Source organism: Coprococcus sp. HPP0074, from assembly GCF_964238105.1.
In the GTDB taxonomy this organism is placed as follows: Bacteria; Bacillota; Clostridia; order Lachnospirales; family Lachnospiraceae; genus Faecalimonas; species Faecalimonas umbilicata.
This window is the reverse complement of the sequence record NZ_CAXSKS010000006.1, coordinates 115,344-173,014: the sequence shown is the minus strand read 5'-3', so window position 1 is coordinate 173,014 and position 57,671 is coordinate 115,344. Positions and strand designations below refer to the sequence as shown.

The 57,671-nt window shown below is 42.7% G+C and carries 56 protein-coding genes, 1 pseudogene and 1 riboswitch (2 of these 58 cut by a window edge); of the genes and pseudogenes, 9 read left to right on the top strand and 48 right to left on the bottom strand.

From position 1 onward, the window contains the following. From ACESPO_RS09435 to ACESPO_RS09425, 3 genes are all read right to left on the bottom strand, one after another. On the bottom strand, positions 1 to 872 hold the 5' portion of the coding sequence (locus ACESPO_RS09435; protein ID WP_008976433.1) for a sugar kinase. Its footprint begins 157 nt before the window's first position; 872 of the gene's 1,029 nt are visible here — the first part of the coding sequence; its start codon is at positions 870 to 872; its stop codon lies beyond the left edge, outside the window. A gap of 199 nt (positions 873 to 1,071) precedes the next feature. Continuing rightward, entirely contained in the window at positions 1,072 to 2,097 is a 1,026-nt protein-coding gene (locus ACESPO_RS09430) for a sugar kinase (RefSeq protein WP_008976434.1), read from the bottom strand. A 102-nt stretch (positions 2,098 to 2,199) separates the two neighbouring features. Then, the gene (locus ACESPO_RS09425; RefSeq protein WP_270196410.1) at positions 2,200 to 3,162 is read right to left on the bottom strand and encodes a bifunctional 4-hydroxy-2-oxoglutarate aldolase/2-dehydro-3-deoxy-phosphogluconate aldolase; all 963 of its coding nucleotides are present in this window, start codon (positions 3,160 to 3,162) and stop codon (positions 2,200 to 2,202) included. Between the two features lie 263 nt (positions 3,163 to 3,425). Here ACESPO_RS09425 and ACESPO_RS09420 point away from each other — a divergent pair, with 263 nt between their 5' ends. After that, entirely contained in the window at positions 3,426 to 4,232 is an 807-nt protein-coding gene (locus ACESPO_RS09420; protein ID WP_008976436.1) for an IclR family transcriptional regulator, read from the top strand. A 102-nt stretch (positions 4,233 to 4,334) separates the two neighbouring features. Here the strand turns inward: ACESPO_RS09420 and aspS are convergent, their stop codons facing one another. The 17 genes from aspS to pth form a co-directional block, all read right to left on the bottom strand. Further along, a complete protein-coding gene (aspS, locus tag ACESPO_RS09415; protein WP_009262920.1) occupies positions 4,335 to 6,125 on the bottom strand; it encodes an aspartate--tRNA ligase in 1,791 nt (596 codons plus the stop codon). Between the two features lie 17 nt (positions 6,126 to 6,142). After that, positions 6,143 to 7,390, bottom strand: coding sequence for a histidine--tRNA ligase (gene hisS / locus ACESPO_RS09410; RefSeq protein ID WP_016439348.1), 1,248 nt, complete (start codon positions 7,388 to 7,390; stop codon positions 6,143 to 6,145). Beyond that, positions 7,381 to 8,859 (bottom strand): coproporphyrinogen dehydrogenase HemZ, encoded by a 1,479-nt coding sequence (gene hemZ / locus ACESPO_RS09405; RefSeq protein WP_317344676.1) that lies wholly within the window; start codon positions 8,857 to 8,859, stop codon positions 7,381 to 7,383. The genes hisS and hemZ overlap by 10 nt, the downstream gene beginning before the upstream one ends. Positions 8,860 to 9,053: 194 nt before the next feature. Beyond that, positions 9,054 to 9,677, bottom strand: a complete 624-nt coding sequence (locus ACESPO_RS09400; RefSeq protein ID WP_008976440.1) for an MBL fold metallo-hydrolase — start codon at positions 9,675 to 9,677, stop codon at positions 9,054 to 9,056. Positions 9,678 to 9,686: 9 nt separating this feature from the next. After that, complete coding sequence (locus tag ACESPO_RS09395) at positions 9,687 to 11,990, bottom strand: RelA/SpoT family protein (protein ID WP_008976441.1); 2,304 nt, start codon at positions 11,988 to 11,990, stop codon at positions 9,687 to 9,689. An 87-nt stretch (positions 11,991 to 12,077) separates the two neighbouring features. Continuing rightward, entirely contained in the window at positions 12,078 to 13,793 is a 1,716-nt protein-coding gene (gene recJ, locus ACESPO_RS09390) for a single-stranded-DNA-specific exonuclease RecJ (protein ID WP_270602525.1), read from the bottom strand. Positions 13,794 to 13,855: 62 nt separating this feature from the next. Next, the gene (locus ACESPO_RS09385) at positions 13,856 to 15,997 is read right to left on the bottom strand and encodes a protein translocase subunit SecDF (protein ID WP_008976443.1); all 2,142 of its coding nucleotides are present in this window, start codon (positions 15,995 to 15,997) and stop codon (positions 13,856 to 13,858) included. 20 nt (positions 15,998 to 16,017) lie between these two features. Continuing rightward, positions 16,018 to 17,418, bottom strand: coding sequence for a thioether cross-link-forming SCIFF peptide maturase (gene scfB, locus ACESPO_RS09380; RefSeq protein ID WP_009262924.1), 1,401 nt, complete (start codon positions 17,416 to 17,418; stop codon positions 16,018 to 16,020). 83 nt (positions 17,419 to 17,501) lie between these two features. After that, the gene (gene scfA / locus ACESPO_RS09375; RefSeq protein WP_008976445.1) at positions 17,502 to 17,645 is read right to left on the bottom strand and encodes a six-cysteine ranthipeptide SCIFF; all 144 of its coding nucleotides are present in this window, start codon (positions 17,643 to 17,645) and stop codon (positions 17,502 to 17,504) included. 74 nt (positions 17,646 to 17,719) lie between these two features. Next, positions 17,720 to 18,094, bottom strand: a complete 375-nt coding sequence (locus ACESPO_RS09370; RefSeq protein ID WP_008976446.1) for a TIGR04086 family membrane protein — start codon at positions 18,092 to 18,094, stop codon at positions 17,720 to 17,722. An 87-nt stretch (positions 18,095 to 18,181) separates the two neighbouring features. Continuing rightward, complete coding sequence (locus tag ACESPO_RS09365) at positions 18,182 to 18,730, bottom strand: stage V sporulation T C-terminal domain-containing protein (protein ID WP_009262926.1); 549 nt, start codon at positions 18,728 to 18,730, stop codon at positions 18,182 to 18,184. 101 nt (positions 18,731 to 18,831) lie between these two features. Continuing rightward, the gene (thiT, locus tag ACESPO_RS09360) at positions 18,832 to 19,497 is read right to left on the bottom strand and encodes an energy-coupled thiamine transporter ThiT (protein WP_336304695.1); all 666 of its coding nucleotides are present in this window, start codon (positions 19,495 to 19,497) and stop codon (positions 18,832 to 18,834) included. Positions 19,498 to 19,531: 34 nt separating this feature from the next. Continuing rightward, positions 19,532 to 19,633, bottom strand: a riboswitch (TPP riboswitch). 51 nt (positions 19,634 to 19,684) lie between these two features. Beyond that, on the bottom strand, positions 19,685 to 20,110 hold the full coding sequence (locus tag ACESPO_RS09355; RefSeq protein WP_016439353.1) for an NfeD family protein: 426 nt from the start codon (positions 20,108 to 20,110) through the stop codon (positions 19,685 to 19,687). A gap of 143 nt (positions 20,111 to 20,253) precedes the next feature. Then, complete coding sequence (locus ACESPO_RS09350) at positions 20,254 to 20,700, bottom strand: GatB/YqeY domain-containing protein (protein WP_499788747.1); 447 nt, start codon at positions 20,698 to 20,700, stop codon at positions 20,254 to 20,256. 28 nt (positions 20,701 to 20,728) lie between these two features. Then, positions 20,729 to 21,790, bottom strand: a complete 1,062-nt coding sequence (locus tag ACESPO_RS09345) for a peptidyl-prolyl cis-trans isomerase (RefSeq protein ID WP_336304694.1) — start codon at positions 21,788 to 21,790, stop codon at positions 20,729 to 20,731. Positions 21,791 to 21,835: 45 nt separating this feature from the next. Next, positions 21,836 to 25,177: a transcription-repair coupling factor gene (gene mfd, locus ACESPO_RS09340; protein ID WP_336304693.1), complete on the bottom strand. Its 3,342-nt coding sequence runs from the start codon at positions 25,175 to 25,177 to the stop codon at positions 21,836 to 21,838. 21 nt (positions 25,178 to 25,198) lie between these two features. Then, positions 25,199 to 25,777, bottom strand: coding sequence for an aminoacyl-tRNA hydrolase (gene pth / locus ACESPO_RS09335; protein ID WP_009262932.1), 579 nt, complete (start codon positions 25,775 to 25,777; stop codon positions 25,199 to 25,201). A 135-nt stretch (positions 25,778 to 25,912) separates the two neighbouring features. Here pth and ACESPO_RS09330 point away from each other — a divergent pair, with 135 nt between their 5' ends. Then, a complete protein-coding gene (locus tag ACESPO_RS09330; protein WP_008976454.1) occupies positions 25,913 to 26,344 on the top strand; it encodes a hypothetical protein in 432 nt (143 codons plus the stop codon). A gap of 95 nt (positions 26,345 to 26,439) precedes the next feature. On the opposite strand, the gene ACESPO_RS09325 is transcribed toward ACESPO_RS09330, so the two are convergent. The 20 genes from ACESPO_RS09325 to asnB form a co-directional block, all read right to left on the bottom strand. Further along, on the bottom strand, positions 26,440 to 26,703 hold the full coding sequence (locus ACESPO_RS09325; RefSeq protein ID WP_008976455.1) for a glyoxalase: 264 nt from the start codon (positions 26,701 to 26,703) through the stop codon (positions 26,440 to 26,442). 51 nt (positions 26,704 to 26,754) lie between these two features. After that, positions 26,755 to 27,408, bottom strand: a complete 654-nt coding sequence (locus ACESPO_RS09320; protein WP_336304692.1) for an HAD family hydrolase — start codon at positions 27,406 to 27,408, stop codon at positions 26,755 to 26,757. A 257-nt stretch (positions 27,409 to 27,665) separates the two neighbouring features. Beyond that, a complete protein-coding gene (gene sigG, locus ACESPO_RS09315) occupies positions 27,666 to 28,445 on the bottom strand; it encodes an RNA polymerase sporulation sigma factor SigG (protein ID WP_009262934.1) in 780 nt (259 codons plus the stop codon). 103 nt (positions 28,446 to 28,548) lie between these two features. Continuing rightward, positions 28,549 to 30,159 (bottom strand): MBL fold metallo-hydrolase RNA specificity domain-containing protein, encoded by a 1,611-nt coding sequence (locus tag ACESPO_RS09310; protein ID WP_499788746.1) that lies wholly within the window; start codon positions 30,157 to 30,159, stop codon positions 28,549 to 28,551. Positions 30,160 to 30,331: 172 nt separating this feature from the next. Beyond that, on the bottom strand, positions 30,332 to 31,039 hold the full coding sequence (sigE, locus tag ACESPO_RS09305; protein WP_390110335.1) for an RNA polymerase sporulation sigma factor SigE: 708 nt from the start codon (positions 31,037 to 31,039) through the stop codon (positions 30,332 to 30,334). A gap of 38 nt (positions 31,040 to 31,077) precedes the next feature. Further along, positions 31,078 to 31,869 carry a sigma-E processing peptidase SpoIIGA gene (locus ACESPO_RS09300; RefSeq protein ID WP_336304690.1) on the bottom strand — a complete coding sequence of 264 codons (792 nt, stop codon included), beginning with the start codon at positions 31,867 to 31,869 and terminating at the stop codon, positions 31,078 to 31,080. Between the two features lie 215 nt (positions 31,870 to 32,084). After that, on the bottom strand, positions 32,085 to 33,302 hold the full coding sequence (gene ftsZ / locus ACESPO_RS09295) for a cell division protein FtsZ (RefSeq protein ID WP_008976461.1): 1,218 nt from the start codon (positions 33,300 to 33,302) through the stop codon (positions 32,085 to 32,087). 172 nt (positions 33,303 to 33,474) lie between these two features. Further along, positions 33,475 to 34,485 (bottom strand): cell division protein FtsQ/DivIB, encoded by a 1,011-nt coding sequence (locus tag ACESPO_RS09290; RefSeq protein WP_270456533.1) that lies wholly within the window; start codon positions 34,483 to 34,485, stop codon positions 33,475 to 33,477. A 55-nt stretch (positions 34,486 to 34,540) separates the two neighbouring features. Then, complete coding sequence (locus tag ACESPO_RS09285; protein WP_336304689.1) at positions 34,541 to 35,626, bottom strand: FtsW/RodA/SpoVE family cell cycle protein; 1,086 nt, start codon at positions 35,624 to 35,626, stop codon at positions 34,541 to 34,543. Positions 35,627 to 35,639: 13 nt separating this feature from the next. Then, positions 35,640 to 36,992 carry a UDP-N-acetylmuramoyl-L-alanine--D-glutamate ligase gene (gene murD / locus ACESPO_RS09280; protein WP_016439362.1) on the bottom strand — a complete coding sequence of 451 codons (1,353 nt, stop codon included), beginning with the start codon at positions 36,990 to 36,992 and terminating at the stop codon, positions 35,640 to 35,642. A 9-nt stretch (positions 36,993 to 37,001) separates the two neighbouring features. Beyond that, positions 37,002 to 37,958: a phospho-N-acetylmuramoyl-pentapeptide-transferase gene (gene mraY, locus ACESPO_RS09275; protein WP_008976465.1), complete on the bottom strand. Its 957-nt coding sequence runs from the start codon at positions 37,956 to 37,958 to the stop codon at positions 37,002 to 37,004. 76 nt (positions 37,959 to 38,034) lie between these two features. Beyond that, entirely contained in the window at positions 38,035 to 39,813 is a 1,779-nt protein-coding gene (locus tag ACESPO_RS09270) for a peptidoglycan D,D-transpeptidase FtsI family protein (RefSeq protein WP_336304688.1), read from the bottom strand. Between the two features lie 94 nt (positions 39,814 to 39,907). Further along, positions 39,908 to 41,980: a peptidoglycan D,D-transpeptidase FtsI family protein gene (locus ACESPO_RS09265; protein ID WP_499788745.1), complete on the bottom strand. Its 2,073-nt coding sequence runs from the start codon at positions 41,978 to 41,980 to the stop codon at positions 39,908 to 39,910. Positions 41,981 to 41,991: 11 nt separating this feature from the next. After that, entirely contained in the window at positions 41,992 to 42,486 is a 495-nt protein-coding gene (locus ACESPO_RS09260) for a hypothetical protein (protein WP_336304687.1), read from the bottom strand. Between the two features lie 21 nt (positions 42,487 to 42,507). Next, positions 42,508 to 43,458 carry a 16S rRNA (cytosine(1402)-N(4))-methyltransferase RsmH gene (gene rsmH, locus ACESPO_RS09255; RefSeq protein WP_008976469.1) on the bottom strand — a complete coding sequence of 317 codons (951 nt, stop codon included), beginning with the start codon at positions 43,456 to 43,458 and terminating at the stop codon, positions 42,508 to 42,510. A gap of 58 nt (positions 43,459 to 43,516) precedes the next feature. Next, positions 43,517 to 43,954 carry a division/cell wall cluster transcriptional repressor MraZ gene (gene mraZ / locus ACESPO_RS09250; RefSeq protein WP_008976470.1) on the bottom strand — a complete coding sequence of 146 codons (438 nt, stop codon included), beginning with the start codon at positions 43,952 to 43,954 and terminating at the stop codon, positions 43,517 to 43,519. A 191-nt stretch (positions 43,955 to 44,145) separates the two neighbouring features. Further along, positions 44,146 to 44,376, bottom strand: a complete 231-nt coding sequence (locus ACESPO_RS09245) for a hypothetical protein (protein WP_009262942.1) — start codon at positions 44,374 to 44,376, stop codon at positions 44,146 to 44,148. A gap of 31 nt (positions 44,377 to 44,407) precedes the next feature. Then, positions 44,408 to 45,247: a DegV family protein gene (locus ACESPO_RS09240; protein WP_336304686.1), complete on the bottom strand. Its 840-nt coding sequence runs from the start codon at positions 45,245 to 45,247 to the stop codon at positions 44,408 to 44,410. 108 nt (positions 45,248 to 45,355) lie between these two features. Continuing rightward, on the bottom strand, positions 45,356 to 46,531 hold the full coding sequence (locus ACESPO_RS09235; protein ID WP_009262944.1) for an FtsW/RodA/SpoVE family cell cycle protein: 1,176 nt from the start codon (positions 46,529 to 46,531) through the stop codon (positions 45,356 to 45,358). A gap of 25 nt (positions 46,532 to 46,556) precedes the next feature. Beyond that, a complete protein-coding gene (gene asnB / locus ACESPO_RS09230; RefSeq protein WP_499788744.1) occupies positions 46,557 to 48,419 on the bottom strand; it encodes an asparagine synthase (glutamine-hydrolyzing) in 1,863 nt (620 codons plus the stop codon). A 180-nt stretch (positions 48,420 to 48,599) separates the two neighbouring features. On the opposite strand from asnB, the gene ACESPO_RS09225 reads away from it, so the two are divergent. The 7 genes and pseudogenes from ACESPO_RS09225 (at position 48,600) to ACESPO_RS09195 (ending at position 51,252) form a co-directional block, all read left to right on the top strand. Then, a complete protein-coding gene (locus ACESPO_RS09225) occupies positions 48,600 to 48,863 on the top strand; it encodes a spore coat associated protein CotJA (RefSeq protein WP_009262945.1) in 264 nt (87 codons plus the stop codon). Continuing rightward, positions 48,860 to 49,132: a spore coat protein CotJB gene (locus tag ACESPO_RS09220; protein ID WP_008976476.1), complete on the top strand. Its 273-nt coding sequence runs from the start codon at positions 48,860 to 48,862 to the stop codon at positions 49,130 to 49,132. The genes ACESPO_RS09225 and ACESPO_RS09220 overlap by 4 nt, the downstream gene beginning before the upstream one ends. 3 nt (positions 49,133 to 49,135) lie before the next feature. Beyond that, positions 49,136 to 49,228: pseudogene (locus ACESPO_RS09215) on the top strand (manganese catalase family protein); the annotation flags it as partial. Between the two features lie 950 nt (positions 49,229 to 50,178). After that, on the top strand, positions 50,179 to 50,604 hold the full coding sequence (locus ACESPO_RS09210; RefSeq protein WP_499788743.1) for a hypothetical protein: 426 nt from the start codon (positions 50,179 to 50,181) through the stop codon (positions 50,602 to 50,604). Between the two features lie 21 nt (positions 50,605 to 50,625). Then, positions 50,626 to 50,814, top strand: a complete 189-nt coding sequence (locus tag ACESPO_RS09205; RefSeq protein ID WP_499788742.1) for a hypothetical protein — start codon at positions 50,626 to 50,628, stop codon at positions 50,812 to 50,814. A 46-nt stretch (positions 50,815 to 50,860) separates the two neighbouring features. Beyond that, positions 50,861 to 51,076, top strand: a complete 216-nt coding sequence (locus ACESPO_RS09200) for a hypothetical protein (protein ID WP_499788741.1) — start codon at positions 50,861 to 50,863, stop codon at positions 51,074 to 51,076. Between the two features lie 2 nt (positions 51,077 to 51,078). After that, the gene (locus ACESPO_RS09195) at positions 51,079 to 51,252 is read left to right on the top strand and encodes a helix-turn-helix domain-containing protein (RefSeq protein ID WP_499788740.1); all 174 of its coding nucleotides are present in this window, start codon (positions 51,079 to 51,081) and stop codon (positions 51,250 to 51,252) included. A 38-nt stretch (positions 51,253 to 51,290) separates the two neighbouring features. Here ACESPO_RS09195 and ACESPO_RS09190 read toward each other — a convergent pair whose 3' ends face one another. The 8 genes from ACESPO_RS09190 to ACESPO_RS09155 form a co-directional block, all read right to left on the bottom strand. Continuing rightward, positions 51,291 to 52,328 carry an N-acetylmuramoyl-L-alanine amidase gene (locus tag ACESPO_RS09190; protein WP_499788739.1) on the bottom strand — a complete coding sequence of 346 codons (1,038 nt, stop codon included), beginning with the start codon at positions 52,326 to 52,328 and terminating at the stop codon, positions 51,291 to 51,293. 29 nt (positions 52,329 to 52,357) lie between these two features. Beyond that, on the bottom strand, positions 52,358 to 52,624 hold the full coding sequence (locus tag ACESPO_RS09185; RefSeq protein WP_499788738.1) for a DUF6275 family protein: 267 nt from the start codon (positions 52,622 to 52,624) through the stop codon (positions 52,358 to 52,360). Positions 52,625 to 52,660: 36 nt separating this feature from the next. Beyond that, on the bottom strand, positions 52,661 to 53,065 hold the full coding sequence (locus ACESPO_RS09180) for a phage holin family protein (protein WP_499788737.1): 405 nt from the start codon (positions 53,063 to 53,065) through the stop codon (positions 52,661 to 52,663). Positions 53,066 to 53,141: 76 nt separating this feature from the next. Beyond that, positions 53,142 to 53,267, bottom strand: coding sequence for a hypothetical protein (locus ACESPO_RS09175; RefSeq protein ID WP_499788736.1), 126 nt, complete (start codon positions 53,265 to 53,267; stop codon positions 53,142 to 53,144). After that, positions 53,267 to 53,713 (bottom strand): hypothetical protein, encoded by a 447-nt coding sequence (locus ACESPO_RS09170; protein WP_499788735.1) that lies wholly within the window; start codon positions 53,711 to 53,713, stop codon positions 53,267 to 53,269. Before ACESPO_RS09170 ends, ACESPO_RS09175 begins: the two co-directional genes overlap by 1 nt. Next, complete coding sequence (locus ACESPO_RS09165) at positions 53,703 to 54,125, bottom strand: hypothetical protein (RefSeq protein WP_499788734.1); 423 nt, start codon at positions 54,123 to 54,125, stop codon at positions 53,703 to 53,705. Before ACESPO_RS09165 ends, ACESPO_RS09170 begins: the two co-directional genes overlap by 11 nt. Positions 54,126 to 54,406: 281 nt before the next feature. Next, a complete protein-coding gene (locus ACESPO_RS09160; RefSeq protein WP_116441728.1) occupies positions 54,407 to 55,009 on the bottom strand; it encodes a hypothetical protein in 603 nt (200 codons plus the stop codon). A 21-nt stretch (positions 55,010 to 55,030) separates the two neighbouring features. After that, positions 55,031 to 57,671, bottom strand: the 3' portion of a protein-coding gene (locus tag ACESPO_RS09155; protein WP_499788733.1) for a S8/S53 family peptidase. Its footprint extends 62 nt past the window's final position; only the last 2,641 of its 2,703 coding nucleotides appear in the window; its start codon lies off the right edge, out of view — the gene reads right to left on this strand; it ends in the stop codon at positions 55,031 to 55,033.

Genomic DNA, 57,671 nt, shown 5'->3' with positions numbered 1-57,671 from the left:
TGTGCAAGCAATCCGTACAGCACACCCGAAATGTAGGCGTCCCCGCTTCCGATCCGGTCAACGACTTCGATATCTCGGTAAGGCTCTTCCTCATAGTAAACATTCGTCTTCGCATTGTAGATTACTGAACCGAATGTGTGGCGTTTCGGGCTGTGGACGATCCGCTGTGTAGAGGCTACGATGGAAATCGGGTAATCCTCCGTAAAGCTCTTCATAATCGTCCGGACATCCCCTTCTTTTCCAAACGTAAGCCGCGCCGTCTCCTCAGAACAGAAAAATACATCCACATATGGGAGAATTCTCTCGATACACGCCCGCGCTTCTTCTCCTGTCCACAAGTTTCCACGGAAGTTGACATCAAAGGAGATCATTGCTCCTGCCTGTTTGAACCGTTTGATCATCTCTATTGCAGTTTCACGTGTCTTCTCACTGAGTGCCAGTGTGATTCCGGTCGTGTGGAAACATCTTGCTGACGAAAACAGACTCTCATCAAAATCCTCCACATCAATCTTTGTCATAGACGTATACATCCGGTCATAGACGATTCCCGGTTTTCGCGGATATGCTCCGTTTTCATAATAGTATACCCCAAGGCGTGCATCTTTCTCGCTGTCATATACTAAATAGTCATCGCTGACGCCACAGAAACGCACTCGATTTTTGATATAAGTTCCAATGTCATTTGCCGGAAGCTTGGAAATGATTCCGGTACGTAACCCAAGAAGGGAAACACCAGATACCACATTTAATTCTGCGCCGCCCGCCTGTTTCTGAAGGGTCTCTCCGCGCACAATCCTCTCATTGTTCGGCGGGGACAGCCGAAGCAGTAATTCTCCAAGTGCAAGCAGATCAAATTCTTTTTTTGTTTCCATAAGGTACACCTCTTTTAATTCATTTTGCAATTATGATTCTCTCTGATTTGAAAATAGGGAATACAATGCACCTCTGCCTGTATTCCCTACGGTAAAAAATATATAAATAATTTTAGGTACAGCTCAAATGGGTATAAGCTGTTTGGACGTTTCCTGTACTGGCAAATACAGGTTTATATAATTAAAAATAAATTATATACTATCTTTGTACACGGCCTGAACCGTCTCCACCTGCAAGTTTTAACACTTCATCCATAGATACTAAGTTCATATCTCCTTCGATAGAGTGTTTCAGGCAGGAAGCTGCAACTGCAAATTCGATTGTTGCCTGTGAGTCAAATCCGTTTAAGGAAGCTGCGATCAGTCCGCCTCCGAAGCTGTCTCCGCCACCTACACGGTCAACGATGTGCATTTTATATTTTTTGCTGAAGAAGTAGTCATTTCCATCATATAACATTGCAGACCAGTTGTTGTCGTTTGCTGAGATAGACTCTCTTAATGTGATTGCTACTTTGCTGAACCCAAATCTATCTGCTAACTGTTTTGCTACATCTTTGTATCCTTCGTGGTTTACTGTACCAGTTGTAACATCTGTGTTTGCTGCGTGAATTCCGAATACGTCTGCTGCATCTTCTTCGTTTGCGATACATACATCAACGTATTTACATAATTCTCCCATCACTTCTCCGGCTTTTTCTTTTGACCAAAGTTTATTTCTGTAGTTTAAGTCACAAGAGATTGTCACTCCATTCTCTTTTGCTGCTTTACAAGCTTCTAAGCAGATTGCTGCTACTTCATCATTTAATGCTGGAGTAATTCCTGTAAAGTGGAACCATTCTGCTCCGTCAAAGATCTCTTTCCAGTTGAAATCTTCTTTTGTAGCTGTTGCGATAGAAGATCCTGCTCTGTCGTAGATTACTTTAGAAGGTCTCTGGGAAGCACCCTTCTCTAAGAAGTAGATACCTACTCTGTCTCCACCACGTGTGATGTAAGATGTGTCTACTCCATACTTTCTAAGAGAGTTTACAGCAGCCTGTCCAATCTCATGTGCCGGTAATTTTGTTACAAATTTTGCATCAAATCCATAGTTTGCAAGAGAAACAGCTACGTTTGCCTCTCCTCCGCCGTATGTTGCTCCGAATGTATCTGCCTGCACAAAACGGTAGTATCCTTCCGGTGCAAGTCTTAACATAATCTCTCCAAATGTAATTACTTTCTTTGCCATGTTTAATCTCCTCTTAATCATAAATTGTAATTTTATCTTCTATAATCAATATTACAAACTTCTAACAGATACGCTGCAATGTCGTGCAGCTGTAAGCATTTCTTATTTCTGTACTAAATGCACTGCAAATCCGCCAACCTCTCCTGTGAAGTAAACTGCTTTTAAATTGTTCTTTGCATCATATTTTGCTGTGGACATATCGAATTCATATCCCAGCATTTCCAGATAGCTCACTGCTCTGTCGATGTAGTTTGTGGAAACTGCGATGTGTCCGTTTGTTCCTTTGTATGGAGCCTTCATTACTTCTACACCAGTTCCTGCAAAGTATGAAGAGTTTCCTTCTTTGGATGTGAATCCGAACATCTTTTCAAATGCACTTGCTGTATTTCCAGCTTCACCATCGCTATTTGCATTGATTCCTACATGTGCAAGTTCAAATCCTAACATAGACTGTACTGCTTCTCTTGTCAGTTTTTCGATCTCATCAAATTTACCTGCTGCTACAAGATCTCCTTTTACCATCCAGCTTCCGCCACATGCGATGATCTTCGGGAAGTCTAAGTAAGATTTTAAGTTAGACGCGTTAATTCCACCTGTCGGCATGAATTTCATGTTTGTGTATGGAGCTGCCATCGCTTTGATCATGTTGATTCCGCCTGCCGGTTCTGCCGGGAAGAATTTTACAACTTCCAGTCCGCACTCAATTGCCTGCTCGATATCACTTGGGTTTGTTGTACCCGGTGTGATCGGGATATTCTTCTCTACACAGTATCTTACAATCTTTGGATTCAATCCAGGGCTGACAATAAATTTTGCTCCTGCTGCCACTGCGCGGTCCACCTGATCTGTTGTAAGAACGGTTCCTGCTCCTACAAGCATGTTCGGGAACTGCTCTGCCATAATTCTGATAGACTCTTCTGCTGCATCTGTACGGAATGTTACTTCTGCACATGGAAGTCCACCATCACAAAGTGCTTTTGCAAGTGGTGCTGCATCTTTCGCATCGTTTAATACAACAACCGGAACGATTCCGATCTTCTGGATTTTCTCTAATACTTCGTTCATTTAACTTCCTCCTGACTGGATCTCTCTACGTTTCATTTTGTTTCACATTGTGAAACTCAGTTTCATAATGCAATACTCTTTATTTGCATTATACTACTTCTTGTAAGAAAGTCAAGATGTTTCTTTCGATTTTCTCCAACAAATGCAGGATTTATTCTCCGATCACCCGAAACCTCCTTCCATTCTCCCTGAATCTGGAAAGGGGATTGCTTCTCTTTTCATAAAATGTTACAATAGTCCACAGATTCTAGGAGGAAATGATTGTGTACGATAAAAAAGAGAACCAAACTACAACTCAGACTGCAGAACAAAAAAATCCGATTCAGGTCGCAGACAGACTGTTTGCAGTCATTGAAGAACTTTCCAAGTCCGGTCCGACCGGACTGATTGAACTGAGCAATACGCTTGGTTTACATAAAAGCACGACCCACCGACTTCTAACCTCACTCATGTATATGGATTATGTGCGTCAAGATGAAGAGAGTGGAAAATATTCCCTTTCTTTTAAACTGCTTGAAATTTCCAGCCGGATTTTAGGGCATATTGATGTGTTATCTACCATTCACCCTTATTTAAAGGAGCTCGCAGATATCAGCGGAGAGACCGTCCATCTTGTCAAACGTGACGGACTGGACGTCGTGTACATCGACAAGGTAGAATCCAGCTCTAACTCGGTGCGAATGGTATCCCGTGTTGGAAGCCGCACACCAATGTATCGTTCCGGTGTTGGAAAAGCACTGCTCGCCATGATGCGTCCAGAGGAAGTGCGTACAATTTGGGGCGACAGTAAGATCGAGGCACTGACAGAGTATACCGTCACCGATCTGGATGAACTATTTATTATTTTGGAAGAAGCGCGGGAAAATGGTTACGCACTTGACAATGAAGAAAATGAAAACGGCGTTCGCTGCATTGCCTCCTCGATCATGGATTACAGCGGCAAGCCAAAATATGCTTTCAGTATCTCCGGCCCGACCGTCCGCATGACAGATGAGCGTATCCTGGAACTCTCCAAGCTGATGCTACAGACAAAGAAAAAACTGGAAGAAGAGCTTGGTTATCATTCATAGGCTCACATAAATCTGATTTGTACTCAAAAAAGAGCGTTGTGAAATAAGGAATCCTCTCCCTATTTCACAACGCTCTCTTTTCTTTGCAATTTTAAATACGATCTACTCTTCTACCTTTGCAATCTCAAGTCCAAGTTCTTCTAACTGTTTTCTGTCAACTGCTGCCGGCGCTTCTGTCATCAGATCGGAGGCATCTTTGACTTTCGGGAACGCGATCACGTCACGGATGCTGTCTTCTTTTGCCATCAACATGATCAGACGGTCAAGTCCGTATGCTAATCCTGCGTGCGGCGGCACTCCATATTTGAATGCACTTAACAGGAACCCAAACTGTTCTTCTGCCTGCTCTCTTGTAAATCCAAGCACTTCAAACATCTTATTCTGAATCTCCTGATTGAAGATACGGACACTTCCGCCTCCGAGTTCCGTTCCGTTTAATACGATATCGTATGCTTTTGCACGGACTTTTCCCGGATCTGTATCAAGAAGGTCAAGGTCTTCTTCCATCGGCATTGTAAATGGATGATGCATTGCTGTATATCTTCCGGCTTCCTCGTTCCACTCTAATAACGGGAATTCTGTTACCCAGAGGAATCTGTAATCTCCTTTGTCAAGGATCTCTAACTGACGTGCGATCTCCAGACGCAGATTTCCTAACACATCCCATACAACTTTATTCTTATCAGCAGCAAAGAGAAGTAAGTCTCCGTTCTCTCCACCCATCGCCTCGATCAATGCGTGCATCTCTTCTTCGCTCATAAATTTTGCGAACGAAGATTTCACCGTACCGTCTTCCTGGATTGCAATGTAAGCAAGCCCTTTTGCACCAAAATCTTTGGCGAAATCTACCAGTTTATCAATCTTCTTACGCGGCATCGCTCCCTGCCCTTTGGCATTGATACCTCTGACACTTCCCCCGTTTTCCAGTGCATTTTTAAATACGACGAACTCACAGTCTTTTACGACTTCAGATACGTCCACAAGTTCCATTCCAAAGCGGATATCCGGCTTATCGGAACCAAAGCGATCCATCGCCTCCTGCCATGTCATGCGCGGAATCGGAAGGCTTACTTCTACACCTAAGATTTCTTTAAATAATTTTGCCAGCAATCTTTCATTGACATCGATGACATCATCTACGTCTACGAAAGAAAGCTCCATATCGATCTGTGTAAATTCCGGCTGACGATCTGCACGAAGATCCTCGTCACGGAAACATTTTACAATCTGAAAATAACGATCATATCCGGAACACATCAGAAGCTGTTTGAAAATCTGTGGTGACTGCGGCAGTGCGTAGAAATTCCCTGGGTGTACACGGCTTGGTACAAGGTAGTCTCTCGCGCCTTCCGGTGTACTCTTGATCAGCATCGGTGTCTCGATCTCAAGGAATCCTTCTTCTGCAAGGAACTGACGTGTCAGTGTAGCAGCCTTACTTCTCATCATCAGATTTCTCTGAAGATCCGGTCTTCTCAGGTCAAGGAAACGATATTTCAGACGAAGTTCTTCCTTTGTCTTACTGTTCTCCTCGATTGGAAACGGCGGTGTCTCTGACTCGGATAAGATCCGGATCTCTCTTGCGCGAATCTCGATCTCTCCTGTTGCAAGATTCTCATTGACTGCACCAGAACGTGCCTCCACAGTTCCCACTACTGCGATTACAAATTCACTTCTTAATTTTCCTGCCTTTTCAAATCCGGCTTCATCGATGGAACCATTTTCAAAAATGATCTGCAGCAGACCGGAGCGGTCTCTTAAATCTACGAAAACGATTCCTCCTTTATTACGGTTCTTCTGCACCCATCCCATCACGGTCACAGTCTCACCGATATTTGCTTTGCTTAACTCTGCACATCTGTGGCTTCTCTTTAAGCCCTGCATTGATTCTGCCATGTTCTTTTCCTCCATATTTATTTAAAAAATTCCTTAATTTCTGTGTAACCTTCCTGAGAAAGTTGTTCTTTCTGGAATTTCTTGTTTTTCTTCATGATCGAGAGCATTACTTGCTTCCCTGCAGCACGCTGCTCTTTTGCAAATGCCAGCACTTCCAGCATCTTCTCCTGCGGCATTCCTTTCTCGATCAAGAGCGCCAGCTTCTCTTTGTTGTCCGGAATCTCATATCCTCTCTCTAAAAGCAGCATGACGATCCGCTCAAATCCGATTGAAAATCCGCATGCCGGTGTCGGCTGTCCGGTAAACTTTCCGATCATCTCATCATATCTTCCGCCGCCTCCGACAGAGCCGCCGAACTCATCCATCGCAATCTCAAAGATCGTTCCGGTATAGTAAGACATTCCCCGCACCAGTGTCGGGTCAAAACTTAACTTAAAATCTGCTTCTTTCACACTGTCCACACTTGCGATGATCATCTCCAGCCCATCTGCAGTCGCTTCCTCAAGGTATCCCTCTAATTTCTCTTTGCAGTAGCGTACTCCCTCGATATCATTTGTAATCTCCTTGAATAACTGAAGATATTTTTCAACCGCTTCTTTCGGATATCCATGCTCCTGCAGTTCTTTTTCTACACCGTCCAGACCAATCTTATCCATCTTGTCCAGGATGATAAATACATCATCATAGTCTTTCTCTTCGAATCCGCTGTAAGCTGCCATCGCCTTTAAGATCTTCCGGTCATTGATACGGACAGTAAAGTTTTTAAAATCCAGTTTCCCAAGCAGTGTCGTCGTCGCAAGGATCAATTCGATCTCCGCAAGATTATTTGGTTCTCCTAAGATGTCAATATCGCACTGCATGAACTGACGGAAGCGCCCTCTCTGCGGACGGTCAGCTCTCCACACATTTCCCATCTGCAGCGCTTTAAACGGAGATGGAAGCTCACTGACATTGTTGGAATAATAACGGGATAACGGAACAGTCAGATCATATCTGAGTCCACCATCCACGAGATCTGCCTCACATTCTGCTGTGTCCAGCTTTAACTTCTCTCCACGTTTTAAAATTTTAAAGATCAACTTTTCATTCTCTCCCCCTTGCTTGCTCGACAGGTTCTCGATATGCTCCACACATGGTGTCTCAATCGAAGAGAATCCAAATGTTCCATATGTCTCCTTGATCAGACGGATCACATAATCCCGGATCTGCATCTCTCTCGGTAACATATCTTTCATCCCGGTTACGGGCTTTTTCTTTAATGCCATAATAGTTCTCCCTTTCGCTCTATCATCTCGTCGATCCGTGCGATATACTGTCCCACATCTTTGACATTTTCCACACGCTCAATCCTTTTTTCTAATTTTACTTCTTTTCCCGGCTGACCGTTCTTTAACTGGTCTTCTGCCGCCGAAAATACAGCCTTTGTGGAGGCTCCTGCTCCCACTGCTACGATAGACTGTTTTTCCTCCATAATAAGTATATTGTATATTCCTGCTTTGTCAACCTTTGCATAGCCAACATTTTCAAAATTTCCGGCAATATTTTTCTGGCGATACAGATAATACGGTTTCATTCCCATCCGCGCAGCACTCTCCGCTGCGAGATCTATCATCGCTTCCATCTGCCGTCCTCTTTCCTCCTGGAGCGCAGCCTCTTTCAATTCCGGCATCTGTGCCAGCCTTGATGCACGCTTAACTGCCAGCGAGTGCACCGTAATACTGTCAGGAGAAAGTTCCTCAATCTGCCTTAACGTGTCTTTGACATCTTCCACCGTCTCTCCCGGAAGTCCGGCAATCAGATCCATGTTGATATTTTCAAACTCCAATTCTCTCGCCATCCCATACACGCGGAGAATATCCTCCACGGTATGCCTTCTCCCGATGAGATCCAAAGTCTTTTGCTGCATCGTCTGCGGGTTAATCGAAATCCGCGGAATCTTGTGGCGCTTCAGCACTTCCAGTTTTTCTCTTGTAATACTGTCAGGCCGCCCTGCCTCCACGGTAATCTCCTTTATCTCCTCATAAGAAAATGTCTCTTCCAAATGTGTGAGCAGACGATCTAACTGATCTGCTTCCAACGTCGTCGGCGTTCCTCCACCAATGTAGATTGTATTTAATTTCTTCTCTTTTGAAATATCCCCGACATAGCTGATTTCCTTGCAAAGTGCATCGAGATATTCCTCCACCCTCGTCTTCCATGCTTCGATCGGGTATGAGGTAAACGAACAGTACGCACAGGTGGTCGGACAGAATGGGATTCCCACATAGAGACTATATCCATCTTCATAATCAAGCTGCTCCAGCTGGGCCTTCTCGCGCTTTGCAATCTCGATTCCAAGGCGTGCTTTCTCCTCACTCATCAGATATTGTTCCATGAGAGTTCTCTGAATCTCTTCTTCCTCCATCTGCTCTTCTAACATCTTCATTGCGATTTTTGTCGGGCGGATCCCCGTTAGGATTCCCCACGCCAGCGTTTTCCCGGAATATTCTGCAAGCGCCCGGTAAATCTTTCGGTCCAGATACTGCTTCTTCTCTTTTTTTGTCTCATATGCATCCAGTTCCTTTATCTCCGCACAGATTCTGCAAATGCGCTCCTGCACACACACCTCCAGCTCCAGAAACATTCCCTGCTCCTCATCAATTTCCTGCTCTACTGTCTCATTTGGGAAAAATGCTTTTACAATATGAAATACATCATAGATATAACTTTTGTCTTTTATCCGTAATCGAATCATTCTCTTCTCTTCCTCATTTATTCTCTCACTGTGTTTTTTACACCACTGTCACAGACAGCACTCCTCTTCTCTCTTACGAAGGAAGGACGGGAAAATGCTTCCCCGCCCTCAGTTACCTTACACAAAACACCTTTTTTGCTCCTTGTATGATTCTGACATTTTTCTGAACAGAATTGGTTTTATCTTTTCAGCACTTACGCCAGAAATGGATTTGCTGTCTTCTCTGTCTGAATAGTCGTCGCTGCCATATGCCCTGGATATACCACTGTATTTTCCGGCAGAACAAGGAGCTTCTCCTTGATAGAACGAATCAATGTCGTCTCATCCCCCGTCGGCAGATCACTCCTTCCGACGGAACACCGAAACAGTGTATCCCCACTGAACAACATGTTCTCTGTCTCCGCGTAATAACAACATCCGCCCGATGTATGTCCAGGTGTAAATAATACTTCAAATGTCACCCCTGCAGCCGCAATCTTCTGACCGTCCGTCACATAGGTTGCATCCTCAAAGACGTACCCGTTTGTATAAGTCAAAGAAAGATTTGTCTTCGGATCTGCGATCAGTCCTTTCTCTGCTTCATGGACATATACCGGAACCGGATACTCCTCAAGCAATGCATCTAGCCCCATAATATGGTCAAAATGTCCATGTGTCAGAAGCACTGCCTGCGGCTTTAATCCCTCTTCTCGGAGAAATTCTGCCAACTTCTTGGAATATGCCGCCGGATCTACGATTACGGCTTCCTTCGTCTGTTCATTCCATGCAACATAACAGTTCGTACTTAATATTCCAGTTAAAAAACGTTCTACTTTCATCTCTTTTTGTTACCCCACACTACGTTCTATATCGATCACGCCTTCTAACTGACGCATCTTTTCAATCAGTCTTGCCAATTCCTCACGACCGCGCACAATAAATCCCATCTCAATGGTCGCAGTTCCCTGCTTACTAGTACGCACATTCATGGACTTGACATCAATCTTATTCTCCGTAAAGATCTTGGAAATCTCCATCAGCATTCCCTGCCGATCTGTCGCATACATCTTAATCTCTGCCATATACTGTCCATTGGATGCATCGCTTTCTGTCTGTTCCCACTCTGCATCGATCAACCGTGCACGCTCTGCATTAGACAAGTGAAGAATATTGACACAGTCTGTGCGATGAATCGACATTCCTCTTCCTCTTGTCACAAATCCCACGATTTCATCCCCCGGCACCGGATTGCAGCACCTTGAAAAACGGACTGCAATATCATCGATTCCTTTTACCACAATTCCGCTCTTTGATTTTGCGATGTGCACTTTATGTTTGGACGCCTCTGACACTTTCTCAAGAATCGTCTCATCCGTGATCTCTTCCTTGTGATCCTTCTGATATTCCTCAGCAAGGCGATTGACAATCTGTCCCTCCTTGAGTCCTCCATGTCCCAACGCCGCAAGCACTGCATCCCAGTCTCGGAATCCATATTTCTTCTGCACAACTTGCATATATTTTGGCTTTGTCAGGTCACTCAACACGAGAGATTTTGCCTTGCAATAAGCCTGAAGCATCTCTTTTCCGCGGATGATATTCTCCTCTTTGAACTCCTTCTTAAACCACTGATTGATCTTATTCTTTGCCTGCGTACTCTTGACGATCGACAACCAGTCACGGCTCGGCCCCTTAGAATTCTGTGATGTCAGTATCTCAATGCGGTCTCCGTTCTGAATCTTGTAATCAATCGTCACAAGCTTTCCGTTGACTCTCGCCCCGACCATCTTATTGCCGACTGCCGAGTGGATCGCATAGGCGAAATCAATCGGTGTAGAACCATTTGGAAGATTTTTCACATCTCCGTTCGGCGTAAAGCAGTAAACATCTTCGGCAAACAGATCCAGACCGCCCTTTAACAGACTTAAAAATTCACGATTGTCCGTATTCTGCTGCCACTCGAGAATCTGCCTGAGCCAGCTTAACTTCTCCTCTTCCTGCATGGCAATATTCTTCTTGCCATCCCCGCTCTCTTTGTACTTCCAGTGTGCTGCGATACCATACTCGGCCGTCTTGTGCATCTCCTTCGTTCGGATCTGGATCTCAAACGGCTGTCCTGCAGGTCCCATCAGCGTTGTATGTAAAGACTGGTACATATTTGCCTTTGGCATCGCAATATAATCTTTAAATCTTCCCGGAATCGGTGTGTACATCTCATGGATCACACCAAGCGCGGCATAACAATCCTTCACCGTATCTACGATGATGCGGACCGCAAACAGATCATAGACCTGATCTACTGTCTTATCCTGATTGACCATCTTTTTATAGATACTGAAGAAATGCTTCACTCTGCCATAGACTTCTGCCTGAATGTCCGCATTCTTCATATGGCTTGCCACCTCATCTACAATCTGCTGTACAAATTCCTCCCGCTCTGTCTTCCGGTCATTAATCTGCTTCACAAGATCATAGAACACTTCCGGCTGATAGTACTTCAGCGCCAGATCGTCCAGTTCTTTCTTGATTTTAGAAATTCCAAGTCTCTGTGCGATCGGAGCGTAGATATCCATCGTCTCTCTCGCCTTCTCCTTCTGCTTGTGCGGCGGCCAGAACTGTGCCGTACGCATATTATGCAGACGGTCTGCCAGCTTCACGATGATCACACGGATATCCTTGGACATCGCAAGAAACATCTTCCTTAAGTTCTCTGCCTGAAGTTCCATCTTATCGACATCTTTTGAATAAGATAACTGTCCAAGCTTTGTGACCCCCTCCACAAGGAGTGCTACCTCCGCGCCGAATTCCCTCTCAATATCATCCCTCGTCATGATCGTATCTTCCACAGCATCATGCAAAATTCCTGCAACGATCGTCTCTTTATCCATCTCAAGCTCTGCCAGAATGATTCCTACCCAAAGTGGATGGATGATGTAAGGCTCTCCGGACTTCCTCTTCTGTCCTTCGTGAGCCTGCTTTGCAATCCGGTATGCCTTCTCGATCATAGAGATATCCGCCGATGGATGATACTCTCTTATCCTCTTGATTAATGACTGGTACAACAGTTCGGGATCTTGATAGTCTTCCGGCTCCTTAACTGCGTGGCCGTCCACCATTTTAAATTCTTTTGGTCTGATTTCCAGTGTTTCTGACATCTCGATCCCTCCTTCTCCTTTGCTTCAAACGATATTGTTTAGTATATCACTTTTTTTGCTTTGAAACAACATTTATATCATATCGAATCACCTGTAATTTTGTATCACAATCTGAAGTGTCTTCTGTCCACGAAATTCATTGACCGATGGATAATACGTCGCTGTGATTTTCCCCCCTGCTCTCCTGATTTTTTCCAGACATTCCTGTGCCTCTCCAAAATAAATCGCATCCATCACCGTTCCTCCCAAGTCTTTCACTTGCATCTTCAGCACATTCTGATTTTTCCCGAGGATCCGGCTATTTAGGACAAGCATATCTTTTTCTACAAAGACCGGTTTCGTATTTCCTTTTCCAAACGGTTCCAGAAGTTCCAGTTCCTCTACCAGTTCCTCTGTCACATATTGGAGTGGCATCTGCATGTCGATTGATACTTTCTCACAGAAATCCTCTTCTGTCAGTACCGTTTTTTCATTCATCTGTCTGCGAAATACTTCGATATTCTCTTCCGGAAGCGATAATCCTGCTGCCATCTTATGTCCTCCAAACTTGGTAAACAAGGCTTTGCACTTACTCATCTCCTCGTACATATCATAATTCTCGATCGACCTGCCAGAGCCCTTTGCCCCCTGTTCTGCTTTTGTAAGAATAAATACCGGCTTGTGATACCGTTCTCTGATCCGTCCGGCAATGATTCCGGCCAGACTTTCATGGCAGTCCGGAAGAAAAATCACAAGCACTTTGTCTTTCTGAAGCGCTGTTGTCTCTACCATCTTCACCGCCTCCTCGACCCCTGCCTGTGTCATTTCTTTTCGGCTGTCATTCAATGCTTTTAGATCCCCCGCAAGCATATCTGCCTCTCTCCGACTGGAGGCTCTCAGAAGTTCCAATGCCCGTTTTGCCGTGTCAAGCCTTCCTCCCGCATTCAGGCATGGTCCGATGACAAATCCAATATGATATGCAGACAAATGTGCCCGGTCAACGCCGGTGCATTCGATCAAAGCATCCAGTCCATAGTTTTTTGTACACTTTAGCATCTCCAGTCCCTGCTTTACAAAAATGCGGTTTTCTCCGACAAGATCCATCACATCTCCTACCGTCGCAATCGCCACATTTTCCATCAGATAATCTACGTCCTCCACGTCCTGCCCCATCACATTGAAGAGTGTTTCCACCAGCTTATAAGCCACTGCCGCGCCACACAGGGAAGAGAACGGATATTCACAGTCGATCCGCTTCGGATCAACGACCGCATCTGCCGGTGGAAGTTCATACACTTTTTCCCCATTTTTTTCTTCATATGGGATTTCATGATGGTCCGTGACAATGATCGTCATCCCCATCTTCTTCGCATAGGCAATCTCTTCTGCCGCCGCAATTCCATTATCACAAGTGATGATCGTGTCGACCCCCGCCTCCAGCGCACGGTTGATCAATTCCTGATTCAGTCCATATCCATCTTTCATACGATCCGGGATGTCGCTGTCCACAACTCCACCAAGCTTTTCTATTCCTTCCAAAAGGATATATGTTGCATTCACCCCGTCAATATCATAATCCCCAATCACCCGGATCGGCTTTTTCTCCCGGATCTTCTCACTTAAAATTTCCACTGCACGGTCCATATCTTTCATCAGAATTCCATCGTGGAGTTCTGCGATCGTTCCGTTTAAATAAAGTCTGATCTCTTCCTCATCCGTGATCTCCCGGTTCCGGATCAGTCTTGCGAGAATGGGGCTGATGTGAAATTTCTGTGCAATTTCCTGAAACGGTGCACCCTTCCGCATAATAAACCATTTTTCCATCATATACCTCATCGAAAAACAGGGGCAGAAGAACCTCCTCGTTCTCCCGCCCCTGTCTTTTTCTATTTTTTCTTCTGAATCTTTGTCCTCATAATGTACCAAAGTGCACCTGTGATCGTAATTGAAGAGAAAGTTCCTCCTACGATTCCAACCATCAGTGGTGCCGCAAATTCTTTCACAGAGCTTACTCCGAGAATAAAGAGAATTACAACCATAACAAAAGTTGTAAAGTTCGTATAGATACTTCTTGTCAGTGTCTCAGAAATACAGCGGTTGACAAGTGTCGCCAAATCTTCATTACGTTTTTGCACTTTCAATTCCTCACGGATACGGTCGAAGATAACGATCGTCGAGTTGATCGAATATCCGACCATTGTCAAAATACATGCGATAAATGTATTTCCGACAGAAATTCTTGCCACTCCATAGAAAACTACAACAAACAGTACGTCATTTAACAATGCGATGACTGCACTTGTTGCAAAGCGCACATCTTTAAAGCGGAACCAAATATACAGAAGCATGCAGGCTGTCGCGATTAAAAGCGCAACAACTGCGTCGCTTCTCATCTCGGAACTTACGGTAGAGCTGATATTCTCAGAAGTGATCAGACTTTCGTCCACATCAAAATTGTCTACCATTGCTTTATTAAATGCTTCACGCTCCTCTAAGTCAAGACTTCTCGTTTTGATAATGACCGCATTGGAACCATCAACTTTTTGTGTCTGCACATTTGCATCTTTTGTAATCTTCTCAACAACCGGAACCACTTTGGAATCAATCTCTTTGATTGAGTAATCCTCATTGAATGTTACATTTGTGGAAGTACCGCCCATAAATTCCAGGCTGTACTTAAATGCCCCCTGCCCTTTTGCTGCATGGTATCCCATGATTCCAAGTCCGCCGAGGATGATCACTCCGGAGATGGCAAAGCAGACTGCTTTCTTTCCGAGGAAGTTGCGAACTTTCGTTGTCTTCTTCGCTCCATAAAACTTCACATCTCGGAAACCAATCGCATACAGCGAGAAGATAATGATTCTTGTAATGAACAGTGCTGTAAACATGGACACAACCACACCAAGTGCAAGTGTCTGCGCAAATCCCTTGACACTTCCTGTGCCTTTTAATCCAAGTACCAGTGCTGCGATCAATGTTGTGATATTTCCATCAATGATAGCAGACAATGCTTTCTGAAATCCGATGCGGAGCGCTGATTTCACAGCCCTTCCTGCTGCCAGTTCTTCTCTGACTCTCGCAAAAATAATGACATTTGCATCGACCGCCATACCGATAGACAGCACGATACCAGCGATACCCGGCAGAGTCAATGTAATATTAAATGCATTTAAAAGTACCAGTGTCAGTCCTGTGTAAATGATCAGAGCAATGCTGGATGCAAATCCCGGAAGCAGATATACAATACACATAAATACAAGCACGATTGCAAGTCCGATCGCTCCTGCAAGAAGACTTGTGCTGATTGCCTCTTCTCCAAGCTGTGCTCCGACTACATTAGAACGAAGTTCTTCCAGTTCCAGCTGAAGTCCTCCGATACGGATTGTTGATGCCAGATTTTCTGCCTCTTCATAGGAAGCCATTCCATCTATATAGGCCTGTCCGCCGTCAATCTCAGACTGTACAACCGGATTGCTGATCGTCTTTCCGTCATAGACGATTGCAATCTGTTTTCCAAGATTTTCCGCTGTCGCCTTGGCAAATTTGTCTGTACCGTCCTTTGTGAGGATCAGTTCCACGATATACTCTTTGTTGTTCATCTCATCCTGCGTTGTCTTTGCAGAAGCTGTTTTCACATCCGTTCCTTCTAAGACAACGTTTCCTTCTGAATCCTGGAATACCAATGACCCCGGTTTTCCAAGCTCATCGAGGATCTTATTTGCATCTGTCACACCCGGAATCTCAATGTTGATCCGGTCGTCACCTTCCTGGTAAACTGTCGCCTCTGTGCTATACTGCTCCACACGCTTTTGAAGCTTGTAGATTGTATCACTCATCTGCTCTGAAGTAGGATTTTTATCCTTCGCCTGATAGGTAATACTCACACCACCGGCAAGGTCCAGCCCCAGTGTGATGTTCTTTGCAGAACCAATCTTTCCCTTTCCGAATCCGACGATTGTCGTAAATCCGAGCAAAACGATCAGAAGTGTAGTCGCGATCAGGCTCCATACTCCTCTTGATTTTTTCATGTCCTGTTACCTTCTTTCCCTTACTCTGCCAATGCTGCCTTCATCATGATCGCGCATTCTACACGCTTTCTTTCCATCTCGCATCCGATGTCATATGTGTCATGGATCGATCCGTGGAACTTCTGAGAGTTCGCCATACAACCACCGCTGCAGTAGAACTTCGCAAAACAATTCTTACATTTTTCTTTGGAGTATACACTACATCCTCGGAATTCCTCTGCGATCTCCGGCTTCACAATTCCGTCATCTACATTTCCCATTAGGAACTCTTCTTCTCCTACGAACTGATGACAAGGGTAAAGATCTCCCCAAGGCGTCACTGCAAGATACTCTGTGCCCGAACCACATCCAGACAATCTCTTTGCAACGCACGGACCACCGTCGAGATCGATCATGAAGTGGAAGAAATTCACTCCTTTTCCTTCCTTCTCTCTCTCTACAAGTGCTTTTGCAAGTGCATCGTACTCTTCAAAGATCTTTGGAAGGTCCTCTTTTTTAATAGAATAGAAATCTGAATCTTCCCCTACGACCGGTTCAATAGAGATCTGTTTGAAACCAAGATCTGCAAAATGCAGCACATCTTTAGAAAAATCAAGGTTATCTCTTGTAAATGTCCCACGCACATAGTATTTCTCTTGATTTCTGCTATCTGCAAGCTTCTGGAATTTCGGCACGATCAGATCATAACTTCCCTTTCCATTGCGGAACGGACGCATCTTATCGTTGACTTCCTTTCTTCCATCAAGACTTAAGACAACATTGTCCATCTCTTTGTTGACAAATTCCTGTACCTCATCATTTAAAAGTACACCGTTTGTTGTGATCGTAAAACGGAAATTTTTGTTATGTATCTTTTCCTGCTCACGTCCGTATGCCACCAGGTCTTTGACAACCTGCCAGTTCATCAAAGGCTCCCCTCCAAAGAAATCTACTTCCAGATTTCTTCTGTTTCCAGAGTTTGCGATCAGGAAATCCAGCGCTTTCTTTCCAACTTCATAGGACATCAGCGCTCTTCTTCCATGATATTCTCCTTCTTCTGCAAAACAATATTTGCAGGCAAGATTACAGTCATGTGCGATGTGCATACAGAGCGCCTTTACCACTGTCTTTCTCTGCTTCACTTCCCCGATATACTGTTCATAAATATCTTTTGTAAACAACTGACCTGCTTCTGTCAGTTCCACGATATCTCCATAGGCATCTTTCAGATCACTCTCTGCATATTTTGCTGAAAGCTTCTCCAAAAGCCCTGCTGCTGTTTCTTCTTTTTTCAACTCTTCCACAGGATTTTCTGCCTGATCTATTCCCATTGTATCCAGCGCCTGAATGACATCATAGCAAAGTTCATCTACAACATGAACGGAACCGCTGTTGACATCCAGCACGATGTGATACCCATTATTTACATACTGATGAATCACTTGTGTTCTGCTCCTTTCTTCTTAACGCAAAGACAAAGCAGCGACCGAAGCCGCTGCCTGATCTCAATCTGTGCGATGTTAGCTTATTTCTTTTGTTCGCAAGTTTGATTTCCAACTGTGCAAGATGTCTTACATGCTGACTGACAAGATGTCTGGCATTCTCCACATCCGCCTTTTTTCATTGTATTGTTTAATGTCTGAGTATTTAATGTTTTAATGTGCTTCATCTTACATTCCTCCTTAAATTAGCATTAACTTAGCTTATTATATCACATGCATGTAAGATTTAAAAGACTTTCTTTTAAGAAATCATTCCACCCGCCATTCCACCTGCCGCACAGAGCAGGAACGACGTCAAAATATTCGTCCCATTTCCTTGTAAGGTACGATAAATCCCAAAGGAAATCAAAAGCAATAACCCGAAATATAAAATTCCGACCGCAAGTCCCCACAAAAATTTTCTCATTTTGGAAAGCTTCCCGATCACAAGTCCGCCCACAAATGTGGACAGTACATAGATTGCTGTAATCCCCGCCGTCACCTTTTCCTCACTGAACTCCATCTTGTATACAAGCAGTGTCAGCAGCAAAAGAAGTAAGCCGGTCACAACGTAAGCTGCCATCAGCGCCTTTAACACCCATGTGACTTTCATTTCCTGTCTGATTGTCTTCTCCATTGTCGTCCCTCCCAGATTTCAAGCGTATTTGCACCAAATAATAAGTACACTCTAATCTATGCCCGTCCACAATGTTTTATGACCATCTTAAAATTCCATCTGTTTCCCGAGAAAAGTTGCCGCTGCAAGTGCAAGCTTTTCTGCTCCATCTTCCGTCCTCTTTGTTTCCTCTTTCATTAAAAGTACAACTGCACCGATCACATCCCCCTCCGCCACAATCGGACTGATGATTTCCTCCGTAAAGACTGCGCTCTGTCCTTCTGTCAATAAAACAAATCCTTTCTCCCCTCTGGCTGCACATCTCTCCTTTCTGTCACTTAGACAGGTCTGAAATGCCTCACTGACTCGTTTCCCCGCAAATTCTTTTTTCCCATTTCCCGCCGCTGCGACTACCGTCTCATGATCGGTGATGCAGACAGTACATTTTGCTACCTGGGCAAGACTTTCCGCATACTGTATCGCAAGCGGTGTCATTTCTCCGACTGGAGAATACTTTTTTAAAATGACACCTCCCTCTCGATCGGTAAAGATTTCAAGTGGATCTCCTTCATGAATCCTGAGTGTCCGTCGGATTTCCTTTGGGATTACAACCCTCCCGAGATCATCAATTCTTCTTACGACTCCTGTTGCTTTCATATAAAAAATTCCTCCATTTTACTTTGTTTTCCATTTCTGGAAATAGTATCTGTAAAATGAAGGAATTTATGACATTTTTATTTTTAATTCTATCCGATTGATTAGTTGACCGCTGTTATCTTCACTTTCTTCATCGCTTTGGAGACTGCCGGAATCGATAAAACGAGAACTGTAAGCGCTGCCTCCGCAAAAATATAACATCCGTTATATACAAGCGAATATGGAAGCGCTGCCCAACCGTCCCACGCATATTCTCCAAAAAAGAGCCATCCGGAAATTACCGCAAATACATATCTTGCAAGAACGCCAAACAAGTATCCTTTTACAAGACCATGTTTGGATTTGCTGAAACATCCTGAAAGTCCGAGTGCCCCGAATGCGAGCGGATAATCTACAAGCACTTGAAGTGGGAAATAAATATATGGTTCAATCAGAAGCTGAAGTACCCCGTATGCCGCCCCAGTCAGCATCCCCGTCGCCGGTCCATATAAATAGCCAACAAAACAGATAAACAACATGCTGAATAATGTTACCGATCCACCAAATGGAAAAGAATAAATCTTTAACATCGATGTCACCATCGCAAGTGCAACTGCCATCGCACATACGACAAGCTGTTTTGTTCCAATTTTCTTTTTTTCTTTCTTCTCCCGTTTTGCAAACAGCGCAGCTACAACGATCAACGCCACAAGAATCACAGCAACTGCCACATAACCTGCCGTTGTCAGACTGTATGCCCCATCTGATTTTGTTACAAAAAATGACATAAAAAAACCTCCTTTATTATTTTTTACAGGAGGAACCGTTCTGGTACTGCTTCCTTCCGCCGGTACTAACCGGTTCAAGTAGTGAGGGTCATCACGCAATGTGATTTCTCAGCCCTGGGCTCCCCTAGCAAAATGCTATATGAAATTTGTCATTTCATATAGCATTGTACCATACTTTCTTTTTTTGTCAAATTTTCTTTACGATCAGCTTTACACCCTCGACCCTGAGTACCTCTCCGAAATCGCCCGGCTCCAGAATGTCTCCATCTGCTTCCGCTCTGACCGTCCATTCCTGTCCGTTGACGACTGCTTTCCCTGTCTGACTCAAATTATCTACCCGCTCTGTCATCTTAATCTTCTGCCCGATCAGACTCTCATAGTTTGTCTTCACTGATTTTGCATTCAAATATTTCTGCGCCCAAGGTCTCGTAAAATATAACAGTATAAAAGTCACGATCAGAAAAGCTGCGATCTGCCATACGATTCCAAGTCCGAGAAGTTCTACCACCAGTGCCGCCAGTGCACCTCCTGCAAGCCAGATGGAAGTCAGTCCTACTGTGGCGATCTCAACGATCAGAAAAATCACAATCAACGCCAACCATACAATGCTCATCATATACCTCCGCCCTTTCTCCTTTTTGTTACCTCTATACTATATCAGCCGTTGCAATTAAACAATCTTTTTTTACATCTTTTTCAGAACTTTTTTAGCACATTCTCTCATCGCTTTTTCGGGAGATCTTCCGTTTTCCCGAACTAGTTCAGAAAAGACAGTACGATGTCATTTACAAGCTTTCCATCTGCCTTTCCTTTTACTTTCGGCATCAGTTCTTTCATAATCTTTCCTTTGTCTTTTGCTGTCGGTGTCTCCAGCGCCAGAGAAGCAAGCACCTCTTTGATCACTCCGCGGATTTCTTCTTCTGACATCATCTTTGGTGCAAACTGTTCCAACACTGCAATTCTCTTCTGGCATTCTTCCACAATGTCACTTCGGTCTGCCGGTGCAAGTTCCAACGTCTCTTTTGTCTGCTTGATCTCTTTTAGGCTAACCTGTGTCTCTTCTTCCGGTGTCAGATCTCCTTTTTTGTCAATCGCCTTATTCTTCAGCGCAGATAAAAGCAGTGATAAGGACTCCTTCGTTTCCTTGTCCCCTGCCTTCATCGCACTTACCATCGCACTTCTTACTTCTTCAATCTTACTCATCAAATCTCCTCCATTCTTCTATTTTCGATTATTTCTGGTCACTTTTATCTGTGTCAGATCCTTCTGCATATGGAATTTCTTCCTGCTGTTTCATCTTAATCCCTTTTTTCTCGAAACTGATCTTAGCCCATACCTTTTCATTGACTTCAATCTTTACATCTTTTTTCCACTCTTCGCACAGATCTTTGTACTGTTTTTCCTTTCGCTCTTCTGCGATAGATTCTTTTTCTGCATCGGTCGCTTCCCGGTCAAGAAGACTTGTCACTTTCAACACATAGTAGCCACTGTCCGTCTCGATCACCTCTGAGACTTCCCCTTCGCCAAGTTTATTCGCCTTCGTCATCAATCCCTCATCCGGAGTTGTCGTCTCTTCGTCAAAAGTCATTGTCTTTACTTCCAGTTCCTTCTCCTTTGCAGTCTTTGCAAAGTCAGCCCCTTCCTTAACTGCTTTCTGGAATGCTTCTGCCTTTTTCTTTGCCTCTGCCTTTTCTTCCTCGGTCATCTGCTCTGTGCTTCCGTCTTCTTTTGTCTTTGTCAGAGAAAGGTTGACATACTGCATACTCTTTTGTGCCGCCTCTTCATCAGACACTTCTGTATCCACATCTGCGACCATCGCCTTCTGCATTTTCTCTTGAATCGTCACAAGTGTCAGCATCCGCTCTACATTTTCTGTTGTTCCGGAAACAGCTTCCTTTTCTTCCAGTCCGTTTGCCTCATCAAACGCTTTTGCTGCCTCACTGATCTTCTTCTTTTCCTCCTCGGTGATCTCGACTTTGTAATCGCCCATATGATCTTCGAGTACATACATATTTTCCAGTGTCTCTAAGATCTGATTTTTCACCGTCTCCTCATAGGATTTCCCTTTGGAAATCTCTGTAGACCACATGTCCTCTCCCATCACTCCTGAGTAGTATGTTTCATATTCTGCCTGCTGATAGCGCGCAAAAAAATTGGCAACACCTACAGTCACTTTTTCTCCACCAATCGTAACTACCACATCGCTGTCTTTGACAGACCCGCAGCCGGCAGCGGAAACTGCCAGTGCTGCTGTCACAGCAAGCGCTGCCGCTTTTTTTCCTGTCCTTCTCATAATTGCCCTCCTTCGTGTTTCTAACTCTCTCATTATACTCTCTGACTATGATTCTAGCAATGTTTTCATATCAATTAACACTTTTTTCACAACTTCAATTGGATCTTCCTCTTTGCCTTTTCGGTTTCTGTTCTTCTTATGATAGAGGAAATATGGAGGCGTATCCATTTTGAAATGCAACTCTTCTTTGTACAGTTCCAAAAGCTTCGGAATTTTTTCTGTCCGAATTCTGGCATGCTCAAACATGGTAAATTGATACTCTTCTCCCTTTTGTTCTACTGCCGTAATATACAGTCGGTGTGCCATCGCTTTCAGGTTCGCAATCGCCAGAAGCTTTTGAACTTTTCTTGGAATATCTCCAAAGCGATCGATCAGTTCCTCGATCATATCATCCATCTCTTCCTCTGTCTCAATCCCTGCGATCCGCTTATAGATATCCAGCTTCTGATATTCATTCGGAATATACGATGCAGGAATATATGCATCCACATTTAGGTCAACCGTTGTCGTATATGGTTCTTCCTCTACTTCGCCCTTCAGATGCTTCACTGCCTCATTTAACATTTTACAGTACAGATCGTATCCAACTGCTTCCATATGTCCATGTTGCTCTGCCCCAAGAAGATTTCCCGCTCCTCGTATTTCCAAATCTCTCATGGCAATCTTAAATCCAGAACCGAGGTCTGTAAATTCACGGATCGCGGACAACCTTTTTTCTGCCACTTCTTTTAACAGCTTATCCCTCTTATAGAGTAAAAAAGCATATGCCATCCGGTTTGACCGCCCGACACGCCCGCGAAGCTGGTACAGCTGAGAAAGTCCAAGCCGGTCCGCATCGTGTATGATCATCGTATTTGCGTTGGAAATATCAAGCCCGGTCTCAATGATCGTCGTCGAGATCAATACATCGATCTCTCCGTTGATAAAATCATACATGATCCGCTCCAGCTGATGTTCCCTCATCTGTCCATGTGCAAATGCCACATTTGCCTCAGGCACAAGTTTCTGAATCCGGTCTGCGACTTCATCGATGTCCTGTACCCTGTTGTACACATAATATACCTGTCCATCTCTTGCGAGTTCCCGCTCGATCGCCTCACGTACCATCTCGTCATTGTACTCCATGACATATGTCTGGATCGGCATTCTGTCCATCGGAGGCTCTTCTAACACGCTCATATCTCGGATTCCGATCAGACTCATGTGAAGCGTTCTCGGAATCGGAGTTGCTGTCAGTGTCAGCACGTCTACATTTTCTTTCATCTGCTTGATTTTCTCTTTGTGCTGTACCCCAAACCGCTGCTCCTCATCGATGATCAACAGGCCAAGATCCTTAAATTTCAGATCATCTGAAAGTACGCGGTGCGTCCCGATCACAATATCTACAAGACCTTTCCTCACATCATCGATTGTCTTTCTTTGCTGTGCCGGAGTCCGAAATCTGCACAGCAGGTCTACTCTCACCGGAAAATCCTTCATCCGCTGTACAAACGTATTATAATGCTGCTGAGCAAGCACCGTTGTCGGAACGAGGTACACCACCTGCTTACTTTCCTGCACTGCCTTAAATGCGGCGCGGACTGCCACTTCTGTCTTCCCGTATCCGACATCCCCGCAGATTAAGCGGTCCATGATCTTCTTGCTTTCCATATCTTTTTTAGTTGCCTCGATCGCATTTAACTGATCATCGGTCTCCTCAAACGGAAACATTTCCTCAAACTCACGCTGCCAAATGGTATCTTCTCCGTAGACATATCCTTCTTCCTTCTGTCTTGCCGCGTACAATTCCACAAGTTCCTTTGCGATTTCTTTGACTGCCCCACGGACTCTCGTCTTCGTCTTCGCCCATTCCTGTCCCCCGAGCTTATTCAGCTTAGGTCTTTTTGCATCGGCACTTGCATATTTCTGGATCAGTTCCAGCTGTGTCGCAAGAATGTAAAGATTCCCTCCATCTGCATAAGAGATCTTCATATAATCTTTTGCAACTTTATCGACTTCAATCTTCTCAATTCCCTGATAGATTCCAAGTCCGTGATTCTCATGAACGACATAATCTCCGACCTTCAGATCCGAGAAGCTCTGGATTTTCTGTCCTTCATAAGTTTTCCGTTTCTTTTTCTTCTTTTTCTTCCCAAAAATATCTGTCTCCGAGATTACAATAAACTTTAACAGTGGATACTCGTATCCCTCATCTACATGCCCATAGGCGACCATGATTTCTCCCGGCTTCACTTCCCGATCCATCTCTTCACTGTAAAAGCTACTCAAACTATAATCTCTCAAATCTTCTGCCAGACGCTTTGCTCTCGTCCTGGATCCAGATAAAAGGATCACTCTGTAACCGCTCCGTTTCAGCCGTGCCAGATCCCTCGTAAGTGTCTCAAAACTATTATTGTACGGATTCACTCCCTTTACCTGAAGGTGAATACTTTTCTTTACATGAAACAGATTTCTTTTGCCTTCCAGAATCGACAGCCCGATCCCCGGATACTGATTCATCTTCGATGCAATCTCCTTCGGTGCAAACAGCTTCACTTCTTCGTCTGACACTTCACACCCGGTCTCCACACGCTTCTTCATACTCTCGATAAATTCTGCTTCGGCTGCTTCCCCCTGCTCTATCAGCCGTGCCGGCTCTTCCAAAAACAAAAGCGTATCTTCTCGCGGAAAGTAGTCTAGAAATGAAACGCGCTTTGTCTTCTCATCCATGAACTCGGACGCCGGATAGATTGTAATCTCTTCCAGATTTTCAATCGATCTCTGACTCTCCACGTCAAATGTGCGGATCGAATCAATTTCATCATCCCAAAGTTCTATGCGGACCGGAACCTCCTCAGTGAGCGGGTATACATCTAAGATTCCCCCACGCACCGCAAACTGTCCCGGCCCTTCAATCTGCACTTCCCTTTCATATCCAAGAAGCGTCAGATCTTTCTGAACTTTCTCAAAATCAATAATATCTCCTACCTTCAGAGAAAAAACTCTCTCCCGGATCGTCTCAATCGGCAAAAGAGAATCCATAAACGCATCAAATGTCGTGATGACTGTACACCCTTCCCCAAGGAGAAGTGCCTGAATTGTTTCCATCCTGCTGCTGACAAGCTGTTTTCCTCGCAAATCTGCATGATAAAACAGCAAATCTTTTGCGGGATATAAATATACAGTTTCCTTTAAGAAACGATACTCCTCATACATCTGCTTTGCTTTTGATTCTCCGGAAGTTACAATCAACTTATACTTACAGTCGCTGCCAAGTGCACAGGTCAGATGTGTCTTCTGTGAACCGACGCATCCTGTAATCTGAATCAATCCTGCTTCTTTTTTCTTTTCGTTCTGAATCTCTTCAATCTCTGCCAGTTCCCTCAAAGGCTCCAAAAGAGCTTCCATACACACCTACTCCTTTCATTTTTATACCGTCGTCTGCTTTTTGTTATACTGGTTCATCGCAGCATCAATTTCTCCTGCAAGAATGAGACGGACAGCCTCTGTCGCACGATCATACCCATCTTCCATCTGCGCTCTCTCTGCCTTGGAAAAGTGTCCCAGCACATAATCTGCCAGATCGTAATTCTTTGGCTTCTCTCCAACTCCTACTTTGATTCTCGGAAATACCTGTGTGCCGAGATGTGCGATAATATTCTTAATTCCGTTGTGCCCTCCCGCACTTCCTTTCTTCCGAATTCGAAGTTGTCCGACATCCAGACTGATGTCATCGTAAATCACAAGAACTTCCTCTTCTGCATCCACTTTGTAATATTCTACAAGTTCCCTCACACTCTCTCCGCTCAGATTCATATAGGTCTGCGGTTTTACGAGGAGCACTTTCTGACCATCGATCATACCTTTCCCGATATATGCCTTGTGTTTCTTTGTATCCACAGCTATATTATATTTCTCTCCCAGTCGGTCTATCACATCAAATCCGACATTATGTCTTGTTCCTTCGTACTGTGCTGTCGGATTTCCTAATCCAATAATAATATACATACATTGTCACCTCCGTTCCCATTTTACAGGATACGCCCCTGTTTGTCACGCATATTTCCTTCTGCCGTATCATAAAGTATATTAAAACAATTATTTCATAGTTCTTTTTCAAGCATACATTCACAGGAGGCATATATGAGTTCGAAAACAAAAATCGTCGTCCTTCACATGAAGGAAATCATCTACACTACTATTTTCATTGTACTTGGCATCCTGCTTCTGCTCCTTCTCTTTTTTATGTTTCTTCCTGAAAAGAAAGAGGGGAGTCCTGGAGCTAAGCAATATCAACCCGGCATATACACTTCCACACTGACACTGAACAACACCGATCTGGAAGTGGAAGTCGCCGTCGACGCCTCCCACATCAATTCTATCCGTTTCTCAAATCTAGACGACACGGTAACTACTATGTTTCCTTTGATCCAACCGGCGATCGAAGATATTGCAGAGCAAGTATACGACACACAGTCTCTTGAAAATATTTCTCTGCCGCAAGAGAATCCCTATACTTCCCAAGTCATCTTAGATACCATCGAAGAAGCACTCAAAAAAGCCACAGTCAAATGACTGCGGCTTTTATAATGTTCTGCCCTCTTAGTTGGTCTTGTACGATCTTATCAATCAACAAAGCAGTTATTTTTCCATATAAACAGGCCAATATGCTACCCTTCTACGACAAGATATTGTCCGCCCGGCAATGCAAACACTTCAGAAGCCTCCTCAAGCTCTTCATCTGACATTCCATCAACGTCTGCACCATTCTCTTCAAAATACTCTCTTACTTCCTGCAAAGAGTCTACGATTACTGCCATACAGTCCTCTAAAAACGCTTCTGCTTCCTCCAGTGTCTCTGCCACCGGCTCATCAAATAATTGTGACTGGTTCTTTAAAAACACCTTTAAACAATCCTCATCATATTCGTACATCGCATATATCCTCCTTCATTTCCTCTTTTTGTATTTCTATGCATGTTTTTCTTATGATATGAGTTCCAATATTTCCAGCGGATCATCCACCGTCTCCACGGCTCCTGCTTCTAGCAATTCTTCCTTAGAACGAAATCCCCATGTAACTCCGATCGTCCGCATTCCCGCTGCACTTCCGGTTCTGATATCTACCTCGGAATCTCCGATATAGACACATTCTTCTATCTTCCTTCCAAGCTTTCTAGCAATCTCAAATACCATCGTCGGATCCGGTTTCTTCGGATACCCTTCACACTGCCCCTGCACGTAGGAAAATAACTCTTTTCCAAATACGTCCTGCACTACCTGAACCGTCTGGGCATGTGGTTTATTCGATAAAACCGCCCTCTCAATCTGATGTTCCGTTAATCCTTCCAGAAGCTCTCGGATCTTCGCATATGGTTCTACATGATACATACAGTTCTCATGAAATATCCTTCCATAAATCTCCATCGCCTCTTCTATTCTTGAAAGATCTCTTGCCCCAGAAGCCATCAATGCTTTCTCCATCAGCACTCTTGCTCCATTTCCTACAAACTGCCTGCACTGATCTGTTGTAATCTCTGGCAGTCCCATCTCACACAACGTCAGATTCACGGATCTTACAAGGGAATCCAGCGTATTTGTCAATGTTCCATCTAAGTCAAATATGCACGCTTTATACATTGTCTCTCTCCTTTATATCCATATAATAGTATGAATAGGCTGAAATTTCAACAAGAAATTTTCTTCTTCTTCGGACTCACTTGCTGTACAAAGCAAAGTACATACTGCTACAAGCACTAGAATCAGCAGTGTTTTCATTGTTTTTCGTCTCTGCTCCACCGTCTTCCCCTCTTCTTTTTTCTTTTTTCTTCCGGCATTTCACAGAATAACACTACCTATCTTTTGCCCTATCCTAGATGGATTTCGCAATGCTTCTTTTACCCCGCCAAATACTGCCGCATTGTCTTTAGTGCGTTTTTCTCCAGACGACTTACCTGCGCCTGTGAGATCTTCACCTGACTCGCCACTTCCATCTGTGTCTTTCCTTCAAAAAAACGAAGCTGGATAATAAAACGCTCCCTTTCATTCAAACGTTCCATCGCCGCTTCCAGAGAAAGACCTTCCACCCAATATTCCTCCCGGTTCTTCTTGTCACTAATCTGATCCATCACATACAGCGCATCTCCACTGTCATTATACACCGGCTCATTCAGACTCATCGGTGCCTGGATGGCATCCAGTGCAAAGATAATATCTTCTTTCGCAATTCCAATCTCCTCTGCAATCTCTTCTACTGTCGGTTCTTTTAAATGTCTTTTCATATAGCCTTCTTTCGCATAGATTGCCTTATACGCAGTATCCCTTAAAGAACGGCTTACACGGATGGAATTATTGTCTCTTAGATATCTCCTGATTTCTCCTATGATCATCGGAACCGCATAGGTTGAAAATTTCACTTGAAGATCTGTATTGAAATTATCAATCGCCTTCATCAACCCGACACAACCGATCTGAAAAAGATCATCGACATTTTCATTGCTGCTTGCAAACCGCTTGATCACGCTCAGGACCAACCTTAAATTCCCCTTGATATACCGCTCTCTTGCCGCTTCATCCCCTTCTTTGATCTTCACAAACAAAGCTTCCTTCTCCTCATTGCTTAGGAGAGGAAGCTTCGCTGTATTGACTCCACATATTTCAACTTTACTTAATGCCATGACTGCCTTCCTCCTAGAACATTTTCTAGTCAGAGGATTCTCACAATCTCCGGCAGTTATACCACTTTCCTTCTACTATTTTTCATTCCGGTTACTTTCTTCTCTAATCACGATCCCATTTTTCTGCAAGATTCTGAATCTGTGATTCGAATTTTGCCAGATCTTTGTTGGACAGTCCTTCGTTTTTGAAAATAACTTCCATGAGATGTTTTCCTGCAGAAACCACTCTCTGGAATGCAGTCGCAGCACGTACCGCCATCGGTTTTTCCTTTGCCTTTTTCGGAACTCTCGCGCCAGCTGTGAGCACTTCATTTGTCATCAGATCCACGCATCCTCCGGAATATGGTGCAAATGCCTGGCATCCAAATTGTTCTTCAATCGTCTTTGCGAATTCATCTGTCACCGTATCCTCTCCATGCACAACAAATACATGGGAAAGCTTCGTCTCAAATCCACCAAGCCAGCTAAGTAAGCCTTTCATATCCGCATGTCCGCTGATACCTTTCAACGTCTCAATCTTTGCACATACCTCTATTGTCTCACCAAACAGCTTGACAGACGGTACTCCTTCGATTAGCTTTCTTCCAAGCGTTCCCACCGCCTGATAACCGACAAACAGAATCGTACATTCTTTTCTCCACAGATTGTGTTTTAAATGATGGCGGATTCTTCCGGCTTCACACATACCCGACGCTGAAATAATCACCTTCGGCTTACTATCATAATTGATCAGCCTCGAATCATCGCTCGTCGTGGAAAGCTTCAAACCCGGAAATACGAGAGGATTGATTCCTTGTTGTACAAGTTTCAGTGCATCTTCATCAAAGCATCCTTTTGTATTCTTCTGAAAAACGTTCGTCGCTTCGATTGCAAGCGGGCTGTCCACATACACTTCAAAATCAGGAAACTCTGACAAAAGCTTCTTCTCTTTGATCTCACGAATAAAATAAAGTAATTCCTGTGTACGTCCGACCGCGAAAGATGGAATCACCACATTTCCGCCTTTTGCAAAAGTTTCCCTGAGTATTCTCGTAAATTCACCTACATAGTCTGGAATCTCATCTCCGTGAAGCCTGTTGCCATAGGTAGATTCAATTACTACATAATCCGCTTCACGCACAGTCTTCGGATCTTTGATGATCGGCTGATTGATATTTCCGACATCCCCCGAAAATACAATCTTCTTCTCCACATTGTCTTCACACATCCAAATTTCGATACTCGCAGAGCCGAGCAAATGTCCCACATCTGTAAACCGTACCCATACACCCTCGCAAAGCTCAATTTTCTGATCGTAATCGCACGGTACAAAATATTGCAGTGCATTGACAGCATCTTCCATCGTGTACAATGGCTCATAAAGTTCTGCACCAGATCTTCTCGCCTTTCTATTTCTCCACTCAGCCTCAAACTCCTGAATATGGGCACTGTCACGGAGCATGATCTGACAGAGGTCTGCTGTCGCAAAGGTCGTTACGATCTGCCCTTGAAATCCTCGCTTGGCAAGCAGAGGAATCAGACCGGAATGATCAATGTGTGCATGCGTCAAAAGTACATAGTCAATCTCCCCGACGGCAACCGGAATCTCTTGATTCTCATAGAGATCCGGTCCCTGCTCCATACCACAGTCGATCAGAATGTGTTTTCCATTGACTTCCAGAAGATGGCAGCTTCCGGTCACCTCATGTGCTGCACCGATAAATGTAAGTTTCATATGCAAGTCTCCTTTCTGATTGCGGCAGTTCCCCGCTGTATATTCTTTGTCTAATATGCAGGAACACCTCGCAACTGCTGTCATAAAATTTACTATATTATAACACATTTCCAATCAAAACGGCATATATTTCAGTCTTTATTCTTTTATTTATACTTTTTTTATTTTTCTTTTAAGATTCGTAGCGTACAATCTCCTTTTTTAATCTCTGCATAATCTTCTTCTCCAGACGTGAAATATAAGATTGAGAAATTCCCAAAAGATCCGCTACCTCTTTCTGTGTCTTTTCTTCCCCTTCGGAACGATTGATCCCAAAACGCATCTCTACGATCGTCTTCTCCCTCGGAGACAATTTTTCAATCGCTTTGCGCAGCATTTTCTGTTCTGCCTCCGTCTCTAGATCTCGGTAGATTGTATCTTCTTCGGTTCCAAGGATATCTGACAGCAATAGCTCATTTCCATCCCAATCCACATTCAGTGGCTCATCGATCGACACTTCCAGCTTTGTTTTATTATTTCTTCTCAGATACATCAAAATTTCATTTTCAATACATCTGGACGCATAGGTTGCAAGCTTGATCTTCTTTGTGGGATTAAAGGTATTGATGGCTTTGATCAGACCAATCGTGCCAATTGAAATCAGATCTTCCACCCCAATTCCCGTATTATCAAATTTCTTGGCAATGTAAACGACAAGTCTGAGATTGTGTTCAATCAACACCTTTTTTGCTTTTTCATTATATTCTGTTGCCAGTTCCTTGATGACTGCGCTCTCCTCTTCCATCTCCAATGGCGCCGGGAGCACCTCTGACCCTCCTATGTAATGGATTTCTCTCCTTGTCCCTATCACGATCTTACGAAACTGTGACAAAAACTTCATCCGAAACTGCTTTGGCAGCATTGCATTTGTTACCATTTTTATACTCCTCCTAATATTGCTGGATTCAGAATCATCTGATATTCCCCATTTGTAAAACTATCTTCCTCACAAATTCCAATGAGCGGCTTTTCCACCCAACACTCCTTCCCGGTATGAATGCACATTTTTTCTGCTCTGATCACCGGAAGTACCCCTTTCTCTGTTCCAACAGAACAGTACGGGATATAGCGCAGTGTCTGAAGTTCCTTTTCTTTTAGAATCTCCCCTGCCTGTCTCTTTCCTAAAATGCAGACCGGCTTCCCCGTAACCGGATCGCACAGACTGTTTCCGGTATCTAAAAGCGCGTGTATCGTGCAGCTCTCCCCGGAAGTATACACCGTAACTGTATATTGATACTTGTTCATGCGCTGCAGATACAAAAGAAATTTCCAGATTCCGATCACCAGATAATAACTTCCGACTGCTGCGCCAAAAAAAAGACTTCCCGCGCGCACATACGGCTGCAGCCATGTAAATACTCCCCCAAGCAGAAATGCACTGGCATATAATGCCACAAATGCCTTTAGAAATTCTCTGAGTGTTCGGATTTTCAACCCGATCCAGATCATAGCTGCATTCACAGATAAATGAAACAAAAGAAAGCGAATCAGTGTACTCCTTACCGGGAGAAGCATGCAAATACAGACCGCTGCCGCTCCAAAAATACTCCCCACGCAAATATTTCCATGTGTGGCAGTACATTTCAATACTCTGCGCACAATCAGAAGCAGCAGGTAGTCCATCATAAAATTTATGAGAAACAACACATCTATGTACACTTCGTAATACATTTCCCACCTCTTTTCCGCTCCGCTTTCCTTATATCTTTTCATTTCCGTACTTATTATTATATCTGCATGCTTCTGCAGAATTTGTCAAATATTTGTTTCTTATTCTGGGATTTTTTCGACAAAAAAGAACTATAACAACTGGATCTCGTCCCATTGCTATAGTTCTCTTCGGTGAGCTTCTATTATAAAAGATAAGTGTTTGCTATTTTATCGTTCTATTTCTTAAAAAAATCCGGAATCTTGATGGATTTCTCTCTGACTGTACTTGTCGGAACTCTCGGTGTCACCGGTGTTGTCCCTGTATAAGTTCTCTGGCCAGCTGATGTATTGGTGTTATTTCCAATTACGCTGAATTCTGGTCTTGCCTGTCTTACAGAAGATGCTGTTCCTGCTGCTGAAGCTGCTGTGTGACTAGTATTTGGAAGCACACTGCCTGTCTTCTGTCCATCCAGTCTGGATTTGAGTCTGGATGACGGTCCTTCCACGTTATGAAGTCCGGTAGCAATAACTGTGATCACTGCCTCGTCTGACTTTGAATCGTCATACATTGCACCGAAGATGATATTTGCATCTTCCCCTGCAAGTTCTTGTACGTATTCTGCTGCATCACTGGCATCCATCAGTGTGATATCTCCTGAGATATTGATAATAACGTGAGAAGCACCTGCAATAGTTGTCTCAAGAAGCGGACTTGCCACTGCCTGTTTCACAGCTTCTAATGCCTTGTCATCTCCCTTGCCCTGACCAATTCCGATGTGTGCAATTCCCTTGTCAATCATAACTGTCTGCACATCTGCAAAGTCAAGGTTGATCAGAGACGGTACATTGATCAGGTCTGTGATTCCCTGGATACCTTGCTGAAGAACTTCGTCTGCCTTCTTCAGTGCTTCCGGCATTGTTGTTCTGCGGTCTACTACTTCCAGTAATTTATCATTCGGAATAACGATTAACGTATCTACGCTCTCTTTTAACTTCTCAATTCCTGCAAGCGCATTGTTCATTCTTGTCTTGGATTCAAAACGGAATGGCTTTGTAACTACACCGACTGTCAGTGCACCCATATCCTTTGCGATACGTGCTACAACCGGAGTCGCACCTGTTCCGGTTCCGCCTCCCATACCACAAGTAACGAATACCATATCTGCACCTTTGATTGCTGCTGCGATTTCTTCTGAGCTTTCCTCTGCTGCCTTCTCACCAATCTCAGGTTTAGCACCTGCTCCAAGTCCTTTCGTAAGCTTCTCACCGATCTGCATCAATGTAGGAGCTTTCGATAATTGTAATGCCTGCTTATCTGTATTAATAGCAATAAATTCCACACCGGCGATCTGTTCATCGATCATTCGGTTCACTGCGTTATTTCCGCCGCCACCGACACCAATGACGATAATTTTTGCTGCTGCTTCAGATTCATTTGTTTTAATTTCTAACAAGAGTTTTTCCTCCTTTATCGATCTACTTCTTATACATCCCTCTGGTTCTATATAGATTCTGCCATATAGATATATAATATAGTTTTTCTTCTAATTAATCAATAGCCTTTTTTAGATTTTCCGATTTTTTTGTCGTGGCACTCTCCGTTCAAAGCAGATGCAGTATCATTTTCTAATACCCCATTCCGCTTCCGTCATCATAAGTGCCTGTCCCATCATAATTTTCACTTCCGTCATCGTATGTGCCGCTTCCATCCTCATAACTTCCGGTTTCGTCATCATAGATTTCCGTTCCATCGCCATAAGTCACACTCTCATCATACTGTGGTTCTGCTTCCCAGTCTTCATTATAACTGTCAGCATCTGTCTGTTCACCGCTGTCTGTCGCTCCGGTTTCATCAAGTATCTGATCTTCCCCTTCTGTCACAGTTCCATCTTCTGCCTCCACTGTCGGCCGGAAGCTGATTAGCGTTGACTGCATTGTAAAGTTTTCCAAATGAACAGTTCCGCTTTTTCCCTGAAGTTTTTCTAAAATTGGAGTAATCTGAGCAACTCTGTCATCAAAATTCTCATCGCCGATATTAACTGCGATCGTCCCAAAATGAAGTGTGGCCTCTGTTCCGTTAAACACAATCTTCTCTGGACTAAGTTCCCATTTTTCCACAACTTTTCCAACCTGGATGACATAGCTGAATACCTTTCGATTCTCCGCTTTTACTTTATGATTTAAGACAACCTTTTTCACACCCAGCCCCTCAACAAGCGGAATCCCCGGAATGGACTCTGTCTGTTTCTTTAAGACGGTTCCTTCCTCATCAAAATAGGCATATTCATTCTCATAAAGAATTCCGCCAAGCAATTTATGCTCTTCAATCTTTACTTTGATCGTCCACGGATTCTTCATACTGATCTCTGCACTTTTCATCATAGGAAGTAATTTGTCCGGACGAAACTTGGATTTCCAGAGAACGTATAGGGAATTGCCGGACATTGTGTCACTTTTTACCCAGTCTGACACTTCCTGCTGTGTCAGCATCTCTATTCCCGTCACTTCGATCTTTTGTATATGAAACAGCAAAAATACAGACAGCGCAAGGATTGCTGCTGCAATCAAACCTACAAGCAATGCATAAAGTCCATATTTTCTTTTCTTTTGTACTTTACGATGTTTAAATGTCGTCATCCTATCCTCCTAACAACTTTGTTGCCGTCGCGTCCTTCCGCGCCGGATGTTCTCTTTATTGTATCAGACTGGACACACTCAGCACAAGTCCCATTTCCATCAAAAGAAACAGAACCGATGTCCCTCCATAACTGATAAACGGAAGTGTGATTCCTGTATTGGGAATCGTATTTGTCACTACCGCAATATTTAAAATCACCTGTATCATCATGTGCGCCATTGCTCCAGATGCGATCAGCGCTCCAAACAGATCCTGCGCATGAACTGCAATGGCAAAGAAACGCCAGATCAGAAGCAAAAACAAGAGGATGATCAGTGCCGCTCCCACAAGTCCCAGTTCTTCACAGACAATGGAAAAAATCATGTCATTCTGTGCCTCCGGGACAAATCCGAGTTTCTGTACACTGTTTCCCATTCCCCTTCCAAAAAGCCCTCCGGAACCGATTGCATAAAGTCCCTGCAATGTTTGATAACCTTTCTCATACTTTTCCGGGTTTCTCCAGATTGCAAGACGTTCCAGACGATAGCTCTCCACCCCGAGGAAAATACCAAGGAATCCACATCCAAGCAGCCCCATCCAGATAAACTGTGCATACTTTGGACTTGCCACAAAAATCAGAATGACTGCAATCCCAAGAATAATGATTGCAGTACTTAAATTACTTGCCCCGACAAGACCGACAACCGGTAGTACCATAAGCATGATCTTAAACAAAGTCTTGATCTTTCCCATCTCTTTTACATTTTTGGTCACAATACATGCAAGAAATAGAATCAGCGCCACCTTTGCATACTCTGACGGTTGAAAAGATAAAGGTCCCAAAGACAGCCATCTTTTGGACCCATTATACTCATCTCCTATAAAAATCACCGCAACAGACAGCCCGATTGCAACAAGATAGCCAATGCCTGCAAGCGGTTCCCAGACATGATAATCGATATTTGCCACGACCAGCATCAGAACCGTTCCTAAAATCGTTGCAAACAACTGTTTTTTTAAATAGTAAAAACGATCGTGGAATTTTAACTCACCATTGTAGGCACTCGTACTGTACAAGATTATCAATCCTACGAACACGAGCAGAAATACAACCGCAAGCAATGTGTAATCATACTCTTTTTTCTTTCCGGGTCTGCCCACAATTCTTCACTCCTTATAAATGATTTACAAGTTCTTTGAATTTATCTCCACGTTCTTCAAAATTTTTAAACATGCCCCAACTCGCACATGCAGGGGAAAGAAGTACTGCATCTCCCTCTCTTGCAAGTCGCGCACTCTCCATGACAGCCTCCTCAAAAGTATCTGCGAGGATAACATTGTCAAATCCTTTTCTTCTTGCGGTCTCAGCGATTTTCTCTTTTGTTGCTCCAACTAATACAAGGTATCTTACTTTTTCCCCGAAAGAATCAATCCACTCATCATAAGAAGAGTTCTTATCATATCCTCCTCCGATCAGTATCGTCGGTCGATTCATCGCCTCCACTGCCTTGATGGCAGCATCCGGATTTGTTCCCTTGGAGTCATTGTAGTATGCAACCCCTTCTTTCTCCGTCACAAATTCGATCCGGTGGGCAACTCCGCCGAAATTCCTGATCGTCTCTCGTATACTCGAAAGCGGGACTCCATATGCCGCTGCCATCGCAGAAGCCGCCATCACATTCTCATAATTATGTGTACCAAGCAACTTTAGTTCTTCTACCTTACAGAGCACTTCCGGCTTTCCATCTGCATAAATGATCTTTCCGTCTTCAAGATAGATCCCTCTCTCTAGTTTACGCCTGCTGCTGAAATATAGAACCTGTGTATGAAGTTTCTCTCCGAATGCACGCAGCACTTCGTCCTCATAATTGAGTACACAGACATCTTCCTCTGTCTGATTTTTTGTGATTTCCTCTTTCGCCTGAATATATGCCTCCATCGTATGATGTCGGTTTAAATGATCTGGTGTAATATTTAAGATCGCACTTACCTTTGGATGGAACGTATCGATCGTCTCCAACTGAAAGCTGCTCATCTCCGCAACCGTCACAGAATCTTCCTTCATCTCCAGCGAAGCTCCCGTGTACGGTGTCCCGATATTCCCGACAACAAAAACACTGTCTCTGTACGCTTTCATGATTTCCCCCAGCAATGCAGTTGTTGTTGTCTTTCCATTTGTTCCGGTAATTGCAAGTACCTCTCCACTTGCAAAGCGGTATGCCAGTTCCACTTCTCCCCAAATTGGAATTTCTCGTTCTCTCAACTGATTTACAAGCGGAAGATCTGTCGGAACCCCCGGACTTAACACAACAAGTTCCAGCTGATCCATCACTTCCAGCGGAAGGCTGCCGAGCAAGATCTCAACAGAGCTCTCTGCCGCAAAATGTTTTCTTAAGTTTTCTTTGTCTAAATTTTCATTTCCATCGTACAGGATCACAGACGCTTGTGCCCTCTCAAGCAGCGCTCCTGCACCAATTCCGCTGATTCCTGTTCCAAATACAAGTACTTTTTTTCCTCTTAAATCCATAATACCCTCCTAAAGCGCCATCAGGCCAATCAGACATAAAATTGCTGTTGCAACAGCGAACACTGCTACAACCCGTGTCTCAGACCAGCCGCAAAGTTCAAAATGATGATGAATTGGCGCCATTTTAAAGATTCTTTTCCCGCCTGTCTTCTTAAAATATGTCACCTGAATCATAACCGACAGCACTTCAATCAGATAAATCAGCCCTACGATCACGATGAAGAGCGGCATCTGGAGCATATATGCTGTGGATGCCACAAATCCTCCCAGCGCAAGCGATCCGGTATCTCCCATAAACACACTCGCCGGATAGACATTAAAGAGTAAAAAGCCAAGCAGCGCTCCCACAACCGCACAGGTCACAGGCTCGATACCGCTTCTCGTCCCCACTGCCACTACAGTGAAAAATGTGGCAACAAGCACCGTCACACTGGAGGCCAAGCCATCCAGCCCATCCGTGAAATTCACTCCATTGACCGTTCCAATCACGACAACAAACAACAGCGGAATCGAAAGCCATCCGATATCCAGATATTTTCCACTGGAAAATGGAATCAGTAGTGTCATTGGAACATTTGTCACTTTTACAAGATAGTAGGCAAACACTGCCGTCACAACAATCTGAAGCGCCATCTTCTGCTTTGGAAACAACCCATCCGACCGTTTCATCACAACTTTCAAATAATCATCGAGAAATCCGATCAATCCAAAACCAAGTGTCACAAACAGCACCGGTATGATCTTCGGATATTCTTTTATATAAAAAACTGAAGTGAGCAATACACTTCCAAGGATGATCACACCGCCCATTGTCGGTGTTCCTGCCTTCTTCAAATGTGACTGTACACCTTCCACCCGTTCTGTCTGTCCCATCTTTAGTTTTCTCAGAAACGGAATGACGACCGGTCCCATCAGCAGACTCAATGCAAAAGAAATCAGCACTGGTACAATTAATTTATAATCCATAGATACACCCTTTCACTCTTTTGTTCTCATTTTAATTCAACTTATATAGTATACTTCATTTCCCTCTCATTTTCAACTACTCCTCCTCTTTTGTTTCGCTAACCGGCCCTCTTTCTATCCCCATATATGGAAGAATATTGTCGAAAATATCACGGATTACCGGAGCCGCAATCGTTCCCCCATAATAAATTCCCTGCGGATCATGGATCACCGCCATTCCTAGTATTTGTGGATTGTCTGCCGGAGCAAATCCGATAAAAGAAGAAATATATTTATTGGCGCTTCTCGGAAGTGTCTGCGAGGTTGCTGTCTTTCCTCCGATCCGATATCCTTCAATATATGCGTTTTTCCCAGATCCTTCTGCTACAACGCTCTCAAGGATCGTTCGCATTGTCGCCGACGTTTCTTTCGATACCACTCCTTTTCTTTCCGGATAAGAAAAAGGTTCCAGCTTTTCTCCTTCCCGATCCACAATTCCCATGCCAAAATGTGGTGTCACACGAACCCCTCCGTTGATCAGAGAACTTACCGTTGTCGCCATCTGCACCGGCGTAATCTGGAAGGATTGCCCAAAACTCATCGTTGCCAGCTCTACCGCACCGATGTTTTCCTTCTTATGCATGATTGTTCCTGCTTCTCCTGGAAGATCTACCCCTGTCAGATCCAGCAATCCAAACTGTTTAAAATACTCGCAGAACTTATCCACACCGAGTCGCAGACCGATGTCGATAAATACCGGGTTACAGGAATTTTGAACTCCTTGCACAAATGTTTCCGTTCCATGTCCTCCTACTTTGTGACATCGGATCTTCCGATCCTCCACCATCCGATATCCCGGACATTGAAAAGTGTCATCCAGTTTCACTACGCCTGCTTCCAGACAGGCAGAGGACGTAATAATCTTAAAAGTCGACCCTGGCTCATAAGTATCGTTAATACAGCGATTTCTCCACATCTGATTCAGGAGTTCCTGCTTCTTCTCCGGATCTTTCATATCTGCTGCAGGCTGTTTTTCAGCATTTGCTGCCAGAAATTCCTCCGTCAGTGTAAAAGGATCATTCAGATTAAATTCTGGCACATTCACCATCGCCAGTATTTCTCCATTTTGAGGATTCATCAGCAGGATAGACACCCCATCTGCCTGCTTTTCCTCCATCACTTTCTGTGCCGCCTGCTCAGCATATTTCTGAATGTTATAGTCTATGCTGAGCTGCAATGTATTCCCCGGTACCGGTTCGATGCGGTCTTCTGCAATCCCATCCAGTTCAATTCCACGGGCATCTGTTGTCGTGAGGATCATTCCGTTCTGTCCTTTCAGATACTTCTCATACTTCACTTCCAACCCGATGATTCCCTGATTATCCCCTCCGGTAAATCCGAGCACTTTTGATGCCAGCGTTTCATATGGATAATAGCGCTTGAAATCTTCATCTACTTTTACCCCCGCAAGATCATATTCACGAATCTTATCCCCGATTTCCTTCGGTACATTCGTTTTGATCCTCTCCATAGACGAAACTTTTTCTACTCGTTTTCTCACCACCTCGGGTTCCAACTCCAGCTCCTCTGCCAGCACTTCAATGACACGCTCCTGATCCTTGATCTGGCTGTGAATCACAGAAATCGTGCAGACTGTACGATTCGTCGCAAGCACTGTTCCATTCCGATCTACAATTTCTCCTCTTGCGGCTTTAATTTCACGTTCCCGTTCATGGAGCGCCTCCGCTTTTTTCTGGTAATATTCTGCATCAAAAATCATCAGATAACACAGCCGTCCGATCAATCCTAAGATCACTGTGACCGCTGCGAGAAAGACCACAAGCACTTTTTTCTTATTATAGGTCTTATTTTTCATAAAAAAACCTCACAGAAGTTGTTTTTATAATTTATTAACACTTCTGTGAGGTTATTCACATTTCCTTGGACAAAATTTTCATAAAATCGTTCAATCAATATCCAGACTCCATATCCCCAGAGCCGTCCTCGTAAGTTCCATCTCCGTAAGCACCATCGTCATAACTTTCCCCTTCGTAAGAAACATCCCCGACAGCTTCCCCTTCATAGGAAGGTTCTCCCGAAACCTCTTCTTGACTTTCGGTTTCCGTCTCATTCTCCGCCTGTGTTTCTACCTCTTGCTGATCTTCCTCCGGCTGCTCCGGAGCTACAACCGGCTGCCCGTCAATCGTAGAAATATTCATATATGGAAATGCCTCTTCCATAATACTTCGCGCCAGATTCAACACGAGAGAACTGTCTTCCTGGGACTCTGTATTCGGCTCATCAATCACAACATAAATCAGCACTTCCGGCTCATCCTGCGGTGCATATCCAATGAAAGAAAGTAAATGCTTTCCACTGTTTCTAGGGTATTTCTCAGCAGTACCAGTCTTTCCTCCGATGTCATATCCTTCCACCGCTGCTGAGGCTCCTGTTCCAGTTCCTTCCATAACCGTTTTCATATACTGTTTCAGCATTGTCGACGTCTGCTCAGAAATCACACGTTTCTTCAAAACAGATTCTTTCGTCTCAATCACATTTCCGTTTTCATCTTGAATCTGTTTGACAACATGCGGCTCATAATAGTTGCCTCCATTGATCAAGGCTGACATTCCCGCAACCATCTGTTCCATCGTCACATTGAAATTCTGCCCGAAGGAATTAGTTGCCAGATCTACCGGACCTACCAGCTCTGGATCCTGCAGGATCCCCTCTGCCTCTCCCGGCAGGTCAATCCCTGTCTGAGCGCCAAATCCAAAGATACTCTGATAACGATAAAAATCTTCAGCTCCAATCACTTTGATCATTTCCATCATTGCAACGTTACAAGAATTTGCAATCGACTGCGCAATGGTCTGCGTACCGTGCCCCGCTGTGTAGTGACAATTGATCGGCTCTGTATCCTCCGCAACAACGAGAGATCCTCCGCAAGTATATACTTCATTTCCCCTTATCTTTCCTGTTTCCAGTCCCGCTGCAACAGTAAACGGTTTTGCTGTTGATCCCGGTTCATACGAATCGCTGACACAAAAATCCCTCCAAAGATTATTGAGGATCTCCACTTTTTCTTCCTCTTTCATCTTCTTCAGTTCTTTCTCTGTGTAGTAGGCAGAAATATCACGCGGTTTGTTCAGATCAAAGTTCGGGTAAGATGCCTGTGCAAGGATCTCCCCACTCTGCGGATCTGCAATGATCACCGCTGTATTCAAGCTTCCGTTTCCTTTCTCTGCATTATCCTTATAAGCTTCATTAAATTCTAAAATATGTTTTTCCACAATCTTCTGGAGTTCTGCGTCAATGGTAGATACGATCGTGTTTCCATTCTCCGCTTCCTTGATTGTACGTTCCAGAAGCGCTCCTTCTTCCAGATAACCGTACTCTCTTCCGTCTACTCCATTTAAAATTGCATTGTAAGATGCCTCAAGACCGATTGTTCCCACATCGTCTGCATTGGAAAATCCGATTACATCACTCGCCAGTGAATTGTACGGATATTTCCGCACATAATCCTCTTCCAGCCAGATTCCCTTAACATTCGGATGCTTCTCTTCGTCTTCATCGATCGCCTCAAATTCCTTCGCAGTATTATAATCTACACCTTTCAGAAGTATATTATAACGGCTTTCTGGACTCGATTCGACCAGTTCCTCCACATCCTCCTCTGCGATTCCAAAGCAGTCTTTTAAAACTTTGATCGTAGGCTCCTGATATTCGTCTTTCTCAAGCATTGCCTTGACATCCAGAATAACATTGTACACGCGCTCACTGGTTGCAAGCTTTGTTCCATTGCGATCCACAATATCTCCTCTTCGAAAAGGAATCACCCTGCTGTCATACTGCTGCTGATCTAAAACGACCTTCGTATATTTTTCGCCATTCATGGCATTGATCTGTATAATTCTTCCAATTAAAATAGCAAAAGCCAGCACAACTAATGAAAATAATAGTACTAGCTTTTTCTGCATAATCTTCGAAAATTTTCTTTTTAAAAAATGAAATGAGTTTCGCTTTTTTCTTTTGGACATTTTCTCACCTTTTACTTAGAAACTTTACTTGACTGTGCTAATATTCCATTTTCCGGTATCTCTTCGTACTGTTTCACATAACTGCTCGTCGGGCTGTCATATTCCATGACCTGATCCGGCGTAGCCGGCACCATCCCCAGATCTTCTACAGCACGTTTGCGAAGCTCTTCTAAGTCCACGCTGTCTGTCGCAGCATTGTACATTGCTGTATTCTCCTCTTTCAGCTCTGTCAGTTCACTTTGAAGTGCAGCGATCGCTTCGGAACGGTTCGTAATCTCAGACTGAATCTGAAGATATCTTACACAAATAAAGAGCGCTGCAATGGCAGCTATAGATAAAAACAACACATATCCCTTATTCATATCCAATGCTCTTTTTCTATTTTTATGTACTTGTTTACTCACCCTTTTTGGTTCTGAAGGCTGTAATGCTGTCTGTCTATCTATACTGACTTTCGGCTGTCGTACAGTGTTTCCATATACGTAAGCTTCTTCTCTTATCGCCATTACAATCTCTCCTCTTTCTTTTTATACTTTCGTATTCACATGCCGCTCAAAAATCCTAAGCTTCGCGCTCTTTGACCGACTGTTCTCTTCTAATTCCTGTTCGCCAGGCAAGATCGGTTTTTTCGTGATCACTTTCCCTTTCGATACATTTCCACAAACGCATACAGGAAAATGGCTTGGACAAGTACAAGGATTCTCATTCTTCTTAAATATTCCCTTCACGATCCGGTCTTCCAATGAGTGAAATGTAATGATACAGATCCTTCCATTATCATTGAGTAACTCAATCATCTCATCTAATGTATCTCTGAGTACTTCCAGTTCTCGATTCAGTTCAATACGAATTGCCTGAAATGTTCTCTTTGCCGGATGTCCCGTGTTCTTCTGAAATTTCATCGGAATTGCATGTCGGATAATCTCGCATAACTGCCCCGTAGTCTCGATCGGCGCCTTCTCTCTTTCCATGACAATATGCTTTGCAATATTCTTTGCGAACTTGTCCTCTCCATAGTCACGGATAATTCGAAATAGCTCCATCTCGCTGTATGTATTAACGATATCACGCGCCGTCTTTTCCTGACGCCTGTCCATCCTCATATCTAACGGGGCATCAACACGATAAGAAAATCCTCTTTCTGCCGTATCTAACTGATAAGATGATACGCCCAAATCAAGGATTATCCCATCGACTTTGTCAATTCCTCTTTCCCGAAGTCTCGACTTCATATCACAATAATTACTTCTGATTATCGTGACTCTCTCCCCGAAGCCGGCCAACCGAACACTCGCTGCTTCAATCGCCGCTGCGTCCTGATCTATTCCTATAAAACTCCCCTTGTCATTTAATTGCTTACATACCTCTTCGGCATGCCCGCCACCACCAAGCGTTCCATCTACGTAAATGCCGTCTGGCTTGATGTTCAGACCATTTACCGTCTCTTCCAGTAATACTGACTTATGCTTGAATTCCATATTGTCCTCCATTTCTAACGATAGAAAGCATCACTTGCTCTCTTTCTATTGTCATGAATTAGATGCCAAGCCCTAATTCTTCCATGTGACCGGCAATATCATCCATATTTGCTTCTACTTCAGCATTACTTTCATCCCATTTTGCCTTATCCCAAATCTCAACTCGATCCAGCACCCCTACCAGAACGACTTCCTTTTCAAGACCAGCAAAATCTCTCAGGGCTGAAGAGATTAAAACTCTTCCTTGTTTGTCAAGTACGCCTTCCACTGCACTCCCAAGGAAAAAGCGCGTAAAAGTTCTTGCGTTCTTGTTTGTAAGCGGTAAGGTTCTGAGCTTTTCTTCAAAAAGTTTCCACTCATTGTCCGGATACACAAATAAGCAGTTATCTAACCCTTTTGTAATTACAAAACTGTCACCAAGTATCTCTCGAAACTTGGCAGGGATAATTAATCTGCCTTTTGAATCAATACTATGATTATATTCTCCAGTCAACATGAAGGTCACCTTCTCTCGAAATGGTCTGCCACTTCCTTTCCATTTCGTACCACTTTTCACCACTTTCTACCACTTAGATTTATTGTACCCCACTTCTTACTTGATTTCAAGACTTTTTTTCAGTTTTCTAGTTTTCATTTTAAAAAGAGAGCCAGAAAAGATCTTACTCTCTTCTCCGACTCCCTTCACGATTATGCACCTTGCAAATATTCTGTTACCGCACTGTAATCCACTTCATAGGATTCTCTTGGCTGGCTCTCTGTATAAGTACTGTATACCGAATAACCGATCCATCCCAGAACCGCCACACACACAACAGATACTACAGTCTTTCGAACTGTATTCATAACTTTTTGGCGGCGCAGCATCTTCTTTCTGTTGGCTTTTTCTTCCTTATATCTGTTTACTTTCTCCTGACTCATTTCTTTCACAGCTCCTTTGCAACATCTTCTCTTATATTACAACAATGATTCCTCCATCATTTGCATACATACTGCTGATTCCTGCTGTATTTGAGATGATCACATCTTTCACTTTTTTCTTTTCTTTGATCATCTCCGCCACCGCCTCTGCTCTCTCCCTGCAGTTGCAATGTGCAATCCCAAGAATCTTATTCTCCCCGCATTGAATTCCTTCCGCAGCCATTTCTGTCATCTTCGCCAATGCTTTCTTAATTCCACGTGCCTGACCGATCTGGTAAATTGTTCCTTCCGGAGTAGCTCCCATTACAGGCTTTATATTCAATGCACTGGCAACCAATGCTTTGACTCCCTTTAATCTTCCATTTTTCTTTAAAGTTTCCAATGTTTCCAGGACAAAATATAATTTCTGACTTTCTATATATTCTTCTACTGTCTGAATGACCTCCTCAAATGTCATGCCAGCTTCTTCGCATTCCTGAATTTTCAGCGCGATCAAAGTTTCCCCGACAGAAGCAGATTTGGAGTTAAAAATATGAATCTGCTTCTTCCCATATTCCTCCTCGTACAGATTTTTCCCAAGCACTGCACTGTTATACGAACCACTAAGTTCTGCTGTCAATGTTACAACGTATACATGTTCCGCTTCTCCAGCATAGCTTTCCATATAACGTTCCGGAGATGGGCAAGACGACTTCGGACATTCTCCACTGGCTGCAATCCGTTTTAAAAAGTCTGCCTGATCAAAGGTCTCATCATCTACAATCGTACTTCCTTCTAATTCTATACTCATCGCAACAGATTCAAAATATCCGCTTTGTTTCATCTCTTCTGTCAATTCTCCGCAACTGTCCACGACAATCTTGTAATTCATTCTTCATCCCTCCCAGATACCAGCTCTCATGATACTCAATCATGTTTTCATGTAGTTTTCAATACTACATTATAATACCACACTGCCTGCTGTATGAAAAGTTTTTTCTTAAGTTTCTTCAAACTTTATCGTGCGCGATACCCCTAATGCCAGCCCCATCTCTGACATCAAGAACAAAATCGACGTACCTCCGTAGCTAAAAAACGGAAGTGTGATTCCAGTAGTCGGAATCAAGTTTGTTACAACCGCAATATTCAAAATGACCTGAAGCGCAATATGCGTAAAAATTCCAGTTACGATCAAAGAGCCGTATAAATCCGGGGCATTTTGTGCAATGAACATCAGGCGATATAAAAGCATGCCAAAAAGGATTAAAATAACGATTGCGCCAAAGATTCCAAGTTCCTCGCAGATTGCCGCAAGGATCATATCATTTTGTACCTCCGGAATTGCCGAAAGCTTCTGAACACTGTTCCCAAGTCCTTTGCCCCAGAATCCTCCGGAACCAATCGCATACAATCCCTGCATTACCTGATATCCGCCTTCTGCCATATGCTTGTCCGGCTGAAGCCATGTAACGACACGCTGGATACGGAAATTATCACTGGAAGAAAGCTGCACTAAAATAATCACCAGAAAAATTCCAACAGCCACCATTCCGCCAACTGCAATCTTGATAAAAGGCTTTGTCTTCGGGTGCGCCACAAAAATCATACCACACACGATCCCTGCCACGATAATTGCCGTACTTAAGTTATCGGTAAAGAAAAATACGCTGAACGAAGCAAATCCTCCATAGACAAGCACTCGCGTCATCCCGGCACTTGTCTTAAGATATTTCCCAAGCTGACAGATAATATACGGAATGAATATGATCACTGCAATCTTCGCCACTTCGGATGGCTGCATCTGAAACGGGGTATCTTTAATACCAAGCCATCTCTTTGATCCATTTGCCTCAAGTCCAAGCGGCGACCAGCGCACAAGTACCATCAGAAAAATCGAAATATAATAAATGATTTTTGCAAACGGGGCATAGAGATGGTAATCAATCTTGGAAATAACAAGCATCACAACAAAACTTCCTGCCGTGACCATTGCCTGTCTTCTGAACAAATACATTCCATCACCATTGTTCGCCGCCTGAGAATTATAGGCACTGGCACTGTACAGCATAATCAAACCGAAACAGATAATAAAAATCAAAACCGCAAGCAGGTTATAGTCAAAATATTCAATTTTCTTTCTCGTCCCTTCCCGCAGGACTTTCCTACGTGTTGCCATCTACTTCTCCTGTTCTGTACTTTTTCTACTTGTTGCTCATCGCCGGATGCACTGGTTTCCCATTTGCAAAAAAGCGTTCATACCAAAGCAGGAAAATATAGACCGTCCATATCTTTCTGCTGTTGTCAAATTTACCGGCACGATGCTCTTCCAAAAGTTTTTTCAGATAAGCAGTATCAAAGAACTGCTCCGCTTCCTTCGTCTCAAACATCGCTCTGACACGGTTATAATATTGGTCTTCTTTGAGCCAGACACGGATTGGAATCGGGAATCCAAGCTTCTTCTTCTCTGCTGTATAACTTCTGATCTCACGATTTGCTGCCGCACGGAGTGCAATCTTCGTGCGAGGTGCGTCAATCTTATATTTCAGAGGAAGGCTCTGTGCAACCTCCATCACTTCTTTATCAAGGAAAGGTACCCTTACTTCCAGTGAATTTGCCATTCCCATCTTATCGCCCTTCATTAAAATGTCATGAACAAGCCATAAATGCATATCCAGATACTGCATTTTTGTCACCGGATCTTTGTCTTTTACTCGCTCATAGATCGGCGCTGTCACTTTCATTGTATCTGGTCTTCTGCTATTTTTCAACAGCCTTCCTGCTTCCTTCTCTGTAAAAATATATGCATTCCCAATATATCGCTCTTCCAGTGTCTTTGAATGCCGAATCAGAAAACTCCGACCTTTCATTCCGCGCGGAAGGCAATTTTCTGCAAATACTCCGAGCGCTTTCCTGATCGGACGCGGGATTTTATTAAATCCAGTATACTCGATCGGCTCACAATAAATCTGATACCCTCCGAACAACTCGTCCGATCCTTCTCCTGAAAGTACTACTTTTACTTTCTTGGCCGCTTCTTTACTCAGAAAATACAGTGCGATTGCCGCCGGATCTGCCACTGGCTCATCCATATAGTACTGTATATCTGAAAGACTGTCCCAGTATTCTTCCGGCTCAATAATCTTACTGTCATTCTTTACACCGATGCTGTCGGCAAACTCCTTCGCATCTTTGATCTCGCTGTATTGTTCCTGTCCAAAACCAACTGTAAACGTCCGGTCTACTTCTCCTAAATAGGCCATATAGCTCGAATCTACACCACTGGAAAGATAAGAACCTACCTCCACATCACTGATCTTATGCATTTTGACAGATTCTCTCATCACACGTTCCACATCATCAACGATCTCCTCAAACGGCTTGTCCGTCTTTCCATGGAAATCCGGTTCATAATAACGGCTGATGGAAAGCGTTCCATTCTGATATGTGAAATAGTGTCCCGGCTGGAGACAAAATACCCCTTTAAAAAATGTCTCGTTTGTCGGCACAAACTGAAATGACAAATAGTCTGCAAGCGCATCTTCATTAAATACCTTATCAAACTTCGGATGCTCCACAAATGATTTAATCTCTGATCCAAATAAAAATGTGCCGTTCATCTGTGCATAATAAAACGGCTTGATTCCGAAAATATCACGCGCGCCAAAGAGCTTCTTCTCTACCCTGTCCCAGATCACAAATCCGTACATGCCCCGGAGACGGTCTACAAGTTGTTCTCCCCACTCTTCATATCCGTGCAGCAAGGTCTCCGAATCTGTATGTGTCGTAAAAGTATGTCCTGCAGCGATCAGTTCTTCGCGAAGTTCCTGATAGTTATAGATTTCCCCATTGAATACAAGTACTTTTGTCCGGTCCTCATTATACAATGGCTGGTCTCCAACTGCGGAAATATCAATGATACTTAACCTTCTAAATCCAAGTGCCGCATCCTCATCCAGAAACTGTCCGGCACTGTCCGGTCCACGGTGCACGATCGTATTCATCATATTTTCAAGCACTTGCTCTTTGTTGTCAATATTTCCGACGAATCCTGTAAATCCACACATAGTTATACTCTCCTTTTGTTCTGTTTCCAAATTATACTTTTTTATTATACCCTTCCTCTTCACTGATTGCAATTTTTTTATTCTGTTTCTGCCATTCCTCCGGTTTTCTTTCTGTGAACGCACGGTTTCTCTGCTAAAACATACAATAATATCAGATAGAAGAAGAAAGGAGCTTTCCATATGCAAAATTATCATCAGAATAACTGTGGCTGCAGGCAGACAACCGACTATGGAAGATATTCTTCCACACAATATGTTTCCCGCCCGCAGGCAACTCCATGCTGCGACAGAGAAGACAGTCTGGACGGCATGCCACTTGCAATGGCTTATGTTCCATGGCAGATCTGGCAGCGCATTTACGAGGCCGAAAAAGGATTTTGCCGGGGAACCATCTTTGAAGAACTCGACAAACCATTTCATGGGATGGGAGGTTGTAATCGATGACAAACAACGCACCTTGCCGCAAAGATCTTCTCTGCCTGATCAACCGTGTCAGTTTTGCCGTAGATGATGTCAAACTTTTTCTTGACACTCATCCTTGCGATGCCAATGCGCTGGCCTACTTCCACGAATACAGTAAGCTTCGGAATCAGGCGCTCAAAGAATATGCAAAATATTACGGACCGCTGACGATTGATACGACTATGACCTCCTGTACAGACAGGTGGAACTGGATCAATGAACCATGGCCGTGGCAGGAAGGAGGATGTTAGTTCATGTGGAATTATGAAAAAAGATTACAGTATCCCGTCAAAATCACGCAAACCAATCCAAAGATCGCACAAGTCATCATCAGTCAATTTGGTGGTCTTAATTGTAAAAACATATAATTTCTACATATTACAAATGATGATGCAATATATTCTTTTCCCACCCTCTCTTTCCAGGAGGGTGGATTTTACGCTTTATCACTCTCTGATTTTCGTGTCTCTTTTATTACTTCTCTTCTGTATTCCTCTCTTCTATCTATATACTTCTGCACATTGCGATTATTTCCTCGATTAATATCCGCGATACATTGTGTTAGTTTTCTTTGCTCTTTTCTGCAATATTCAGAACATGTATTTGTCGGTTTGTCGCTTGTAAAAATCCGTCCGCAATATACGCATATCTTTTTTACTTGTTTTCGCCTTTCCTGCTGCTTAGTGTATTTCCTAGATCCCTTGTTGTAACCTTTCTTATGTTCTCTTTGCCATTCAAGTACGGCCTCATGCTGGCACTTATCAGAGCAATATTTCTGCCTCCCGCAAGTGACTGTGTATTCCGCACCGCACCATTGACACTTATCAACGCTTCCTAATGGCCTTCGCGCGCCACGTTTCTTATACCGCTTGGATGCTTCTGCTTTTGCTTTGGATGCACAATCAGGGCATCTCCTAGCTCTCGGACCTCCAAAAAACTCGACACCACAATCTTGACATATTCTTATTTTAACAACGGTTTCTATTTTTTTCTTTCTCGCACACTCCGGACAGTAAAAGTAATCACTTGGACCGTAAAATGGTTTTCCGCACACTTGGCAAGATTTTTTTGTTCTGTTTTGCATATTTTGCCTCTCTATTTTTAAGCTATAAGCTGTTATCTATAATTATACAATAGACGTATTTAGCCTATTTATCAACTGTTTTAACATTTTTCTATTATTATCATTGTGTATTTATTACAATTTTTCTCTTCTTTTTTGTGCATTATATCTATTGATATATATACGCATTGCGTGTATAATATAAACATAAGATAAGCAAAGGAGATACAAAAGATGAAAAAGTACAACTTATCAGGAATTATGAAAAGAGCATGGGAAATGGTTAAAAAGTTAGGATTCGGAATCTCCGAAGCTTTAAAAAAATCATGGAAGGAAGCAAAAGGAGGAGAAACAAGAATGACCGGAACAGAAAAACAGATCAGCTTCGCAAGTGACTTGATCAAAAAAATGAATACTCAGTTTGATGCATTAATCGCAGACTGCAAAGCAGCATATCCGGAAAATGTAATCATGTGGGAATCTTGCAAGGAAGGATATAACAAAATCATCTCTGAATCCGATGCAGCACTTGTAATTGAGCTTCTCAAAGGAAACAATGAAACATCGTATCAAAAATACTACCAAAAACTTTTCTTTAATGTTAGACACGGATACAACACAATGTGCAACAAAATTTTAAGCGAAGTTTACGGAAAATAATTATAAGAAGGAGAAGATATAATGGAAAACTTAAAAAATTATATGGAAAGAACTTTTTTTGATGAAATGAGACCAGCGAATTTTTTTGACGAAAGCGGAAAAGAATTGATCTTAGCGTGGGAAGATTACAACGAATATGAAGTTATTGAGGTGAGAAATATTGATGACTCTTCGGTAACCGAAAAAAATATCACTGTGAAGCATAGATAATGCATATGCTGTCCTATCGGCATGACGGGGAGAAAGAGGCAAATATATGAAAATCAAGAAAATGTTTAAAGCGAACAATCTGCAAAATCGTTATGTGGTTCAAAAATGTACGGGCGAATATGCATCCTTTTTAGTCTCTCCATTCCGGCAAGTGGAAGAGAAAGAGCTTAAGCCAATGCCATATTTTAGGGCAGCAGGAGATAATGCGGAAGAGGCAGAGGATTATCTTTATAAATTATATAGTTTTGAGAAAGAGGAGTAAGCGTGGAGTTTAAAGACATATTAAAGCAATCCGGCATGAACATGAAACAGTATAGCGAATATTTTAAAATACCATATAGGACCGTGCAGGACTGGAAAAGCGGTGCGAGAAAATGTCCTACCTATTTGTTGGAATTAATGGAATATAAGCTTAAAAAAGAGAAAGTCTGGAAATAATCCCAGACTTTCTCTTTTGGTCTTTTTGCCAAGCTGCATCATACAATCTCTGCGATAAATTTATCTACCGCTACTCCAATAACTCCTGCATACCCATCCTGGCCACCACCGCGCTGATTGTCTACCTGTGCTGGATAGAATGATGTATTGTTAATGTCTGATACGCAGTATTTGACATACTTATATTTATATCCTGCTGGAGTGAGGTATTCCATCTCTATTGCCTGGATTGGTGATCCATCTCCTACAACACCGTTGTCAAGATCATTTGTGTTGTAAGACTGGCCAAATATGATATATGGCAGCCATCCGCTCGCCTCCGTGTACACTCTTACTTTTATAGATCCTTTAGTTACTCTAAATCCAAGATACCGGAGTGGTAGTCCATCTCCTGCCCCAACCCAGTCTGTGGCATTTTTAACTTCCGGCCACCACTGATCAGTATAACCTACGGAGTAGATATCTACTTTTCCAAGTTCTTTTAATCCGCCAGTTCCCGGCACAACAGAGTCTTCCGGTCTCGGCTTAGATACGTCCGTTGCTCCGGATACTGCTTTTTTATCAATTCCTTCTGCGATCAGCTGCGCAATTCCTCTTGCTGTTAAATTTCCGTATCTTCCGGCATCGCCTGCGTTGTCACAAAACATCGTCTCTACAATCATTGCTGGCATTGCAGATTCTCTGAGATCGTGGTATCCAGTGTTAAATTTCTTTCCGCGATTGTAATATCCTTTTGATTTAAAGTTTTTGCAAATCTGATCAGCAATCTGATTCATATCTACGTTGGATGCATCATACATCCAACATTCCACGCCGTTTCCACTTCCATCCGCAGATGCATTCATGTGCAGTGTAACGTAGACATCGCAGGCATTTGCATTTGCCTTATTTGTCCCCTCAGCAAGCTCTGCACCGACATTATTTGCGTTGGAGTTACAATCAATTACTACATGCCCTTTTGCCTCCAACATAGGCTTTAATTCCGTGTAGATCTTCCGTACCTCTGCCTGCTCATCTAAAATCCCCATTGCTCCTTTGCAATATGGAGAGTGTCCACCTCTTAAACCAATTTTCATATTTTTTCTCCTTTCCGTGCGCTGCCGCACTACATATCAAATTTAATATTTTCCCATTTTTTATAAGCATCAAAGTACATCTCATTTTCGTGTCCGTTGTAAGTAATCTCATAATACATTCCATCGCTCACTGGAGTGCTGAGTAATGCTTTGTGATTCCGTAATGATTTGCAATACCAAACTACAAAGATGTCATTCACATCCAGATTTGGCATCCGATCTGTTTTATCCTTATTTTCGTTAAAATATTCTGCTACCTTTGCTTTGCAAATGTTTAAAAATTCTTGACTTCCCATATTCTTTCTCCTCGTTTTTTAATCAAAAGAGGACGATTACTCGCCCTCTGAATCATTTTCCCTTAATTGCAATAATACATTTTTTAATTTTTCTGGTACAGGACCCAGCACTGCTGCATTTTCCAGTAAGCTAATTCCTTCGTTCGCAATGTAAAACATAATCACTACCTCTCTAAGCGGAACGGTATCATTTAGTAATTTTTGCATTGCAAATGCTACTGCAATCACGATAAACATTGTTATTTTCTTGATTAGCCCCTTAAATCCAATCTCGGAAGAGAGCTGATTTTGGTGTATAGCTTTTAAAATGCCTGTTATGTAGTCGATTACAGCTAAAAATAGAATCGTTTTTAGCAAAATATCCCACCCGCCGAGCCAGTATACGATAACTCCTCCTACCGCACCGATTACCATACTTAAGTTGTTAAATAATTTTTCCATGTTCTTCTTCAATTCCCTCACTTTCCTTTCTTTTCCCCTTTAGGAGCTGACTGGTAGCACATAACTCCTAAGCATTTTACTCTGCCAATGCTTTTTCTGTTTTTTCCCTCCACAGATTGGGTACATCTTCCAGCTTCCATGCCTGCTTTGTGTCTGGATTCATGATTTTGTTTTTGATCTTGTCCACATAAAAAGCCACCATTATGCCATACCTCCTTCTGCCATTGTTCCAACGATTTCCGCAAGTTCTGCGATTGCTCCGTCCTGGGTCTGCTGCCCCTTCTCCAGGTTTGTTACACTCTCTTTCAGGCTCTTCTCACTCAGGACAACTGTGATAACATCTCTTCTTACGCCTTCTTCAGAGAGGTATTCCAGTTCCTGGTCTTTGGTAATCTTTAAGATCTTTAAATCTTCATATCCAACTAATACCTGTTCTGTCTCATCCTGTTCGTTTAGCACTTCAATCCGCTTGGTATTCTGCGGATTCAACAATAAGTCTTCTACTTCTTTTAAGGTTTTTCCCGCAGGAATAAAGCTTAATGTAAGCATTCCTTTTGTAAATGGATCTACACCATTTACAGTCAATTCAAATTTTTCTGTTCCAAATTTTACTTTTTCCATATTTTCCCCTTTCTTCCTATCTGCCATATACGATACATCCACAAACGTATTCCGTTTGAGTCGTGATTGTATCTTGTGAAGTTACCGAATATTGTTCTGTACCTGGATACAATCTCACCATTAACGACTTCGAACTCGTAGATGGAATTGAGTGCATAATATTGTATTTTGGTTTATACGCAGGTGGAATTTTGCCAAATGCGTATCCTATACTTTGTCCTGTAATTCCTTTCCCTTTTTCCAGTGTTCCATCATATCTTATTTCTACCAATTGCGCATTGTATCGGTAATAAAAATTTATTCCAATTGCGCTTCCCAAAGATGACCATCCCGACCATTTTTCATTATTATTTAATTTTGTTATTTCCTGCTGCATTGTGTATACCAATGCACTGGTCGGCACTTTGTTTGTGCTGTTGGTTTGCTGATTCGACATCATACTTTTGGTTACCGCATTTGCCAACTCTGTTTTTACAGAATTGATTGCAGCAACAATATTTGTCTTTGTCGTTGTGGTAAGCTGTGTGATGTTTCCTATTTCTCTTTTTACGGAATTAATGGCAGATACAATATTCGTTTTCGCTTCTGTTGTAAGCTGGGATAAAGTTCCTATTTTTTCGTCTACTTTTTGTATATCATTCGCGATTTTACCTGATATATATTTGTTGTAAAAATATTTTAATCCGTCTAATGATAAATATTTCCTTTGTTTTCACCTCCTTATTCCTGGAACAGTGAATCAATCTCTCCCGTTGTAATCGTCTCAAGATCGCTAGTCTTAACATAGCTTTGCAATTTTCCATCTACGGACTGTGTTGTCTCATACCCCTTTTGTGACAATTCCGAATCTGTCACATACTCTTCTGGTACTGCTGTCAGAAATCCGCTATCATTTGCCAACTGGCTTACTTTGGTAGGAATTTCTGATTTTTTTGCATAAGCAGTTAAATCAATCTCGCGAGTGCCCAATTTTTCGAATTTGTCTGTAACCCACAAATACTCGTCATAGACGTTCTGTCCATTTCCGCTATTTGCAACTAAGTACAAGATTCCCTTTTTTCCAGTTTGTGGGAGTCGCTCTACCACCTGCGCATCAAATCCCTGGATGCCGCTTACAGCCTGCGCGATTTCTTGTGTTACCTCTGTTTTAATTGCATAAGTGGATAAGTCTACATTTACTTCCTTACTTCCGTCAGGGTTTAATGGCTGTCCATTTACCTTTACCACTTTAATTGTTACTTCTTCATTTAAACGTCCAATTGTCCATTCTTTGATTTTTGTAATTGCATGTTGTAATCCGCTTAAATCCAAAAATTTTGCCATAATCTTTATTCTCCTTTACTCTTAAAATAATGCATTAATTTCATCCTCAGTTATTACTTCGTTTCCAGCTCCCATTTCTAATTCTTGGATCTTCTGTACGACAGACTTATACGTTCCATCTTTATTTTCTTCGTTTCCAAATTGTACTGCTGCCCCATCCACAAGTGGGAACTTGCCTCCATTCGCCTGTGTAAGACCAGAAATCAAGCTTACACTTCCTTTATAATCCATATTTTCTCCTCCTTTATATTGTGCATTACACATTAATGCGCTTGTATTCTTCACGACTTCCGTCGGTGTCAGCTCCCGATCAAAAATTCTGATGTCGTAAATCTCAGAATTTATACTTCCCTTCGTGAGCGATCCGCTGTTGCCTATCACGATCGTATCTATGTTTAATAAATTTCTTAGATTTTCGCGATATGCAGCCTTTGTCGATGAAGTGCTACTTATGTAGCTTTTTACATCAGATATTTGATAAGCCGAAATAGATATTCCATTTCTATAAAATATGACTTTCCCATTATCGAAATCTATTATTAATGTGTAAACATTAAATGGTTCATTGTATTTTCCTGTGTGATTGCTTCCAAAATTCGCTAATACATTTCCGATACTTGTGCCAAGTTGGAATATGTTTCTTACCTTTTGTTCGTTTTCTACTTTTGCTAATTGCAAAGCACAGATTATTTTTTCTTTATTATTTTTGGAGTTGTACAAATATACCGGATATTCTGTAGATGTTACCGTATCCTCTTTGTCTGTGCAAAATTGAATGGTTACCTGTCTAGACATTTTAAAACTATCCCATATTAAAGCTCCGTTAGAATCAAATTTTACTTTTTTATCTCTCTGAATGATTTTTCCAGTTTTTCGCAACGGTTTCCCGGTTATGTCTTCTGTTAAGTTTTCATTCGACCCTGAAAAACTAAAAATCAGACCACTTTTCACTTCTTCAAACTTTTTGTTCGTAGGGAGTTTTATATTTATGGTTTCAGATAATTCCAAATTTCCACTGCTGTATATTTTTTTATTTACTGTTCTTCCATCATTTCTCTGTGGGTATATTACTCCTTTGTCGATTATAATGTCTCTATCATCCAATTTGTTTGCGAGCCTAAAATCTTGATTCGTTGCTTCTGGTGGTATTATTTCGATAGCAGAATTAATCGTATCATTCTTGGATAGGTCTAATAGTTCTTCCTTTTTAACGATTGTTTTTACTTTTATATACTTTGTAGCATCCTGAAAATGCATGCAATCTAGCGTTCCATAGCCACTCACTTTATCTTCGTTGTAATGCAGTGGTCTTGCGTGATTGTATGTGTATTGTTCTAATTCCTCCAGTGTATATTCTCTTTTTTTCTTTTCATATAGAATTTTTAATAGACAAAAAATTCCCGCTTGGAAAGGTGTTGCATTCGAAGTTCCAAATCCCCCTACATTAATTCCTCCTATCTTTCTAAGAGTATTAATTCCCATATAGTTTCCGGTGAACTTTATCCTCGAATCTCCGTTTGAAGGGGCGCTTATATATGTTTCTATATTTGAAGCGTCTATATCCAGATTACATCCTGATACCATGTGAGCATGATAAGTATTTACATATGGATCTTTTGTACTTATATCATCGTCTCCCATGTTCATCGAGCAGATAAAAAATAATGTTTTGTGTCTATCTAGGCATTTTCTAATAGACTGTTCGTATGCTTCGTAATTTCTTTCGCTGTCAGTTGTCCAAGTAGTCGAGGTGAAAACAAAATCTAATCTTTCTAATTCCGTTAATTTGTTAAACACATTTGGAGAGATATAATAATCAATATTCGTATTATTTCCTCGCATGATTGCAACACATTTAGACTTTGGAATCAATCCATACATTTCATTTCCTTGACTAATCAGGATACTGTTTGTTGATGTTCCGTGTCCTGTGTCGTAAGAAGTGTTTGATTCAGTTTGAGTGGATTCGACTACTTGTCCTGTTGCTGTAATATCGTATTTTGCATAAAATTGTTCTTTAGTCCATTCCGCAGTTTGGTTCGGAACATACATTTCATATAAACTAGCATATACAGCGCCTTCCCCGTATTCAGCAGATTCCCAAATATCCACAACATTTGACATAATGGCTGTGTTTGACACTTTATTCTTTTCACTCGGATGATACAAAATAGCAGATCCAAAGTACCAATCTTTGGGGATAGACGTTTTTTCCAACTCTTTTCGCAAGTTTCTTATGGAGCTTTGTTCTTCATTCAGCGCATTATTTAGCGGAATAAAATCATACATTACAATTGATCCAAATGCTTTATAGTTTCTATCCGGAAGTGTTGAGATCATAGCTTCCATTGCTGCTTTATCTTTGCAGATTGGATTATTTTGCATATGGATATATTGTATCTCTGCTGCTTGCGATAAGTCTAAATTTCGGATTTCATTGTTGTATATTAAAAGTTTGTTCAATTTCGAACAACCGTTTAATATAATGCTGCTAATTCCATTTTCCGCCACATTCATTTCACTTATTATTTTTGCATTTTGTATTTCTACCTCTCTCTGATCACCGAAAGTATGCTCTATAATCGTCTCATCTTTTCCATTCAATTCATAATTTTTATTTTCGCTTCCAATGCGTACAACTATAGTTCCGCTTCCTTTTACC

Excerpts from the sequence above, each read along its gene's own strand:
- ACESPO_RS09430 (WP_008976434.1), bottom strand. The coding sequence starts at position 2,097 with ATGGCAAAGAAAGTAATTACATTTGGAGAGATTATGTTAAGACTTGCA.
- ACESPO_RS09425 (WP_270196410.1), bottom strand. The coding sequence starts at position 3,162 with ATGAACGAAGTATTAGAGAAAATCCAGAAGATCGGAATCGTTCCGGTT.
- aspS (WP_009262920.1), bottom strand. The coding sequence starts at position 6,125 with ATGGCAGAATCAATGCAGGGCTTAAAGAGAAGCCACAGATGTGCAGAG.
- hisS (WP_016439348.1), bottom strand. The coding sequence starts at position 7,390 with ATGGCATTAAAGAAAAAGCCCGTAACCGGGATGAAAGATATGTTACCG.
- hemZ (WP_317344676.1), bottom strand. The coding sequence starts at position 8,859 with ATGATTCGATTACGGATAAAAGACAAAAGTTATATCTATGATGTATTT.
- ACESPO_RS09400 (WP_008976440.1), bottom strand. The coding sequence starts at position 9,677 with ATGAAAGTAGAACGTTTTTTAACTGGAATATTAAGTACGAACTGTTAT.
- ACESPO_RS09395 (WP_008976441.1), bottom strand. The coding sequence starts at position 11,990 with ATGTCAGAAACACTGGAAATCAGACCAAAAGAATTTAAAATGGTGGAC.
- recJ (WP_270602525.1), bottom strand. The coding sequence starts at position 13,793 with ATGGAAAAATGGTTTATTATGCGGAAGGGTGCACCGTTTCAGGAAATT.
- ACESPO_RS09385 (WP_008976443.1), bottom strand. The coding sequence starts at position 15,997 with ATGAAAAAATCAAGAGGAGTATGGAGCCTGATCGCGACTACACTTCTG.
- scfA (WP_008976445.1), bottom strand. The coding sequence starts at position 17,645 with ATGAAGCACATTAAAACATTAAATACTCAGACATTAAACAATACAATG.
- ACESPO_RS09370 (WP_008976446.1), bottom strand. The coding sequence starts at position 18,094 with ATGGAGAAGACAATCAGACAGGAAATGAAAGTCACATGGGTGTTAAAG.
- ACESPO_RS09365 (WP_009262926.1), bottom strand. The coding sequence starts at position 18,730 with ATGAAAGCAACAGGAGTCGTAAGAAGAATTGATGATCTCGGGAGGGTT.
- thiT (WP_336304695.1), bottom strand. The coding sequence starts at position 19,497 with ATGTCATTTTTTGTAACAAAATCAGATGGGGCATACAGTCTGACAACG.
- ACESPO_RS09355 (WP_016439353.1), bottom strand. The coding sequence starts at position 20,110 with ATGAGCATTGTATGGTTGGCGTTGATTGTGATTTTTCTGATCGTTGAG.
- ACESPO_RS09350 (WP_499788747.1), bottom strand. The coding sequence starts at position 20,700 with ATGAGTAAGATTGAAGAAGTAAGAAGTGCGATGGTAAGTGCGATGAAG.
- ACESPO_RS09345 (WP_336304694.1), bottom strand. The coding sequence starts at position 21,790 with ATGAGAAGGACAGGAAAAAAAGCGGCAGCGCTTGCTGTGACAGCAGCA.
- mfd (WP_336304693.1), bottom strand. The coding sequence starts at position 25,177 with ATGGAAGCTCTTTTGGAGCCTTTGAGGGAACTGGCAGAGATTGAAGAG.
- pth (WP_009262932.1), bottom strand. The coding sequence starts at position 25,777 with ATGTATATTATTATTGGATTAGGAAATCCGACAGCACAGTACGAAGGA.
- ACESPO_RS09330 (WP_008976454.1), top strand. The coding sequence starts at position 25,913 with ATGAGTTCGAAAACAAAAATCGTCGTCCTTCACATGAAGGAAATCATC.
- ACESPO_RS09325 (WP_008976455.1), bottom strand. The coding sequence starts at position 26,703 with ATGTACGAATATGATGAGGATTGTTTAAAGGTGTTTTTAAAGAACCAG.
- ACESPO_RS09320 (WP_336304692.1), bottom strand. The coding sequence starts at position 27,408 with ATGTATAAAGCGTGCATATTTGACTTAGATGGAACATTGACAAATACG.
- sigG (WP_009262934.1), bottom strand. The coding sequence starts at position 28,445 with ATGGCATTAAGTAAAGTTGAAATATGTGGAGTCAATACAGCGAAGCTT.
- ACESPO_RS09310 (WP_499788746.1), bottom strand. The coding sequence starts at position 30,159 with ATGAAACTTACATTTATCGGTGCAGCACATGAGGTGACCGGAAGCTGC.
- sigE (WP_390110335.1), bottom strand. The coding sequence starts at position 31,039 with ATGAAGTTTTTGTCACAGTTTCGTAAGATCGTGATAGGGACAAGGAGA.
- ACESPO_RS09300 (WP_336304690.1), bottom strand. The coding sequence starts at position 31,869 with ATGTATTACGAAGTGTACATAGATGTGTTGTTTCTCATAAATTTTATG.
- ACESPO_RS09290 (WP_270456533.1), bottom strand. The coding sequence starts at position 34,485 with ATGACGACATTTAAACATCGTAAAGTACAAAAGAAAAGAAAATATGGA.
- murD (WP_016439362.1), bottom strand. The coding sequence starts at position 36,992 with ATGGATTTAAGAGGAAAAAAAGTACTTGTATTTGGAACAGGAATCAGC.
- mraY (WP_008976465.1), bottom strand. The coding sequence starts at position 37,958 with ATGGATTATAAATTAATTGTACCAGTGCTGATTTCTTTTGCATTGAGT.
- ACESPO_RS09270 (WP_336304688.1), bottom strand. The coding sequence starts at position 39,813 with ATGAAAAATAAGACCTATAATAAGAAAAAAGTGCTTGTGGTCTTTCTC.
- ACESPO_RS09265 (WP_499788745.1), bottom strand. The coding sequence starts at position 41,980 with ATGTCCAAAAGAAAAAAGCGAAACTCATTTCATTTTTTAAAAAGAAAA.
- ACESPO_RS09260 (WP_336304687.1), bottom strand. The coding sequence starts at position 42,486 with ATGGCGATAAGAGAAGAAGCTTACGTATATGGAAACACTGTACGACAG.
- rsmH (WP_008976469.1), bottom strand. The coding sequence starts at position 43,458 with ATGGAATTCAAGCATAAGTCAGTATTACTGGAAGAGACGGTAAATGGT.
- mraZ (WP_008976470.1), bottom strand. The coding sequence starts at position 43,954 with ATGTTGACTGGAGAATATAATCATAGTATTGATTCAAAAGGCAGATTA.
- ACESPO_RS09245 (WP_009262942.1), bottom strand. The coding sequence starts at position 44,376 with ATGAGTCAGGAGAAAGTAAACAGATATAAGGAAGAAAAAGCCAACAGA.
- ACESPO_RS09240 (WP_336304686.1), bottom strand. The coding sequence starts at position 45,247 with ATGAATTACAAGATTGTCGTGGACAGTTGCGGAGAATTGACAGAAGAG.
- ACESPO_RS09235 (WP_009262944.1), bottom strand. The coding sequence starts at position 46,531 with ATGGCAACACGTAGGAAAGTCCTGCGGGAAGGGACGAGAAAGAAAATT.
- asnB (WP_499788744.1), bottom strand. The coding sequence starts at position 48,419 with ATGTGTGGATTTACAGGATTCGTCGGAAATATTGACAACAAAGAGCAA.
- ACESPO_RS09225 (WP_009262945.1), top strand. The coding sequence starts at position 48,600 with ATGCAAAATTATCATCAGAATAACTGTGGCTGCAGGCAGACAACCGAC.
- ACESPO_RS09220 (WP_008976476.1), top strand. The coding sequence starts at position 48,860 with ATGACAAACAACGCACCTTGCCGCAAAGATCTTCTCTGCCTGATCAAC.
- ACESPO_RS09210 (WP_499788743.1), top strand. The coding sequence starts at position 50,179 with ATGAAAAAGTACAACTTATCAGGAATTATGAAAAGAGCATGGGAAATG.
- ACESPO_RS09205 (WP_499788742.1), top strand. The coding sequence starts at position 50,626 with ATGGAAAACTTAAAAAATTATATGGAAAGAACTTTTTTTGATGAAATG.
- ACESPO_RS09200 (WP_499788741.1), top strand. The coding sequence starts at position 50,861 with ATGAAAATCAAGAAAATGTTTAAAGCGAACAATCTGCAAAATCGTTAT.
- ACESPO_RS09190 (WP_499788739.1), bottom strand. The coding sequence starts at position 52,328 with ATGAAAATTGGTTTAAGAGGTGGACACTCTCCATATTGCAAAGGAGCA.
- ACESPO_RS09185 (WP_499788738.1), bottom strand. The coding sequence starts at position 52,624 with ATGGGAAGTCAAGAATTTTTAAACATTTGCAAAGCAAAGGTAGCAGAA.
- ACESPO_RS09180 (WP_499788737.1), bottom strand. The coding sequence starts at position 53,065 with ATGGAAAAATTATTTAACAACTTAAGTATGGTAATCGGTGCGGTAGGA.
- ACESPO_RS09175 (WP_499788736.1), bottom strand. The coding sequence starts at position 53,267 with ATGGTGGCTTTTTATGTGGACAAGATCAAAAACAAAATCATGAATCCA.
- ACESPO_RS09170 (WP_499788735.1), bottom strand. The coding sequence starts at position 53,713 with ATGGCAGATAGGAAGAAAGGGGAAAATATGGAAAAAGTAAAATTTGGA.
- ACESPO_RS09165 (WP_499788734.1), bottom strand. The coding sequence starts at position 54,125 with ATGATGTCGAATCAGCAAACCAACAGCACAAACAAAGTGCCGACCAGT.
- ACESPO_RS09160 (WP_116441728.1), bottom strand. The coding sequence starts at position 55,009 with ATGGCAAAATTTTTGGATTTAAGCGGATTACAACATGCAATTACAAAA.